Source organism: Micromonospora sp. NBC_01405 (assembly GCF_045040155.1).
Classification (GTDB): Bacteria; Actinomycetota; Actinomycetes; order Mycobacteriales; family Micromonosporaceae; genus Micromonospora.
In genome coordinates this window covers 3,857,104-3,912,734 of record NZ_CP109532.1, presented here as the reverse complement: position 1 = coordinate 3,912,734, position 55,631 = coordinate 3,857,104, and the positions used below count along the sequence as shown (strand labels likewise).

Below are 55,631 nucleotides of genomic sequence, written 5' to 3'. Positions count from 1 at the left end.
CGGCCACCCCGACCACGGTCGGCGGGACCTGGGGGTCCCAGTCCAGCTCCGCGAGGACGTCGCGGTGGATCTCCGGATCGGTCCGGGTGCTCGTCGCCGTGTCCATGGTGTTCCCCCTCCCGCGCCGCCCCGCGCGTGGTCACCGTGCCCGGCGAGGGGGTGAGACCGGCTCACCCGGATCGGGTGGGGGACGCGCCGGAACAGGGAGGGGGCGGTGGGTGACGGAGCCAACCCCCTTGGCTCCGCCACCCACCGCCCCGGAGGAGGTAGGTCTGCTGGTGTTACGACGTCTCGGAGAGCGTGACGGTTGCCGTCGCCGCCGATCCGTTTCGCTGGTACCGCACCTCGACCCGATCGCCGACCTTGCCGGCCTGGACGGCGCCCACCAGATCGTTGGAGTCGTTGACCACGGTGTCGCCGAACTTGGTGATCACGTCGCCCCGCTGGAGGCCGGCCTTCTCGGCGGCGCTGCCCGGCGTGACGGACGCGACCACCGCGCCGCCGTCCTCGGCCGGGCTCACGCTCACCCCGAGCGAGGGGTGACTGACCTTCTCGCCGCGCTGGAGCTTCCCGGCGACGTCCTTGGCCTTGTTGCTCGGGATGGCGAAGCCGACGCCGATGTTGCCGGTGCTCTGCCCGGAGGTGGCGATGGCGGTGTTGATGCCGATCACCTCGCCCCGGGTGTTGACCAGCGCGCCGCCGGAGTTGCCCGGGTTGATCGGGGCGTCGGTCTGGAGCAGCCCGGCGATCGAGCTGACGCCCTGGCTCGGGTTCTGCTGCTGGCCCTCGCCGGCCTGGATCGTGCGGTCCCGGGCGCTGACGATGCCCGAGGTGACCGAGCCCTGCAGCCCCAGCGGGCTGCCCAGGGCCAGCACCTGGTCACCGACCTGCATGCCGTCGCTGTCGCCGAACTTGGCGGCCTTGAGGTCGCTGACCCCGTTGGCCTTCACCACGGCCAGGTCGGTCTTCGGGTCGGTGCCGACGATCTTCGCCTCGGCGTTCTTGCCGTCGGCGAAGATCACCCGCAGGGTTTCGCCGCTGGCGGAGGCCACCACGTGGTTGTTCGTGAGCACGTAGCCGTCGGCGCTGAGGATGACGCCGGAGCCCTCGCCGCTGCCGGTGGTGATCGAGACCACGCTGTCCTGCACGGCGGCGGCGATCTTCGGCAGGTCCGCGCTGTTGATCACCGGCGCGGCGGAGTAGGTGCGGGTGATCCCGCCCGAGTCGCCGTCCACGGCGAGCGCGAGCGCGCCGCCGGCGACACCGGAGCCGAGCATCAGCGCGAACACCGCGACGCCCGCGCCGGCCAGCTTGGCGACCCGGCTCGGCTTGGGGGCCGGGCCCTGCGCCCACTGCGGGACCTGCTGGCCGGGTTGCTGCGGCGGCACCGGGCCGCCCGGGTACGTGGGACTCCCGGCGTGCGGGGCGTACCCGGGGGTCGCCGGCCCGTGCTGGCCCCCCGCGGCCCAGGCGGACTGCTGCCCGGGCTGCCAGGGGCTCGTCGGGTACTGCCCGGCCGGCTGCTGCTGCCCGGCGACCGGGTACGGCGCGCCGGACGGGGTGGCGGCCGGCGGGGCGTACCCGCCGTACGGGTAGGGGCCGGGGCCGGAGACCGGGGCGGCAGGGCCGGAGACCGGGGCGGCGGAGCCGGGCGCGGCACCCGGAGCGTGGGAGGCGGCGGGTGCGTCAGCCGGGGCGGCGGGCGCGTCAGACGTGGCGGCGGGCGCGTCAGACGTGGCGGTGGAGGGGGTCGTGGGGGCGGTCGGCGCGGCCGGAGCGTGGGGCTGGACGGCCGGGGAGTCGGACTGCCCGGGCTCGCGGCGGGACAGCTCGGCGGTGGGGTACGACGGCTCGGCGTCGGAGGGTGCCGGCCGCCGCTGCGGGTCGGTCTCGTACTCGGTCATGTGTCCACCTTCTCCCCTGCCACTGCGATCAGCCTGGAACCAGGCTGGAAGTTGCCTGAAAGTCACTCGTCCGGATCGTCGATGTCCGGCAGCAGCGGCAGCCGGACCCGGAAGGTCGCACCCCCGCCGGGGGTCTGGGTCTCGGCGACCTCGACGGCGCCGTGGTGGGCGGCCACCAACGCCGCCACGATGGCCAGGCCCAGCCCGGTCCCGGTGGCCCCGCCGGCCCGGCGGGTGCGGGCGGGGTCGGCCCGGTAGAAGCGTTCGAAGACCCGCTCGGCCTGTTCCGGGGAGAGCCCGCGGCCGGTGTCCGCCACCTCGACCACCGCCAGGTTCCCCGGCTCGGTACGCAGCCGCAGGGTCACCGAGGTGTCCGGCGGGGTGTGGGTGAGCGCGTTGGTCATCAGGTTGCCGATCACCTGGCGCAGCCGGGCGTCATCGCCGAGCACCACCAGCGGCCCGGAGCCGGGCTCGATCTCCAGCTCGACCCGCCGGTCCGGGGCCACCACCCGGGCGGCCTGCACGGCGTCGCCGGCCAGCAGCGGCAGCTCCACCGGGGCCAGCGAGAGCGGCCGTTCCCGGTCCAGCCGGGCCAGCAGCAGCAGGTCCTCCACCAGCAGCCCCATCCGGGACGCCTCGTCCTCGATCCGGCGCAGCAGTCCGGCGGTCTCCTCCGGGGCCCGGGCGGCACCCTGTCGGTACAGCTCGGCGAAGCCCCGGATGGTGGTCAGCGGCGTACGCAGCTCGTGCGAGGCGTCGGCGACGAACTGCCGCATCCGCTCCTCGGAGCGCCGGGCCCTGGTCTCGGACGCCTGGGCGGCGGCTGCCGCGTCGCGGGCGCCGGCCTCGGCCGAGCGGGCGGCGATCTCCGAGGCGGCGCGGGCGGTGAACGCGGCCTCGATCTGGGCGAGCATCGTGTTCAGCGCCCGGGACAGTCGCCCCAGCTCCGAGGTGGGGAAGGGTTGCCCCTCCTCCGGGTCGGGCACCCGTCGGGTCAGGTCGCCGCCGGCGATGGCCCCGGCGGTGCGTTCGATGTCCACCAGCGGCTTGAGGCTGGTCCGCACGATCGCCGCCCCGATGGAGGCGAGCAGGATCAGCACCGCCCCGCCGACCAGAAGGTCTATCCAGACCAGCCGCTTCACCGCCAGGTCCACGTCGGTCAGGTGCTGCCCGACGGCGAGCACCCGGCCATCCGGCAGCTGCCGGTAGAGCATTCGCCAGCGGTCCTCCCGGTCCTGTGCCCGAACGTTGAACGGTTCGCCCTCCTCGGCGCGGAAGCCGGCCAGGTCGGCCGGGATCGGCGGCAGGTTGTCCGGTTGCAAGCTGCGGTCGTACCCGATGAACCGGGCCTGGTACTCGTCGGCGAGCGCGACGACGTAGTCGGTGGGCAGCGTCGCCAGCGCACGGCGGGCCTCCAGGTCGGGGAGCACGCCACCGACCTGGATGCTGGCCGACTGCAACTCGCTGTCCACCTGGCCGATCAGGTAATTGTGCAGGAAGTACGTGGTCAGCGAGCTGATCACCACCAGTGCGGCGGCGACCAGGGCCAGCACCGCCGCGACCAGCTTGATCCGCAGAGGGACGCCGCGCAGCCTCCCCTTCGCCTGGGCGACGACGCTCACGCCGCCGGCTTGCGCAGGACGTACCCCACGCCGCGCAGGGTGTGGATCAGGCGGGGCTGGGTGTTGTCGACCTTGCGCCGCAGGTAGGAGATGTACGACTCGACGATGTTGTCGTCGCCCCGGAAGTCGTAGTTCCACACGTGGTCGAGGATCTGCGCCTTGGACAGCACCCGGTTGGCGTTGAGCATCAGGTACCGCAGCAGCTTGAACTCGGTCGGCGAGAGCTGCACCCGCTGCCCGGCCCGGTGCACCTCGTGGGTCTCCTCGTCCAGCTCCAGGTCGGCGAAGGTGAGCCGGGACGGGGCCTGCTCGCCGCTGGCCGTCCGGCGCAGCACGGCCCGGATCCGGGCGGTCAACTCCTCCAGGCTGAACGGCTTGGTGACGTAGTCGTCGCCGCCCAGGGTCAGCCCGCGGATCTTGTCGTCGGTGGCGTCCCGGGCGGTCAGGAAGACCACCGGGGTGCGCGTGCCGCCCTCGCGGAGCATCCGGATGACCTCGAACCCGTCGAGGTCGGGCAGCATCACGTCGAGGACCACCAGGTCGGGGCGGTGGTCCTTGGCGGCGCTCAGCGCGGCGCTCCCGCTGGTCGCGGTGGCCACGTCGAAGCCGGCGAAGCGGAGGCTCGCGGAGAGCAGTTCGAGGATGTTGGGATCGTCCTCGACGACGAGCAGTCGCGCCTCGGTCTGGGTAGCGGCCATGCCGTCCATCATCCGTGACATCGCTGCGCCCACGCTGGGCGGTTGCTGGAAAAACCCTGAGAGCGCCGCCGGGCCGGTCAGCGCAGCAGGTGGCGCAGCCCGTCCAGGGCGCCGTCGAGCGCCCGGATCGCCGTGCGGAGCTGGGCGTCGCTGAGCCGGCCGGCGCGGACCAGGCCGCCGACCTCGACGGTGAACGCGGCCAGCCGCTGGTCGAACTCGGCCAGCAGGGGCGACTCCCCCGCCGGGGCAGCCGGCCGCGCCGGGCCCGGGGGCGGCGGTTCCCAACTGGTACGCCGGGTCTGCCTGGTGGCCTCGCGCAGCTCCCGCTTGAGGTCGTGGATCGAGCCGCGCACCTCGGAGCGGATCTCGCCGGCCAGGGCGGAGAGGTCCGCCACCGAGGCGCTGATGTCGGACTCCAGGGTGGCCAGTTCGCCGGCCCGCTGGCGCAGCTCGGCCCGGCCCGCCTCAGTGATCTCGTAGACCTTGCGACCACCGGCGGCGGTGTGGGTCACCAGCCCCTCGACCTCCAGCCGCTGGAGCCGGGGGTAGATGGTGCCGGCACTGGGCGCGTACAGGCCGAGGAAACGGTCCTCCAGCAGGCGGATCAGCTCGTACCCGTGCTTGGGGGCGTCGTCGAGGAGCTTGAGCAGGTAGAGCCGGAGCCGCCCGTGGCTGAACACGGCGGTCACGGCAGCTCCTCCTTCTCGTCGTCGACCGGGCGGGCGAGCAGCGCGATGCTGCCGGAGGTCGCGGACGCCCAGAGCTTACCCGCGCCCGTGCCGATGACCCCCTCGCTCTCCCGCATGCCGCCCAGCCCGGCCCGGTCGCGCACCTCGGGGAAGCCGCTGGTGATCCGGGTGACGTCCACCCGGGCCGGCCCGTCCGTGCCGACCACGTTGAGCCGCCCGGCGACCATGTCGACCTTCAGCGAGGTGACCGGCTCGTCCGGGGTGAGCCGCTGTGGGCTGTCGATGGTCCACCTGGCCATGGTGTCCTCCCCCGCCCGGACGTGCCCGAGCGGCGCGTCCACGAGGAGAGCCTAACGCGATACATCGCGACTGAACAAGACTGTCGCGTGTCGGGAAGGCGTCCGGTGGACGCCACCGGGCGGTCGGCCCGGACCGGGATGAGAGGGTGGTCCACGTCACCGGAGACGTCAGGAGGACCGTCCATGACAGTGATCATCCCGGCGCGGTTCAACGGTCCGCCCGGCTCGGGCAACGGCGGCTGGACCGCCGCCGCTCTCGCCGCCGCCACCGGGCACGACGGGCCGGTCGAGGTGACGCTGCGGCAGCCGCCGCCGCTGGAGACCCCGCTGACCGTGGCCGGCGGGGAGGTCCGCGACCCCGGTGGCCGGCTGATCGCCGAGGTGCGGCCGGCCGGGGACGCCCCGGAGGCGGTGCCGCCGGTGGACCTCGGCACGGCGCGGGCCGCCGCGGCGGCGTACCCCGGGCTGAGAGAGCATCCCTTTCCCGGCTGCTACGTCTGCGGGCCGGACCGGGTCGACGGCCTGCGGGTCTTCCCCGGCCGGCTGCCGGACGGGCGGACGGCCGCGCCGTTCACCGCCCCGGCCGAGGTCACCCCCGCGACGGTCTGGGCGGCGCTGGACTGCTCCGGGGGCTGGGCCGTGATCGGCCCCGGCCGCCCGTACGTGCTCGGCCGGATCGCCGCCGTGCTGGACGCGCTGCCGGCCCCGGGCGACGAGTGCGTGGTCACCGGCGTGGCGGACGAAACCAGGGGGCGCAAGGCGCTGGTCCGCACCGCCCTGTACGGCCCCGACGGCCGCCTACTGGGCCGCGCCCGGGCCACCTGGATCGCGCTGCCCGGGGCGTGACCGGCGGGGGGCGGGGCGGACGGCCTCGTCCCTGGGGAGGATGCCCTCCTGCCTGAGACGGAGTCGGGTGTAGGTGTCGCGCCTGATTGACCTGGTTGCGCCGTCTTGCCACGCTGTGCGACGGCGCATCCGCAACAGCGCCGCACACGTCGGCGCGTCCACGCGCCACGCACGGGAGGAGAACGATGTCTGACGGGCAGCGAAGCCCCACCATCGGCAGCGGTCAGATCGTGGTGTCCGGCCTGACGAAGCAGTACAAGAACGTCCGGGCGGTCGACAATCTGTCGTTCACGGTCGCATCGGGGCGGGTGACCGGCTTCCTGGGCCCGAACGGCGCCGGCAAGACCACGACGCTGCGCATGCTGCTGAACCTGGTCACCCCGAGCAGCGGCGGCGCGACCATCGGCGGCCAGCGGTACGTCGACCTGGCCGACCCGCTGCGCCACGTCGGCGCGGTGCTGGAGGCGTCCAGCGCGCACAAGGGCCGCACCGGAATCAACCACCTGCGGGTGATCTGCGCGGCGGCCGGGCTGCCGAAGCAGCGGGCCGACGAGGTCCTCGCCCTGGTCGGGCTGACCCCGGCGGCTAAGCGCAAGTTCAAGGGCTACTCACTGGGCATGAAGCAGCGCCTCGGCATCGCCGCCGCGATGCTCGGCGACCCCCGGGTGCTGATCCTCGACGAGCCGGCGAACGGGCTCGACCCCGAGGGCATCCGGTGGATGCGTGGCTTCCTCAAGGGTCTGGCCCACGAGGGCCGTACGGTGCTGGTCTCCAGCCACCTGTTGTCGGAGATGCAGCTGCTCGCCGACGACGTGGTGATCATCGCGGCCGGCAAGCTGATCCGGCAGGGGCCGGTCGAGCAGGTGCTCGGCTCGATGACGCAGGGCGGCCAGGTGCGGGTGCGTACCCCGCAGGCCGAGGAGCTGGTCGCGGCGCTGCGCGCGCAGTCCGCGACGGTGGAGACCGGCGAGCACGGCGTGCTCCTGGTCAGCGGGCTGGACGCCCCGGCCATCGGCCGGGCCGCCCTGGCCGCGAAGGTGGAGCTGCACGAACTGACCCCGGAGCGACCCGACCTGGAGCGGGTCTTCCTGGAGCTGACGGCCGGAAAGGCGGGCATCCGATGAACCTCGTCCGATCCGAGCTGCTCAAGATCCGGACCACCAGCACCTGGTGGATCTTCGGGCTCATCTCGCTACCGCTGTGGATCCTCGCCCTGCTGTTCAACTGGTTGCAGACCGACGCGCTGGCCAGCGGGGGCTTCGAGGACGTGCCGGCCGAGCAGGCCGACCAGATCCAGGCCGTGCAGTCGGTGGACAGCCTGGCCGCCAACATCTACACCAACGGCCAGTTCTTCGGGCTGCTCATCGTGATGCTGCTGGGCATCATCGTGGTGACCAGCGAGTTCTTCCACCAGACGGTGACCACCACGTTCCTCACGGTGCCGCACCGCACGGCGGTCATGGTGGCCAAGCTGATCGCCGGGGCCGTGCTCGCGATGCTGTTCTGGCTGGTCACCACCGTGCTCAACCTGGTGTTCGGCGCGATGGTCCTGAACAGCGTGGACGTCGGCCCCCAGTTCGGCAGCGGCGCGGTCTGGCGGGCGATCGGGCTGAACGCGCTGGCGTACCTGCTCTGGTCGGTGCTGGGGGTCGGGATCGGGGTGCTGATCCGCAGCCAGATCGGCGCGACGGTCACCGGCATCCTGCTCTACCTGGGCGGCTCGATCGGGGCCGTCGCCGTGCTGGCCCTCCTGGCCGACCGGTACGGCGAGTGGATCAACAAGCTCCAGGTGGTGGTGCCCTCGCTGGCGTCGTCGCTGATGGTCAGCGGGGTCGAGATCCCGGGCAACCCGCCCCGCTGGGCGGGGGCTGCGGTGCTGATCGGGTACGCCGTGCTGGCCGGCCTGATCGGCGCCCTCACCATCCGGCGGCGGGACATCTCCTGACGCCTGCGGTCGACGCGGCGACCCGGCCCCGGGGCGTGATCACTGGATCACGCCCCGGGGCCGGGCCCGTTCCAGCCGGCGGTCAACTGGACACGCGGCGTCGAACGGACTTCTGCATCTTCTGTGAAACGGACCACCCGCCGGAGCCGGAAATGCCTAGCGTGTTCCTACGGCGTAGCCTGGGAGCCGTCTTCCGTCCACCCGCGTACCGGGCAACGGCTGACCACCGCGTGACACACAAACCCGCGTGAAAGAGGCGATTACCGGCCGTGTCGACCCAGCAGACTTCGCAGGAGAACCCACTGGCGGGTTTCGGCCCGAACGAGTGGATCGTCGAGGAGATGTACCAGCGCTACCTCGCCGACCCAAGCAGCGTCGATTCGGCCTGGCATGACTTCTTCGCCGACTATCGGCCGGCGCCCGGCGCCGCCACACCGCGCCCCGACGGCAAGGCCGACAAGGCGGCTGCCGCCGCGCCGGAGCCCGCCGGGCAACAGGAGGCTGCCGCCGCCGTCGCCCAGCCGGTTGCGAAGGCCGAGTCGGCCGCGCCGAAGGCGGAGCCGGCCGCGAAGCCCGCCGCGCAGCCGGCCCCGGCGAAGGCCACCCCCGCGAAGGCCGCGCCGGCCGCGAAGCCCGCCGCGCCCGCCAAGGCCGCCCCGGCGAAGCCGGCCGTCTCCGGCCCGCAGACCACTCCGCTGCGGGGCGTCGCCGCGAAGATCGTCCAGAACATGGATGCCTCGCTCAGCGTGCCGACCGCGACGAGTGTGCGCTCCGTCCCGGCCAAGCTGCTGGTGGACAACCGCATCGTGATCAACAACCACCTCGCCCGCGGGCGAGGTGGCAAGGCCAGCTTCACCCACCTGATCGGGTACGCGATGGTCCGGGCGCTCGTCGAGCACCCGGAGATGAACAACTCCTTCGCCGAGGTCAACGGCAAGCCGGCGATGGTCCGCCCCGAGCACGTCAACCTGGGCATCGCGATCGACCTGGCCAAGCCCGACGGCTCCCGCAACCTCGTGGTCCCGTCGATCAAGGGCTGCGAGCGGATGGACTTCCGGCAGTTCTGGCAGGCGTACGAGGACGTGGTCCGTCGCGCCCGCCGCAACGAGCTGACCATGGACGACTACTCCGGCACCACGATCTCGCTGACCAACCCGGGCGGCATCGGCACGGTGCACTCGATCCCGCGCCTGATGGCCGGGCAGAGCGCCATCATCGGCGTCGGCGCGATGGAGTACCCGGCGCCGTACCAGGGCATGAGCGAGGCCACCCTCGCCGAGCTGGCCGTCAGCAAGATCATCACCCTGACCAGCACGTACGACCACCGGATCATCCAGGGCGCGCAGTCCGGCGAGTTCCTCAAGGTCATGCACGAGCTGCTGCTCGGCGAGCACGCCTTCTACGACCAGATCTTCACCTCGCTGCGCATCCCGTACGAGCCGGTGCGCTGGATGCGGGACGTCGCGGTCGACTCCGAGGGTCAGATCAACAAGACCGCGCGGGTGCACGAGCTGATCCACGCGTACCGGGTGCGCGGTCACCTGATGGCCGACACCGACCCGCTGGAATTCAAGATCCGCAAGCACCCGGACCTGGACGTGCTCCAGCACGGACTGACCCTGTGGGACCTCGACCGGGTCTTCCCGGTCAACGGCTTCGCCGGCAAGCAGCGGATGAAGCTGCGGAGCATCCTCGGCGTGCTGCGCGACTCGTACTGCCGCCGGGTCGGCGTGGAGTACATGCACATCCAGGACCCGGAGGAGCGGCGCTGGATCCAGGAGCGGATCGAGCGCAAGTACGAGAAGCCCAGCACCGACGAGCAGAAGCACGTGCTCAACCGGCTCAACGCCGCCGAGGCGTTCGAGACCTTCCTGCAGACCAAGTACGTCGGCCAGAAGCGCTTCTCGCTGGAGGGCGGCGAGTCGCTGATCCCGCTGCTCGGCGAGGTGCTGGAGTCCTCCGCCGAGGCGGGGCTCGACGAGGTCGTCATCGGCATGGCCCACCGCGGCCGGCTCAACGTGCTGGCCAACATCGTCGGCAAGCCGTACGAGAAGATCTTCTCGGAGTTCGAGGGGCACCTCGACCCGCGCTCCACCCAGGGCTCGGGCGACGTGAAGTACCACCTCGGCCAGAACGGCAAGTTCACCACCCCGGACGGCGAGCACGCCGTCAAGGTGTCGGTGGTGGCGAACCCGTCGCACCTGGAGGCCGTCGACCCGGTGCTGGAGGGCATCGTCCGGGCCAAGCAGGACCGGATCGACCTCAAGCTGGAGGGGTACACGGTGCTGCCGCTGGCGGTGCACGGTGACGCCGCCTTCGCCGGCCAGGGCGTGGTCGCCGAGACGCTCAACCTGTCGCAGCTGCGCGGCTACCGCACCGGCGGCACGGTGCACGTGGTGGTCAACAACCAGGTCGGCTTCACCACCGCACCGGAGCACTCCCGGTCCAGCCTCTACAGCACCGACGTGGCCCGGATGATCGAGGCGCCGATCCTGCACGTCAACGGCGACGACCCCGAGGCCGTGGTCCGGGTCGCCCGGCTGGCGTTCGAGTACCGGCAGGCGTTCAACAAGGACGTCGTGATCGACATGGTCTGCTACCGCCGGCGCGGGCACAACGAGGGCGACGACCCGTCGATGTCCAACCCGCAGATGTACAAGATCATCGACTCGAAGCGGTCGGTCCGGAAGCTGTACACCGAGGAGCTGATCGGCCGGGGCGACATCACCGTGGAGGACGCGGAGGAACTGCTGCGCGACTACCAGTCGCAGCTGGAGCGGGTCTTCAAGGCCACCCGGGACGCCGCCTCGGCGCCGAAGCAGCCGGCCCGGCAGCGCCGCGAGGACGAGCCGGAGCCGCAGGTGGAGACCGCCACCAGCGTCGACGTGGTCAAGGCGGTCGGCGACGCCCACGTCAACCTGCCGGAGGGCTTCACCCCGCACAAGCGGATCCAGCAGCTGCTCGACCGGCGGGCCAAAATGTCCGTCGAGGGCAACATCGACTGGGGCTTCGGCGAGATCATCGCTCTCGGCGCGCTGCTGCACGACGGGGTCACCGTCCGGCTCGCCGGGCAGGACTCGCGTCGTGGCACGTTCGTGCAGCGGCACGCGTCCGTGGTGGACGCCAAGACCGGCGCCGACCACCTGCCGTTGCAGTCGCTCACCGCCGACGGCGAGCGGTCCCGGTTCTTCGTGCACGACTCGCTGCTCAGCGAGTACGCGGCGATGGGCTTCGAGTACGGCTACTCGGTGGAGAACATCAACGCGCTGGTCGCCTGGGAGGCCCAGTTCGGCGACTTCGTCAACGGCGCCCAGTCGGTGATCGACGAGTTCATCTCCTCCGGCGAGGTGAAGTGGGGCCAGCGCTCCGCGGTCACCCTGCTGCTGCCGCACGGCCACGAGGGTCAGGGCCCGGACCACACCTCCGGCCGCCCGGAACGGTTCCTTCAGCTCTGCGCCGAGGACAACATGCGGGTGGCCATCCCGACCACCCCGGCGAGCTACTTCCACCTGCTGCGCCGCCAGGCGCTGTCGCCCAAGCGCAAGCCGCTGGTGGTGTTCACGCCGAAGTCGCTGCTGCGGCACAAGCTCTGTGTGTCCCCGGTCGAGGACTTCACCACCGGCACCTTCCAGCCGGTGCTGCGCGACACCACCGCTCCGGCGCCGGAGCAGGTGAAGCGGGTGCTGCTCTGCTCGGGCAAGGTCTACTACGACCTGTTCCAGGCCCGGGCCGACCGGGGCGTCACCGACACCGCGATCCTCCGGATGGAGCAGCTCTACCCGCTGCCCGTCGAGGAGATCCGGGCCGCCCTGGCGCAGTACCCGAACGCCGAGGACTACGCCTGGGTGCAGGAGGAGCCGGCCAACCAGGGCGCGTGGAGCTTCGTCGCGCTCAACCTGCTGGAGCACCTGAGCGAGATCAGGCTGCGCCGCATCTCCCGCCCGGCCGCCGCCGCCCCTGCGGTCGGCTCGGCCAAGATGCACGAGGTCGAGCAGAACGCGCTGATCGAGGCGGCCCTGCCCCGCCCGTGACCTGACCGCACCGCGCGCAGCGGGGCAGCGACCGTCACCACGACGGGCCGCTGCCCCGCTCGCGTCGGCGGACCACCCGACCCGGCCGCCGGCCGGGCCCAGGAATGAGGACGTACGGATGTACTTCACCGACCGCGGGATCGAGGAACTGGTCGAGCGCCGGGGCGAGGAGTCGGTCAGCATGGAGTGGCTCGGCGAGCGGCTGCGCGACTTCGTGGACCTGAACCCCGAGTTCGAGACGCCGATCGAGCGGTTCGCCACCTGGCTGGCCCGCCTGGACGACGAGGACGAGGACTGAGCCGCCGAAGGGCCGGGGCGGCGGCCGGCGTCGCCCTGGCGCTGCTGCTCGCCGGCTGCGGCGCCGACCCCGCGCCCCGGGCCGAACCGGACGGCGACGGCGGGGCCGCGCCGACGGCCCTGCCGCCCGTCTTCTACGTCGACCCGGCGAACCCGGCCGGCGTGCAGGCGGACCGCTGGGCTGCGCAGGGGCGCACCGCCGACGCCGAGGCGCTGCGCGCGATCGCCGGCCGCCCGAGCGCGAAGTGGCTCACCGGCAACCCGGCGGTCCGCGCCGAGGTGGACGCCTTCCTGACGGCGGCGGCCGTCGCCGGGCAGACGCCGGTGCTGGTGGTGCACAACGTGCCGGACCGCGACTGCGCCCGGCGCGGGGCCGGCGGCGCCGGGGACGCGGCGGACTACCAGCGCTGGATCCGGGACCTGGCGGCCGGGGTGGCCGGCCGGCCGGTCACCGTGGTCCTCGAACCCGGCGCGGTCCCGGACGCCGTGGCCGGCTGCGTGCCCGACGTCGCCGGCCGGCTCGCGGTGCTGCGGGACGCGGTGGCCGTGCTGGGCAGCACCGGCGGCGCCCGGGTGTACCTCGACGCCGGGCATCCCGGCTGGATCACCGACGTCGACCGGCTCGCCGCGGCGCTGCGCCGGGCCGGGATCGCCGACGCGGCCGGCTTCGCCCTGAACGTGGCGAACTTCGTCGGCACCGAGGAGAACGTCCGCTACGGTCACCGGCTCTCCGACGCGCTCGGCGGGGCGACCCGGTTCGTCGTCGACACCAGCCGCAACGGCAACGGCCCGCACCCGGGCCGTACCGTGGGCGGCGCGCCGAGCTGGTGCAACCCGCCGGGCCGGGCGCTCGGCGAGGAGCCCACGGCCGACCCCGGCCCGGACCGGGTGGACGCCCTGCTCTGGGTCAAGTTCCCGGGCGAGTCCGACGACGCCTGCCGGCCCGGCGAGCCGGACAGCGGCGTCTGGTGGCCCGAGTACGCCCTCGACCTGGCCCGCCGAGCCCGCTGACCGTCAGCCGTTCCCGGCGCGGACGGTCGGGCGCAGGCCGGTGCGGCGCAGCTTCTGCCAGCCCAGCCGGCCGCCGGTCAGCGCGGTGACCACCGACTGGATCATCACCAGGTACATCAGCTGCCGGTAGACGAACTGCTGCAACGGCAGCACCCAGAGCACGCCCAGCTTCTCCCGGTCCAGCCGGAACGCCACCACCGCGGTGAGGAACTGCACCGCCAGCATGGCCAGCCAGGCCACCACCGTCGCGGTCCGGTCGAGGAAGAACAGGCCGTACAGGGCGAGCAGGTCGATCACCGGCGCCAGCAGCGGCAGCAGCACCCCGAACAGGGTCAGGAACAGCAGGCAACGGCGGCTGAACCGGCCGGACGCACCGCTGTCGAGCAGCGAGCGGCGGTGCTTCCACATCGCCTGCATGGTGCCGTAGCTCCACCGGTAGCGCTGCTTCCACAGCTGCCCCATCGTCGCCGGGGCCTCGGTCCACGCCCGGGCCGTCTCCTCGTACACCACCTTCCAGCCGGCCCGGCCCAGGGCCATGGTGATGTCGGTGTCCTCGGCCAGGGTGTCGTCGGTCATCCCGCCGGCGTACACGAGGGCCTGCCGGCGGAACCCGCCGATCGCGCCGGGCACCGTCGACATGCACCGCAGGGTCTCGTAGAGGCGGCGGTCGAGGTTGAACCCGATGACGTACTCGATGTGCTGCCACTTGGCGATCAGGCTGTCCCGGTTGCCCACCTTGACGTTGCCGGCGACCGCGCCCACCTGCGGGTCGGCGAACGGCTGGACCAGCCGGCGCACGGCGTCCGGCTCGAAGACGGTGTCGCCGTCGACCAGCACCAGCAACTCGTGGCGGGCCAGCGCCACGCCGGTGTTCAACGCGCTCGGCTTGCCGCCGTTCGGCTTGCGCACGACCCGGACGTTCGGCAGGCCGAGCCCCTCGGCGATGTCGGCGGTCCCGTCCGTCGAGCCGTCGTCGACCACGACGACCTCGATGCCCCCGGGGTGGTCGCCGGTGGCCAGCGACCGGACCGCCGCGGCGATCCCCTCCTTCTCGTTGTACGCGGGGACGATCACCGACACCGGCTCGGTCACCGGCGGTCCCCAGGTCCAGTCCCGGGCCCGGCGGCGCCGGGCATGCCGCCCGGCGAGCAGGAGCAGCAGGACGGTACGGCCGACGGTGAGCACGCCGACGAGCACGAAGAGCGCGCCGAAGAGGGTGAGCGTGCGGTCGGCGCCCTGCACCGCCCAGACCAGCATCCGGCCCTGCCACCGTTCCGCCCCGGACGCGACCGGGTTCCCGGTCACCTGGTGGTCGATCCCGGCCGCGGCCAGTGTCAGGTTCAGCCCCTCGGTCGCGGTGGTGAACCGGTAGCCGCGTTCCTTCATCAGCGGGATGAAACGGTCCAGGGCGGCGACGGTCTGGGCCCGGTCCCCGCCGGCGTCGTGCCAGAGGCTGATCGCGCCCGAATAACCGGCCGGCGTGGCGTTGGCGACCGTGGCGTCCACCCCGGGCAGCGCCCAGTCCCGGCTGTCGGTGTCGTTGAGCACGGTGAGGTAGCCCAGCCCGCCGGCCTCGGTGACCAGCGGCCAGTCCCGGTCGTCGATCGCGTCGGCGTGCGAGGAGTACGGGAACCGCATCAGCGAGGACCGGACCCCGGCCGCGCCGGCGAGCGCGAGCTGCGTCTGGCCGTACTCCATCCGGCGACGCCAGCCGGACAGCGTGGTCAGGTCGGGATGGGTGAAGGTGTGCACGCCGACCTCGTGCCCGCCGGCGACCAGTTCCCGCACCAGTTCGGGGTGCCGGGCGGCCTGCGACCCGACCACGAAGAAGGTGCCCTTCACCTGGTGGGTGTCGAGGACCCGCAGCACCTCGCGGGTCCACTTCGGGTCGGGACCGTCGTCGAAGGTGAGCGCGACGGTGCGTGCGGGCAGTCGGTAGGAGCGGTGCTGGCCGTCGGCGGCGTTGATGATCGGGCCGCCGTTGACCACCTCGGCGGGCACCCGGTCCTGGCCGTCGTCGTGCTGCGCGCGGTCAGGGACGAAGGCGGCGTTCGCGTACGCCCCGACGAAGAGCACACCGGCCAGGACGACGAGCAGGACGCCCAACAGGGCCCAGCTCGGCGGCGGCGCGGACCGGCGGACCCGCCGGGTGCGGCGGGCGCCGCGGGTGCGGCGGGCCTGCGGCGGGGGCCGACCGGCGGACGGGTCAGCGGCTGTCCGCACGCTACTCGGCCTGTTCCGGAAGGGCCGGTGGGTCGACCACCGGGGGCGGGACGGCCGTGGGTGGCTCGGTGCTGGGCGGCGCGGTCGTCGGAGGCGCCGTGGTGGCCGGGGGCGACGCGGCGCTCCGGCTGGGACGCGGGCTGCCGGCCGCCGGGGACGACGGCCGGGGCGAGGACGTGGCGGCGGGCGCGCTCCGGGTCGCCGTGGCACGGGTCGGGCCGGGGGCCGGCGTGGTGGGCTTCGCGGTCGTCGGGGCGGGGGCCGGGGCGGCCGGCGGCGCGGGCGCCTTCCAGGGGCGCTGCGTCGAGTCGACGAAGGGCAGCACGTTCTCCGGGCGCACCGGCCCCCCGGCGAAGCTCACCCCGACCAGCGCGGTGTACGCCAGCCCGGCGACGTACGCGATCCGCCGCAGCCGGGTCCCGCGCCGCCCGCTCGGGTCGACGAAGACCGGCGGCAGGTCGGGAACCGCGGCCAGGAGGGCCGTCGGACCGTCGGTGACGGTCGGCACGACGACCGTCGGACCGTCCGTCACGGAGAGTCCGACCGTCGGACCGTCGGTCACGGGCCGCCCGACGGCCGGCTGCTCGGGCGGGGGCGAGGGTGGGACGATGGTCCGACGGTCGGTCACGAGTGGCGAGTCTAGGAGCGAAGGAACCTGAAGTGCCTGGTCAGCGGCCTGAGTGAGACGAGGATCCCCCAGGTCACGGAGGGGACGGCGGCGCTGCGGGCGGCGATCTTGTAGCGTGAGGGCGTGGCCCGGAGCGTGTATCTGACCAGTGTGGGTTCCGGCGGGGGGAAGTCGACCATCGCGCTCGGCCTCGCCGAACTCCTTTCCCGACAGGTCGAGCGGATCGGCGCGTTCCGGCCCCTGGTCGCCGGTCGGGGCCCCGACCCGATCCTCGCCCTGCTCACCGACCGCTACCGGATCGACCTGCCGATGGCCGACCTGCACGGCGCCACCTACGCGGAGGCCACCGAGCTGGTCGCCGACGGCCGGCGCGAGGAGCTGATCTCCCGGCTCGTCGAGCGGTACCGGGACGTCGAACGGCGCTGCCCGGCGATGGTGGTGGTGGGCAGCGACTTCGCCGACGGCGGGGACGGCGCGGGCCCCCGCGAGCTGGCCTTCAACGCCCGGCTGGCCACCGAGTTCGGCAGCGTGGTGGTGCCGGTGATCGACGGCTTCGGGCAGGAGCCGGAGGCGATCGCGGCGGCGGCGCGCGGGGCGTACCACGACCTGGAGGACCTGGGCGCGACGGTGCTGGCGGTGATCGCCAACCGGGTGTCGGGGGCGATGACGCTGCCCGAGCTGCCCGTCCCCACGTACGCCATCCCGGAGGTGCCGACCGTGTCGGCGCCGACGGTGGCCGAGGTGGCGGCGGCGCTCGGCGCCACCCTGCTGGCCGGCGACGACGCCGCGCTCGGCCGCGACGTGCTGGACTACGTGGTCGGCGCGGCACACGTGCCGACGCTGCTCGACCACCTGACCGAGGGCGCACTGGTGATCACCCCCGGTGACCGGGCCGACCTGGTGGTGGCGGCGAGCGCCGCGCACGTCGCCGGGCAGGTCTCCCTGGCCGGGGTGGTGCTCACCCTCGGCGAGCAGCCGGACCCCAGGGCGATGCGGCTGGTGGAGGGGCTGAACACCGGGTTCGCGGTGCTGTCGGTGCCCAGCGACAGCTACGACACGGTGGCCGCGTCCAGCCGGATCGAGGGGCGGCCAAGCGTCGCGAACCCGCGCAAGGTGGAGGCCGCGCTCGGCGCGTTCGAGGCCAACGTCGACACCGACGACCTGGCCCGCCGGCTGCGGGTCAGCCGCTCTGAACGGGTCACCCCGCTGATGTTCGAGTACGACCTGATCGACCGGGCCCGGGCCACCCGCCGGCACCTGGTGCTGCCCGAGGGCACGGAGGAGCGGATCCTGCGCGCGGCGGAGATCCTGCTTCGCCGGGGCGTGGTCGACCTGACGCTGCTCGGCCGCACCGACGACGTCGCCCGGCGCACCCGGGAGCTCGGCATCGACATCACCGGGGCGACCGTGGTCGACCCGGCGACCAGCGAGTGGCGCGACGAGTTCGCCGAGGCGTACGCGAAGCTGCGCGCCCACCGGGGCATGACCGCCGAGCTGGCGCACGACGTGGTCGCCCAGCCGAACTACTTCGGCACGATGATGGTGCACACCGGGCACGCCGACGGGATGGTCTCCGGGGCCACCCACACCACCGCCGCGACCATCCGCCCCGCCTTCGAGATCATCCGCACGGTGCCCGGGCTCTCGGTGGCCTCCAGCGTCTTCTTCATGCTGCTCGCCGACCGGGTGCTGGTGTACGGCGACTGCGCGGTGAACCCCGACCCGGACGCCGCGCAGCTCGCCGACATCGCCATCTCCTCGGCCGACACCGCCGCCCGGTTCGGCATCGAGCCGCGGGTGGCGATGCTGTCGTACTCGACCGGGGACTCCGGGGCGGGGGCGGACGTGGAGAAGGTCGCGGCGGCCACCCGGCTGGTCCGCGAGCGCCGCCCCGAGCTGCTGGTGGAGGGCCCGATCCAGTACGACGCGGCGATCGACCCGAAGGTCGCGGCCACCAAGCTGCCCGACAGCGCGGTCGCCGGGCGGGCCACGGTGTTCATCTTCCCGGACCTGAACACGGGCAACAACACGTACAAGGCGGTGCAGCGCTCGGCCGGGGCGGTGGCCGTCGGCCCGGTGATGCAGGGCCTGCGCCGGCCGGTCAACGACCTGTCCCGGGGCGCCACCGTCCCGGACATCGTCAACACCGTCGCGATCACCGCCATCCAGGCCGCCGCCGGGGAGTCGTCATGAGTCGGGTGCTCGTCCTCAACTGCGGCTCGTCGTCGGTCAAGTACCGGCTGTACGACGGCGACGAGGTGCGCGCCTCCGGGACGGTGGAGCGGGTCGGCGAACCGGAGGGCGGCCCGGCCGACCACGAGACGGCGGTCCGGGAGATCCTGGGCCGGCTGGACCTGGCCGGGCTGGTCGCGGTCGGGCACCGGGTGGTGCACGGCGGGCGGCGCTTCGCCGAGCCGGTGCTGATCGACGACGCGGTGTTCGCGGCGATCGAGGAACTCGTGCCGCTCGCCCCGCTGCACAACCCGGCGAACCTGGCCGGCATCCGGGTGGCCCTCGAGGCGCTGCCCGGCGTGCCGCAGGCCGCCGTCTTCGACACCGCGTTCCACCACACCCTGCCCGAGGCCGCCGCGACCTACGCGATCGACCGGGACACCGCCCAGCGGTACGACATCCGCCGGTACGGCTTCCACGGCACCTCGCACGCGTACGTCTCCCGGCGCACCGCCGAGCTGCTGGGCCGGCCGTACGAGGAGCTGAACACGATCACCCTGCACCTGGGCAACGGGGCGAGCGCCTGCGCCGTGCAGGGCGGGCGCAGCGTGGCCACCTCGATGGGGATGTCCCCGCTGGAGGGCCTGGTGATGGGCACCCGCAGCGGCGACCTCGACCCGACGATCATCTTCCACCTGCGCCGGGAAGCCGGGATGGGGGTGGACGAGATCGACGACCTGCTCAACCACCGCAGCGGCCTGCTCGGCCTGACCGGGGTCAACGACATGCGCGAGGTGCTGGCCCGCCGCGACGCCGGGGACCCGGCCGCCGCACTCGCCTTCGACGTCTACCGCCGCCGGATCACCGGGTACGTCGGGGCGTACTACGCCCTGCTCGGGCGGGTGGACGCGGTCACCTTCACCGCCGGGGTGGGCGAGCACGCCGCCGCGGTGCGGACCGCCGCGCTGGCCGGGCTGGAGCGGCTCGGCATCGCCGTCGACCCGGGGCGCAACGCGGGCAGCGGTGACCGGGTGATCTCCCCGGACGGCGCGGAGGTCGCCGTCTGCGTGATCGGCACCGACGAGGAGCGCGAAATCGCCCGGGAGACCCGCGCGGTGGTCGGAACGACCAACTGACCCCCTCCGCCGGGCCGGCTCGTTTGGGCCGGCTCATTTGGGGCCGGGCCGGCTCGCTGGGGCCGGTCAGTCCAGGGCAAGCCAGGCGACCAGGGCCACCAGCACCACCGCGACGACCGCGGCGCCGACGAACAGGGGCGCCCGGGACGCCGCCGGGGTCGTCGGGGCGCCGGCCTCCGGCGTGTGGGCGAACGCCCGGAACTGCTCTGTGTTGCCGCTCGGGTCCAGGTACTTGTCAGACATGGGCCAGACCATAGCCAAGGCCGTCCGGCCGAACCGCCCCCACGCGGGCGAAACGCCGCAGGACCGCCCGATGGGGGGAGCCGCCCCCGCCGGGTGGCTTCGCCGACCGGTCCGGACGGCGGGGCCGCGCCGGCCCCGGGCCGCCTAACGTAGTGGCGTGGGGGTACGACGGCTGGTCGCCGTGCTGATGACGGCGCTGCTGGCCGGCTGTGGTCCGGCCACCGCCGCCGCCAGCGGCGGGGAACCGCCCGCCCGGTCCGCGCCCGCCGGGGCGTACCCGGTCGGGGTGCGGACGTTCACGCTCGACCCGGCCGGCGCGCGCCCGCTACCGGTGACCGTCTGGTATCCGGCCGGCCCCGGCGGGGTCGCCCGGGGCCGGTTCCCGGTCGTCGTGTTCAGCCACGGGCTGCACAGCCTCCCCGAACTGCACGCCCCGCTGACCACCCGGTGGGCCGCCGCCGGGTTCGTGGTGGCCGCTCCGGCGTACCCGCACACCCGGCGCGGTGCGGCCCGGTTCACGCGGGCGGACGTGCGCAACCAGCCGGCCGACGGCTGGCGGCTGATCCGGCACCTGGTCCGCCTCGACGCCCGCCGGGGCGACCCGCTCGCCGGCCACCTGGACGTCGCCCGCTTCGCCGCGGCCGGGCACTCGGCGGGCGGGTTCACCACCGCCGGGATGCTCACCTCCGGGCACTCTTCCCGGCTGCGGGCGGGCGTCGTGATCGCCGGGGGCGGTCTGGCCGGCGCGTTCGCCGGTCCCTCCGCGCCGGTGCTGTTCGTGCACGGCGGTGCCGACCCGGTGGTGCCGGTGACCGTCGGCCGGGCCGCGTACGCCCGGACGCCCGGCCCGGCCGCGTTCCTCACCGTCACCGGCCAGGGCCACGGCGCGTACCTGACCCCCGGCCACCCCGGATTCCCCCAGGTCCTCGCCGCCACCACGGACTTCCTCCGCTGGACCCTCTACGGCGACGCCACCGCCCTCCACCGCCTCCCCACCATCGCCCGCTCCCCCCACACCACCTGGCTCTCCCGCCTCCCCACCCCCTGACCCACCCCGCCCCGCCCGCAGCCCCGCCCCGCCCCGCCCGCGATCTTGCAGTTGGGGCCCCGACATTTAGGGCGGAGGGTGCATTTCTTGGGCCCTAAGTGCAAGATCGCGGGAGCGGGAGCGGGTGGGAGGGGTGGGTGGGGTGGGTGGGAGGGGTGGGTGTGGAGGGGCGGCAGGTGGGGGCGATCGGCGAGGTGCTGGAAGTGGCTCTGGAGGGTGGGATGGGGGTGTGGCTGCGGGGCGGGTGGGCGATGGACTTCCACCTCGGCGAGGTGACCCGGCCGCACCTCGACGTCGACTGGTACTGCTGGCGGGACGACGTCGACCGGCTGTCCGCCGCGCTGCTCGGCCGGGGCTGGCGGGTGGATCCCCGGGTGCCCGTCGACACGCAGCTCGACCTGCTGCGGGACGACGTCGAGCTGAGCTTCGCGTACCTGGCTCGGGACGCGTCGGGGCGGGTGGTCGTGGGCGGCGGGCCCTGGGCGGGGACGCCGCTGCCGGAAGGCATGCTCGACGGGCCGCCCGGCCGGATCGGCGAGCTGACCGCGCCGATCATCTCCGTGGCCGCCCAGATCGAGTTCAAGGAGATGTACCCGATCTGGATGCCGCAGCGGCCCCGCCGCTCGAAGGACGTCGCCGACATCGCCCGCCTCCGCGCCGCCGCCACGCGTCCGGTGGGGGCGACCGGACCGGCGGCCCCGCCCCCGCACCCCGGGTGATCGGCTGCCCGCCTGTGCTGCGATGCCGGCCGGTCGCCGCACCCTGCGAGGCACAATCGGGTTCATGCCCCGTCGCCGCACCGCCGCCCTGCTGGCCGCCGCCCTGCTCGCCGCAGTCCTGAGCGGCTGCTCGGGCGACGCCGGGCCGGCCGGGCGCGGCGTTGATCCGGTGGAGCCGCCGAAGGCCACCACCCCGGCGCCGAGCGTGCCCGCCGGCACCGCGCCGAGCGGGTCCTTCGCGGTCGGCGTACGCCAGCTCAAGCTCAACCGCGGCGACGACCGGCCGCTGCCGGTGACCATCTGGTACCCGGCCCGGGGCGCGGCCGGCGGGACGCCCGAGCGGTCCACGCCCGCCGCCACCGGCCGGTTCCCCGTGGTGATGTTCAGCCACGGCCTGAACGGCCGGCCGGACGACTACGCCACCCTGCTCACCCGCTGGGCGGCGGCCGGTCTCGTGGTGGCCGCGCCGGCCTTCCCGCACACCGTTCGGGGCGGCGACGGCAACGTGCTGGACGTGCTCAACCAGCCCGCCGACGTGTCGTACGCGCTGACCCGGGTGCTCGCCCTGGACGCGAAGGCGGGTGACCCGCTGCGCGGCCGGCTCGCCACCGACCGGGTGGCCGCGGCGGGGCACTCGGCCGGCGGGGTGACCACGATCGGCCTGTTCACCGCCGGGCGGGACGACCGGCTGGACGCCGGGGTGGTTTTCGCCGGCACCGCCCTGGGCGTGGGCACGGCGTTCGCCGGGGCCGCCGCGCCGCAACTCTTCGTGCACGGCGAGGCCGACGAGGTGGTCGGCTACGCGTCGGGCCGGGCGGCGTACGACAGGGTGCCCTGGCCCAAGGCGATGCTGAGCCTGCCGAAGGGCGACCACGGCCGCGCCCTGCTCACCGACGGCGCGGCCCTGCGGGTGGTCTCGGACACCACCGTCGAGTTCCTCCGCTGGACCCTGTACGGCGACGCGGCGGCCAAGGGCCGGCTGCCGGCCGAGGCCGTCCGGGGTGGCCTCGCCACTCTCGACGACCGGCTGTGAGGCACCTCCCGCCGGGGCCCGTCCCGGCCGGAGGGCCGATCAGGCCGTGTGGTCGATGACGATTTTGCCGAAGACGTCGCCCGAGTGCAGTCGGGCGAAGGCGTCCTCGACCCGACTGAACGGCACCATGCTGTCCACCACGGGGCGCACGTCGTGCTCGGCGCAGAACGCCAGCAGCTCGGTCAGCTCGCCCGGGGTGCCCATCGAGGTGCCGAGGATCTCCAGTTGCATGGCGAAGACCCGGCGCAGGTTGACCTTCGGCTCGTGCCCGGCGGTCGCCCCGGAGACCACGATCCGGGCCATCGGCGCGGCCGACTTCAGCGAGTGGTCGAAGGTGGCCGCCCCGACCGTCTCGACCACCACGTCGACCCGCTCCGGGAGCCGGGCGCCGGGCTCCAGCGCGGTCGCCCCCAGCTCGGTGATCCGCTCTCGCTTGCCGGGGTGGCGGCTGGTCGCGTACACCCGCTTGCCGAGCGCGACGGCGAGCGCGACGGCCGCCGTGGCGACGCCGCCGCCCGCGCCCTGGACCAGCACCGATTCGGCGTCCTCCACCCGGCCCTTGGTGGTCAGCATCCGCCAGGCGGTGAGCCACGCGGTGGGCAGGCAGGCGGCGTCCGTCGCGGACACGCCGCCCGGCAGGGGCAGCAGGTTCATCCGGGGTACGGCCACCCGCTCGGCGAGGGTCCCTTGGAAGTGCTCGGAGAGGATGGACATGCCGCGCGGGTCGCCCGGGTCGGCGATCAGCGGGTAGACCACGACCTCGTTGCCGTCCGGGTCGGTGCCGACGGCGTCGCAGCCGAGGATCATCGGCAGCCGGTCCGCGGCGAGCCCCACGCCGCGCAGCGACCACAGGTCGTGGTGGTTGAGCGAGCTGGCCCGCAGCTGCACGGTGACCCAGTCGTCCTCGGGGTGGACCGGCTCGGGACGCTCGCCGACGGTCAGCGCGGAGAGCGGGTTGTCGGCGTCGAAGCTCGACGCGAAGGCGGCACGCATGATCCGCACCGTAGCAAGGAGCGGGGGTGTCAAGAAGGGCCCCTTCTCAGACCGGATGGCAGCGAAGGGGCCCGTCGTCCCGTCTCAGGCGCGGGCGACGCCGTCGCGGCGGGCGGCCTCGGCGACGGCCTCGGCCACCGCGGGGGCTACCCGCGGGTCCAGCGGGGACGGCACGATCGCGTCGGCGGTCAGCGTCTCGGCGACCACGCCGGCGATCGCGTCGGCGGCGGCCACCTTCATCCCCTCGGTGATCCGGGTGGCCCGGGCGTCCAGCGCGCCCCGGAAGACCCCGGGGAAGGCCAGCACGTTGTTGATCTGGTTGGGGTAGTCGCTGCGGCCGGTCGCGACCACCGCGACGTGCCGGGCGGCCACCTCGGGGTGCACCTCGGGGGTCGGGTTGGCCAGCGCGAAGACGATGCCGCCGGGCGCCATTGCGGCCACCGCCTCCTCCGGGATCTGCCCGCCGGAGACGCCGATCAGCACGTCCGCGCCGCGCAGGGCCTCGGTGACGTCGCCCCGGCGGCCCGCTGCGTTGGTGTCGGCCGCGAGGGCGGCCTTGGTGCCGGTGAGCTCGGTCCGGTGCCGGCCGATGATCCCCTTCGAGTCGCAGACCACCACCCGCGCCGGGTCCACTCCCCCGGCGATCAGCATCCGGGTCACCGCCACCCCGGCCGCGCCCGCGCCGCTGACCGTCACCCGCAGGTCGCCGAGCTTGCGGTTGAGCAGGGCGGCGGCGTTGCGCAGCGCGGCGAGCACGACGATCGCGGTGCCGTGCTGGTCGTCGTGGAAGACCGGGATGGGCAGCGCCTCGTCGAGCCGGCGCTCCACCTCGAAGCAACGCGGCGCGCTGATGTCCTCCAGGTTGATCCCGCCGAACGAGGGGGCGAGGGCCTTCACCACCGCGACGATCTCGTCCACGTCCTGGGTGTCCAGGCAGATGGGCACCGCGTCCACGCCGCCGAACTGCTTGAACAGCACCGCCTTGCCCTCCATCACGGGCAGCGCCGCGCGCGGGCCGATGTTGCCCAGACCGAGCACGGCCGACCCGTCGGTGACGACCGCGACGGTGTGCCCCACCCAGGTGTAGTCGTCAACCAGGGCCGGGTCGGCGGCGATCGCCTCGCACACCCGGGCCACCCCGGGGGTGTACGCGAGGGAGAGGTCCTCCCGGCTGGTCAGCGGGACGGTGGAGGCGACGGCCATCTTGCCGCCGGCGTGCAGTCGGAAGACGGGATCGACGGGATCCACTATGGACGAAGGCATGGTGACTCCAGGATCTGTCGAGCAGATGGAGCGTCCGGCTCGGGCGCGAGGTGAGGCGACGAGCGGCGGTACGCGGTGCGGGGGGTCACCCGGGCACCCGCCGAGCATAGTGTCGGCGCTGCACCCCTGATGTGAGTAGGGTCATACTCAGGAGTAGCTCAGAGGGGGCGGCGCAGACGGCCCGGCCGGGGCCAGTACCGGGCCACCACCCGGCCCTGCACATCGGCCACGCCGTACGCCCGGGAGTCGTCGGTGATCAGGTCGTTGTCGCCACGTACCCACCAGCCGCCGTCCTGCGGACGGACCGCGCGCTTGACCACCAGCAGCTCCGGGCGACTGCGGAAGACGGCGACCACGACGTCGCCGGCGCGGACCGGGCGGCCTCCCCGGCGGACCAGCACCGCGTCGCCGTGACGCAGGGTGGGGACCATCGACGGACCGGTCACCAGCACGGCGGCGAGCGGCCCGCGCAGCCGGTCCACGGCCCGGGGTTCGTCGGGGCGCACCCGGGTTTCACCTCCGCCCCGCTGGGGAGCATGTCCAGGAGTAATGTCGTCTTGGATCATCGCAAACTTCACATGGAGGATCCCGATGCGACTTCTGCGCATCTTCACGCCGAGCGTCACCGCCAGCGCCCACTGCGACCTGCCGTGCGGCATCTACGACCCGGCCCAGGCCCGGATCGAAGCCGAGTCGGTCAAGGCGATCGCCGAGAAGTACCAGGCGAACACCGACGCCGAGTTCCGCACCCGGGCGCTGATCATCAAGGAGCAGCGCGCCGAGCTGGTCAAGCACCACCTGTGGGTGCTGTGGACGGACTACTTCAAGCCGGCCCACTTCGAGAAGTACCCGAACCTGCACACCCTGTTCAACGAGGCAACCAAGCTGGCCGGCGCCAGCGGCGCCAAGGGCAGCGTGGACCCGGCCAAGGCCGACGAGCTGCTGACGAAGATCGACGAGATCTCGAAGATCTTCTGGGAGACCAAGCAGGCGTGACCGTCGGCCTCACCCCGACAGTACGGCCGGCACGTCGCGAGGACGTGCCGGCCGTCGTCGCGATGGTGCACGAGCTGGCCGAGTACGAGCGGGCGCCCGACCAGTGCCAGCTGAGCGCCGAGCAGCTCGACGCGGCCCTCTTCGGCCCGACACCGGCGCTGTTCGGTCACGTGGCGGTGGACGACGCCGACCGGGTGCTCGGCTTCACGCTCTGGTTCCTCAACTTCTCCACCTGGGCCGGCGTGCACGGCATCCACTTGGAGGACCTGTACGTCCGGCCGGAGGCCCGGGGCAGCGGCGCGGGCCGGCGGCTACTGGCCACCCTGGCCGCGATCTGCGTGGAGCGGGGCTACCGGCGGCTCGACTGGTCGATGATCGACTGGAATCCGGCCGCCCGGTTCTACGCCGCGGTCGGTGCCGCGCCGCTGGCGCAGTGGGTGCCGTACCGGCTGACCGGGCCCGCCCTGCACGCGCTCGCGGCGCAGGCGGGCGGCAGGGCCCCGGACGCCACCGGCGGCGCGCCCACGCGCCCGTCGGCCTGACGGGGTAGAGTCCCCGCCGGGGGGATGAGGCGTGACTCAACTGACCGGCCAGCCAGCGACCGACGACGATGTGGTGCACCTGACCGTGCCCGCCGACGGCGGCTACCTCGGCGTGCTCCGTACTGCCACGGCCGGCCTCGCCGCCCGTCTCCAGTTCGCCCTCGACGAGATCGAGGACCTGCGGATCGCCGTGGACGAGGCGTGCGCCATGCTGCTCGCGATCGCCACCCGGGACGCCGAGCTGGAGTGCCGGTTCGCGGTGACCGACGACGCGCTCACCGTCGAGGTGACCGTGCCGACGGTGCGCGGCGCGACACTGCCCTCCGAGTCGTCCTTCGCCTGGAAGGTGCTGACCGCGCTGACCACGGCCGCGGCGGCGAACGCGGCGAACGGCCGGGCCACCATCTCCCTGCTCACCCGGCGCGCGTCCCGCTACTGACCCCCGCGATCCGCCGCGGGCCGGCTAGAAGCCGAGGGCCCGCGTGGTGGGCGGGCTGACCAACAGGGCGGACACCCCGAGGCCGAGCGCCATCAGCGGCAGGCCCAGCCACCCCAGGCCGCCCTGAATCATGTACCAACCGACCGGCAGCAGCATGAGCTCCAGGACGATCGCCGGGGCACGGGCCCCGGCTCGGCGCCGGCTCAGGGCGCCGCCGAGCACCCACAGCGCCGCCGTGCCGCCGAGGGCGAACGCGGTCACCAGCAGCGCCGACGGCAGGTCGGTGGTCTCGGCGGTGAGATCGGCCCAGACCAGCCAGGCGGCCACCAGGGCCAGCGCGACCGCCTCCGCCCGGAGCAGCCGGACCGCCCATCGCAGCGGGGTCGGATTCCGGTCCGAGTCGATGGTCACGCGCGACAGGATACCCGTGGGGGATCGCGGTACAGTGCCGCCCATGCGGGCCGTCCTGGTCGTCAATCCGAAGGCCACCACCACCAGCGAGCGCAGCCGGGACGTCCTGGTCCGGGCGTTGCGCAGCGAAGTCGACCTGTCTGTGCGGTACACCCGCCGGCGGGGCCATGCCACCGACCTCGCCCGGGAGGCGGCCGAGGAGGGCGTCGACCTGGTGGTGACGCTCGGTGGTGACGGCACGGTCAACGAGGTGGTGAACGGCCTGATGACGGCCGACCCGCCGACCATCCGCACCGGGGGTACGCCCGCCGAGCGCCTCCCGGCGCTGGCCACCGTCCCCGGCGGCTCGACGAACGTGTTCGCCCGGGCGCTGGGCCTGCCCCGGGAGTGGCCCGAGGGCACCAGCATGATCCTGGAGGGGCTGCGGCTGGGCCGGTCCCGGACGGTCGGGCTGGGGCGGGCCGACGACCGCTACTTCACCTTCTGCGCCGGTTTCGGCATCGACGCGGCGGTCATCCACCGCGTGGAGCAGGCCCGCCGGCGGGGCCGGGTCTCCACCCCGGCGCTCTACCTGCGCTCGACGGTGAACCAGTACTTCCTCCGCTCGGACCGGCGCCACCCCGCGATCACGCTGGAGCGGCCCGGGGAGGCCGCCGAGGGCGAGCTGGCCACCGTCATCATCCAGAACACCGCGCCGTGGACGTACCTGGGCGAGCGGGAGATCAACCCGAACCCGGAGGCGTCCTTCGATCTCGGGCTGGATGTGCTGGCGATGCGTCAGCTCCGCGTGGCGAGTACCGCACGCACGGTGACCCAGGCGCTCTCCCGGGCTCCGGATCCTCGGGGCCGCCAGGTGCTGCGGCTGCACGACGTGAACGAGTTCACCCTGTTCACGAGCCGCCCGCAGGCCTTCCAGCTGGACGGGGACTACCTCGGCGAACGAGAGAAAGTTAGATTTGCATCCGTTCCGGCCGCACTGAGAGTAATCTGTTAGGCCTCGGGTACAGCCCTTGGTCAGGCGGTCCCCCACACCGTGCCGACACGGTGGCCGCACACCGAGGGCGAGGTGCCGGAAATGTCAGCAATGTCACGCGGACTGTACTATATTGATCCTCGACTGTGGTACGGCGGGTAGCTAGATCATTCTAGAACCCGGACAAAAGGGTCGTGAGCTTGCTCACCGCTCGGAGTTTTTCCGAGCGTCACCCTTGACATCGCGTAAGTTCGTGAAAGTATTCACAAGCGAACTTGAGCTATCGGAACATTGCCTGGATACGCTCGCCATGTTGAGCTGTTCCAGCAGGTCCCAAGGGCAACAAGAGCCTGCTCACGCAGCGCCGAATTGATGGACGCGAACCGTAACTATTCGGCGTGCGGACGCATATTGGAAAAGCACCAAAAGCAAATCTGCCACCCATCCAGAATGAGGAGTGTTGCCGCCATGGACTGGCGTCACCATGCTGTCTGCCGCGATGAGGACCCGGAGCTGTTCTTCCCGATCGGGACATCCGGTCCGGCTCTCCTGCAGGTCGAGCAGGCCAAGGCCGTCTGCCAGCGCTGCTCCGTGACCGACCAGTGCCTCCAGTGGGCGCTCGAGTCCGGTCAGGACGCTGGTGTCTGGGGCGGAATGAGCGAGGAGGAGCGGCGCGCCGTCAAGCGTCGCGGTGGCCTCCGGGTGCTGCGCGCTCACTCCGCCTGACCGCACCGAACCAAAGGCTCCACGCCCCGGCAGGGCGTTGCCCTGCCGGGGCGTTCTGCCGTCCGGGCTGCGTCAGCGGTGGGCCGGAAGCCGACGGGCCACGTCGGTGAGGGCCGGGAGCCGACGAGCCGCGTCAGCGGCGGGCGTCGAGCCGGCCGGTCACCGCGGCGCGGCGTCCACCCGGCGCAGCACCAGCGCGGCCAGCTCCGGGGCGTCGGCGAGCGGCCCGGACACCGTCACGGCACCGGCCGACCGGGCCCCCGCCAGCACGGCGTCGTGGAAGAGGCCGGCGGCCAGGAAGTACGCCGACACGGCCACCCGGCGGGCGCCCGCCGCGCGCAGCCGGGCCACCGCCGCGCCCGTGAGCGGCGGGGCTGCCGAGGCGTACGACACCCGACAGGGCACCCCGAGTTCGGCGCCGAGCGCCGCCGCGACCCGCCCCACCGACCCGCGCGCCCGGGGATCCCGGGTGCCCGCCGCCGCCAGCACCAGCGCGTCGAACCGCCCTGGCTCCGCCTCGGCCAGCCGGCGCCGCAGCCCGGCCAGCAGCGCGGCGTCGACCACGCCGTCGGCGGGGCCCAGCACGTCGGAGACGTGTACGTCGATCGGCGGGCCCGAGTCCCGGGCCGCCGCGACCGCCGCCGGGATGTCGACCCGCCGGTGGTAGGCGGCGGTGAGCAGCAGCGGCACCAGCACCGCCCGGGGATGGCCGGCCGCCGCCAGCGACCGCAGCACGGCCGCCGGCCCCGGTTCGGTGTGGTCCAGCCAGCTTGTCGACACGGTCACGCCGGGACGGGCGGCGGCGACCGCCCGGGCCAGTGCCCGGGTCGCCTCTGCCGCCCGGGGATCCCGGCTGCCGTGCGCGACCAGGACGACCGGGGCCGGGGCCAGCGGTGCTGGGGCCAGGGCCAGCGGGGCCAGGGCCAGCGGGGCCGGGGTCGGGAGAGGCAGGGTCGGGGTCGCGGGCGACAGTCCCGCGATCCCGGCGACGGTCAGCCGTGCAGCCCGCACTCGGTCTTCTCGAACATCGCCCACCGGCCCGCCCGGGGGTCCTCCCCCGCCGTGGTCCGACGGGTGCAGGGCCAGCAGCCGACCGAGCCGTAGCCCCGCTTGAACAGCTCGTTGACCGGGATGTCGTAACGGGCGACATAGGCGTCCACGTCCGCCTGGGTCCAGGCGGCGATCGGGTTGACCTTCACCTTGCCGCGCCGGGCGTCGAAGGTCACCACCGGCGTGTTGGCCCGGGTCGGCGACTCGTCGCGGCGCAGCCCGGCGGCCCAGGCGTCGTACCCGGTCAGCGCGCGCTCCAGCGGCTCGACCTTGCGGAGCTGGCAGCAGTCGTCCGGGGAGCGGTTGAACAGTCGGGGACCGTATTCGCCGTCCTGCTGGCCCACGGTGAGCCGCGGCCGGATCGAGCGGACGTTGACGGGCAGCCGTCGGGCCACCTCGTCGCGGACCCGCAGCGTCTCCGGGAAGTGCAGGCCGGTGTCGAGGAAGACCACGTCGACCCCGGGGGCGACGCGGGAGACCAGGTGGGCCAGGACGGCGTCGGCCATCGAGCTGGTGACGCAGAGCCGTTCGCCGAACGTTTCGGCCGCCCAGCGGGCGATCTCCAGCGCCGGCGCGCCCTCCAGCTCCCGCCCGGCCCGCCCGGCCAGGGCGCGCAGCTCCTCCGGGCCGCGCCGGGCCGGGTCGGCGGGTGCCGCGCCGCCGAGCCCGACCAGCCCGAGGCCCGCCGCCGACACGACGCTCACCGGGTCACCGCCCGGCTGAGCAGCCCGGTGAACCTCACCGAGAAGACCCGGGCACAGGCGTGGCACTCCCAGGCGCCGTGGCCGGCCTCGCTCGGCCGCAGGTTCTCCTCGCCGCAGTACGGGCAGTACAGGGGCGCCGATCGGGTCTCGCTCATCGCGACACCTCGCTACGCTCGGCATCGCGACGAGGCTCGACCGCACTGAGCCTGCCGGTTCGCTCGCTGTGCTCGCTCATCGCAGTTCCTCCTCGTCGGCCCTGATCACCCAGTTGGCGAACGTCTCGCCCAGGGTCCGGCCGGCCAGGTAGCGGCGGGCCAGTCGCTCCACGTACTCGGGGAGCTCGTCGGCGGTGGTCTTCAGGCCACGCAGCTTGCGGCCGAAGCCGGCGGTCTGCCCCTGAGCCATGCCCAGGCCACCGCCCAGGTGCACCTGGAAGCCCTCCACCTGGCGGCCGTCCGGGCCGACCACGAGCTGGCCCTTGAGCCCGATGTCGGCGACCTGGGTGCGGGCGCAGGCGTTCGGGCAGCCGTTGATGTGGATGGAGATGTCCGCGTCGAAGTCACGCAGCCGCTCCTCCAGCCGGGCCACCAGTTCCTCGCCGCGCGCCTTGGTCTCGACGATGGCGAGCTTGCAGTACTCGATTCCGGTGCACGCCATGGTGCCGCGCCGCCAGGCCGACGGCCGGGCCGCCAGGCCGATCCCGCGCAGCTGCGCCACCAGCGAGTCGGTCCGCTCCGCCGCCACGTCCAGCACCAGCAGTTTCTGGTACGGCGTGAGCCGCACCCGGTCGCTGCCGTGCGCCTCGACCACGTCGGCCAGCCGGGCGAGCTGAGGACCGGAGACCCGGCCGACCACCGGGGCGGCCCCGACGTAGTAGCGGCCGTCGCGCTGCCGTTGTACCCCGATGTGGTCGACCGGCCGCTCGGGCAGCTCGGGGGCGGGACCGTCGAGCAGCGTACGACCCAGGTACTCCTTCTCCAGCACCTCACGGAAGCGCTCCACGCCCCAGTCGGCGACCAGGAACTTCAGCCGGGCCCGGTTGCGCAGCCGGCGGTAGCCGTAGTCGCGGAAGATGCCCACCACGCCGGCCCAGACGTCCGGGATCTCGGCCAGCGGCACCCAGACGCCGAGCCGCTTGGCCAGCATCGGATTGGTGGACAGGCCGCCACCGACCCAGACGTCGAAGCCAGGGCCGTGCTCGGGGTGGTCGACGCCGAGCAACGCGAGGTCGTTCGTCTCGTACGGGGTGTCCACCAGCCAGGAGATCGACGTCTTGAACTTGCGCGGCAGGTTGGAGTACTGCTTGTCGCCGACGTACCGCCGGACGATCTCGTCGATCGCCGGGGTCGGGTCGAGCAGCTCGGCCTCGGCCACCCCGGCGACGGGGCTGCCGAGCACGATCCGCGGGCAGTCGCCACACGCCTCGGTGGTCTGCAGGCCGACAGCCTCCAGCCGACGCCAGATCTCCGGCATGTCCTCGACCCGGATCCAGTGGAACTGGATGTTCTGCCGGTCGGTGATGTCCGCGGTGTCCCGGGCGAACTCCCGGGAGATGTCGGCGATGACCCGCAGCTGGGCCAGGTTGAGCTGCCCGCCGTCGATCCGGACCCGGAGCATGAAGAACTCGTCCTCCAGCTCGTGCGGCTCCAGCACGGCGGTGCGCCCGCCGTCGATGCCCGCCTTGCGCTGGGTGTAGAGCCCCCACCAGCGGAACCGGCCGCGCAGGTCCAAGGGGTCGATCGAGGCAAAGCCCCGGTGGGCGTAGATGTTCTCGATCCGGGCCCGGACGTTCAGCGGGTCGTCGTCCTTCTTGATCCGCTCGTTGGGGTTGAGCGGCTCGCGGTGACCGAGGGCCCACTGCCCCTCCCCACGCGGGCGGCGGGGGGCCCGGGCGGCGGGTGCCGTGGGAGCGTCGGGCCGGGCGGGGGTGCTGCTGACCGCCATCGCGGCGTCCTCCGTTGTCTGCTGTGCCTCAGTGCGCGGGCGCACGGCCGGCCCGTGGGACGGGGCCATGGACAGCGGTGTCGGACGGCCGGCGCGGGAACGCGCGCCCGAGACGAGTGGTCGGGCGTCGTCAGTAGGCCGGACAGATGGCGCTGCGCACGCGGCCGTAGTCGACGTGGCGACGGGCCACGAAGCGACGGACGACAGCGGCAAGCATGCAGCCATGCTCCCACATGCTCAGGGGCCCTACCAACGACAGCGTGGGTGATCCCACATCACGGGCCGCCGATGCGAGCGGAAACCAAGATCGCCCACGATCAGGGAACTTGTCCCCTCCCCGCGCGCCGAGGCAGCTCTTTCCTGGTTCGAGCGGGCCCCTCCCGGCGGGCGGGCCGGGCCCAGCCGGGCCAGGCTCGGGGGCGGCCCGGGAGCGACCCTGACGTGTCCCCCGGGGCGGCCGACGTGTGGAAGGCTCGACGGCGTGGACGAATTGCCCGGAAGAAGGCATTCGCCGGGGTGGTTCGGTGCGGTCTGGGGGTGGCCGGCGCTGGTGACCCTGGCGGTCACCGGCGCGGGGGTGGGCTCCGCCCAGCCGTGGCGGGACGAGTTGGCCACCTGGAGCGCGGCCACCCGCCCGCTGCGCGCCCTGGCCCGGATGGCCGGCGTCATCGACGCGGCCAGCTGGCCGTACTACCTGCTCATGCACGGCTGGGTGGCGGCGGTCGGCGACTCCCCCACGGCGCTGCGACTGCCGTCGGTGCTGGCCGCGGCCGGGACAGCCGGGCTGACCGCCGCCCTCGGGTGCCGGCTGTTCGGCCGGCGGGCGGGGCTGCTGGGCGGGCTGCTGTTCGCGGTCCTGCCCGGCACGTCCCGGTACGCCCAGGAGGCCCGCCCGTACGCGTTCGTCGCCCTCTTCGCCGTGCTGGCGACGCTGCTGCTGACCCGGGCCCTGGACCGGCCGGGGTGGCGTCGCTGGGCCGGGTACGCCGCCGCCGTCGCCGGGCTCGGCCTGGCCCACCTGGTCGCCCTCACCCTGCTCGCCGCCCACGCCGCGACCGCGCCGTACGTCCACCGGGCCGCCGCCCCGCCCCCGGTCGGGGCGCCACGGTCAGCCCCCGCGCGCACCCGTCGACGCCGGCCGCCGTGGGGCTGGCTGGTCGCGGTGCTGGCCGCGCTGGCCGCGCTGACCCCTCTGGTGCTGCTGGCCGTCGGCCAGCGTGGCCGGCAGCTCGACTGGGTCGACCGCGCCCGACCGGCCGACCTGGCCGCCCTGCCGGGCGCGGTGGCCCAGAGCGGCGAGGTGGGTGGGCTGCTGCTGGGGCTCGCCGCACTCGGGGCCGCCCGGTTGGGGCGGCGCGCCCTGCTCCCGGCCGCGTGCGTGGTGCTACCGGTGCTGCTGGTGTTCCTGGCCGGGCTGGCCGGGCCGCTCTGGGTGCCGCGCTACCTGTTCTTCACCGTCCCGTTCGCCTGCGTCCTGGCCGGCGCGGCACTGGGCGCAACGGACCCGGCGGCGAGGTCGGGCCCGGCGGCGCGGACGCCAGGAAGGGGCGGGGTGGCGCTGCCTGCGGCGCTGGGCGTGGTGCTCCTCGCCGGCCTGCTCGGCCTGCCCGACCAGGCCGCGCTGCGGCGCAGCCACGAGTGGCCGCGCGGCGCGCTGGTCGACTACCGGGGCGCGGCCCGGGTCGTCGACGAGGAACGCCGCCCCGGGGACGTGATCGTCTTCTCCCCCCGGGACGGCTGGCTCTTCCTCGATCTTGGCGTCGGTTACCACCTCGGCGACCGGCAGCCCCGGGACGCCCTGGTCGTCCGGGACCGGGACGCGCGCGGGGACTACTGGGCCGACGAGTGCCCGCGCCCGGCCGAGTGCCTGACCGGCGTCGACCGGGTCTGGCTGGTGGTCGCCGGCCGGTGGGCCGATCCGGTCGACGCCGTGTCCGGCGCGGCCGGGGACGCGCTGCGCGACGACTTCACCGTCGAACGGGTCCACCCGCGCCCCGGCCTGACCGTGGCGCTGCTCACCCGGTGACCCGGGAAAGACCCGGTCCACCGCGTCGTGGACCTCCCGAGTCCGTTCGCGGTGACCCCGTGGCCGGCGAGCCGGCCGGTCAGGAGCGGGCCAGGGGGACCACCAGGACCGCCTCGGTGCCACCCTCGGCGCCGTTGCGCAGCTCGATGGTGCCGCGCAGCTCCCCGGTCACCAGCGCCCGGACGATCTGAAGGCCGAGCCGGCCGCCGCGCTCGGCGTCGAACTCGGCCGGCAGACCGCGCCCGTTGTCCGCGACGGTGACGTGCAGTTGCTTGCGGAACCGGTGCGCCGAGACGACCACCAGCGGAGCGGCCACGGGGCCGGGCCCCGTGGCGGCCGGCAGGACGCGGCCCGCCTCGGGCCGAGCGGTCCCGGGCGCCGACGGGGTCCCGGCCAACGGGGCGGGACCGGCCGAAGGGGCCTCCGTGGTCGACGGGAAGCCGTGCTCGACCGCGTTGAGCAGCAGCTCGTTGAGGACCATCACCAGCGAGGTGGCGATCTCGGCGGGCAGCACCCCGAAGCTGCCCCGGCGGCGCATCCCGACGGTCTGCTCGGTCGCCGCGACCTCGGTCGCCGCGCTGGCCACCCGGTCGACGATGCCGTCGAACTCGACCGCCTCGTCGCTGGACATGGAGAGCGTCTCGTGCACCAGGGCGATGGAGGCGACCCGGCGTACCGACTCCTCCAGGGCGACCCGGGCCTCCGGCATCGCGACCCGGCGGGCCTGGAGTCGCAGCAGCGCGGCGACGGTCTGCAGGTTGTTCTTCACCCGGTGGTGGATCTCCCGGATGGTGGCGTCCTTGGTGATCAGGGCGCGGTCGCGGCGGCGTACCTCGGTGATGTCGCGGACCAGGACCAGCGCGCCGATCGGCACCCCGGCGGGCATCAGCGGCAGTGCCCGGGTGAGCATGGTCGCGCCCCGGGCGTCGATCTCCCGCCGGGGCGGCGCCTCGCCGCGCAGCGCGGCCAGGATGGCGTTTCCGGCGTCGGTGCCCTCCAGCGGGTCGCCGGCCAGCCGGCGGTGCAGCTCGGCCAGGTCCTCCCCGCCCAGGTGCGAGGCGTAGCCGAGACGCCGGTACGCGGACTGGGCGTTCGGGCTGGCGTAGGTGACCTTGCCGCCCGCGTCCAGCCGGACCAGGCCGTCGCCGACCCGGGGCGCGGAGGTGGTCTCCCCCGGATGCCGGGGCGGCGGGAACGTGCCGTCGGCGATCATCTGGGCCAGGTCGTCGGCGGTGGTGAGGTAGTTCAGTTCGAGCTGGCTGGGCGTGCGGGCGGTGGAGAGGTTGGTGTCCCGGCCGACCACCGCGATCACCTCGCCGGACTCCCCGTCGGCGGTGCGCAGCCGGACCGGGATCGCCTCGTGCCGGGCCGGCACGTCGCCGTACCAGACCGGGTCGCCCTCCCGCCAGATCCGGCCCTGCACGTACGCGATGTCCAGGTGGGACACCTCCGGCCCGCCGACGATCCGCCCCACCTGGTCGTCCTGGTACGCGGTGGGGGCGGTCGTCGGGCGGACCTGGGCCACGCAGAGGAAGCTGCCCTCGGCATCCACCGGCACCCAGAGCAGCAGGTCGGCGAAGGACAGGTCGGACAGCAGCTGCCAGTCTCCGGCGATCCGGTGCAGGTGGTCGATGTCGGCGGGGCGGAGCTGGGTGTGCTCCTCGGCGAGGTCGCGCAGCGTGGACACGCTGACCAGCCTGCCACGCCGGATCTCACATCGTCGCGGTGACCTTCTTCAGGCCGCGCGGGGCGTCCGGGTTTTCGCCCCGGGCCAGTGCCAGCGCCAGCGCGAGCCGCTGCAACGGCAGGATGTCCAGCAGCGGGGCGTACCGCTCGTCGACCTCGGGGACGGCCATCCGGGTGGCCCCCTCCACCTCGGCGGAGCCGACCACCACCACGTCGGCGCGGCGCTCGCCGAGCCGGGGCAGCACCTCCCCCATGGACCGGCCGCCGGGGCCGGAGCCGACCACGGCCAGCACCGGGACGTCCGGGTCGGTCATGGCGAGCGGGCCGTGCAGCAGGTCCGCGCCGGAGAAGGCGAGCGCCGGCAGGTACGACGTCTCCATCAACTTCAGCGCCGCCTCCCGGGCGGTCGGGTACGCGTACCCCCGGCCGGTGGTGACGAGCTGGGCGGCGAACCGGTAGCGCGGGGCGAGCTGGGTCGGGGTGGTGTCGTCCAGGGTGCGGGCGGCCAGCTCGGGCAGGGCGGCCAGCGCCGACCGCTCCTCGGCGGGTAGCACGCCGTCGCCGGCCCGGATGCCCTCCACGAGCAGCAGCAGGGCGAGCAGCTCGGCGGTGTACGTCTTGGTGGCGGCCACCGCCCGCTCGTGCCCGGCGGCGATGTCGACGCTCAGCTCGGCCACCTCGGCCAGCGGGGAGTCCGGGTTGTTGGTGAGGGCGAGGGTCAGCGCGCCGGAGGCGCGGGCGCTGCGCAGCACCTCGGCCAGGTCGGGTGAGCCGCCGCTCTGGCTGACCCCGACGACGAGCGCGTCGGACAGGTCGGGCCGGGCGCCGAAGAGGGTGACCGCGCTGGGCGAGGCGAGCCCGGCGGGCAGGCCGAGCCGGATCTCGGTCAGGTACGCCGCGTAGAGGGCGGCGTGGTCGGAGGTGCCCCGGGCGGTGAAGACCACGTGCCGGGGGCGGCGCTGGGCGACGGCGGCGGCCACCCGGGCGATCGCCCCGGTGTGCTCGGCGGAGAGCAGCCGCTCGTAGCCGGCCGGCTGCTCGTTGATGTCGGTGGCCATCCCGGCCCCTGCATGTGTCACGGACGCCCCTTTCTCTGCGCGATAGCCGCGCATTTCCTGCTCAGTCTTGCACCCTTCTCCCGCCACCAACAATCTAGCGAGCAGCATTGCGCAGCGGATCACCATGTCACCGCAACATCACCTACGCTTGCCCGGCCCGGCGTCGCACCGGTGGGCGGGGCCCGCCCGCCTCCGGCGAGCGCCCTTCGCGCGGACGAACCCGCCGGCGGGCGAGGCACCTACGAGCGGGAGGCCCACGTGTCCGAGGGAAGGGACGACCCCCCGCTGTCGGCGGAGGAGGAGCTGACCCTGGCCCGGCTCGCGCTGGACGAGGGCGACCTGTCGCACGCCGCCGGGCACGTCGCCGGCGCGCTGACCCGGGCGCCCACCCTGCCCGAGGTGCACGAGACGCTGGCCCGGCTCGCCGCCGCCAGCGGCGGGGGCGTCGACCTGTTCCCGCTGCACCAGCGCGCCTTCGTCGGCGTCGTGGTGGCCCGCGCGCACCTGCTCGCCGCGACCGGGCAGCCCGACGACGGGCTGGAGCTGCTGGCCGCCGCCACCGGGCACGACCCCCACGCCGACTGGGCCGGGGTGCCCTGGGTGACCTCCCCCGAGCTGCCCGAACGGCTCGACCCCGAGCGCATCGCCCGGGTGTTGATGCAGGTCTGCGCCACCGTGGGCGACCCGGTGCCGCGCGCCGACCGGGGGCCGCTGTCGCCGTACCTCGTGCTGGCCCGCAACGCGGTCACCGTCCACCCCGACCACGGCCTGCTGCTCGGCGCGGCGTCCGCGCTGGCCCGGCGCCTCGGCGAGGTCACGCTGGCGATCCACTGGGCCAGCCGGGGGGTACGCGTCCAGCCGTCGAAGCTCGGCGAGGTCTGGCTCGGGTATGCCTACCGCAGCGCCGGTCGGACCCGGGACGCCCTCGCGGCGCTCGGCCGGGCCGTCGAGCACGACCCGACAGATCTCGCCGTGTACGCCGACCTCGCCGGCACGCTGGCCGACAACGGCCGGCTCGACGAGGCCCTGGACTGGATCGACCGGGCCCTGGCCCGGGACCCCACCTTCGACTGCGCCGTGCACACCGCGCACCGGCTGCGCTTCCAGCGCGACGGCGACGTGGCGCACCTGGTGGCGCTCGCCGACTTCGTCCGCGACCACCCCGACGACTCGCACGAACACGGCGACCTCGCCGAGGCCTGCCGCAGCCGGCCCTGGCTCGGGCAGGTCACCCCGGCCGCCGGGGCGGCGGTGGCCGTGCTGCGCCACGCCCTGACCGAGGAGAACCGCGGCCACGGCGCGACCGTACGGTTGGAGACGCTGGAGACGCCGAGCGCCATGCGTACCGTGGCGACGGCCGCGCCCGGGCTGCGGGTCGAGGTGGCCGCGGTCGGCGACCCGGATCCGCGCGAGCCCCGGTGGGCCAGCGACCGGCCGCTGTGGCACTGGGAAGGCACTGTCCCCGCCCCGACGGTGCCGGCGCCCTCGGCCGAGGCCGCGGACCGGATCCGGCAGCTCGCCCACCCGGCCTGGCCGCACCCCCCGGCGGCGTACGACGCGGCGGTCGGCCTGGCCACCCTGGGCCTGACCGACCTGCTCGGGCTGCTGGTGCATCCGCCCACGGCGCCCGCCACCGGGATGGGCCGGGTGCTGGCCGGCCAGGACCCGTCGCTCTGGGTGCGCTGCGTGCAGGTCTGGGCGTGCCTGGGCCTGCTGCACCACCGCACCGACGAGCCGTGGCCGGAGTCCACCCGCCGCCGGGTGCTGGTCGACCTGGTCTGGGGGGTGGAGGACTGGATCACCGAGGCGGCCCTGTTCGCCCTGGTGACCGCCGCCTGGGTGGACCCGCTCGTCCGGACCGACGTGGCCCGGGTGGTGGCCGACCGGCTCGCCGACGCGGCGGCGGTGGCCCGGGAGCGGCCGGTGCCGATCGCGGTGTCACTGGCGTACCTGGCGCTGGCCACCCCGGCCCTCGACGCGGGTACGGCCACGCTGGCCGGGGAGCTGATCTCCGAGCCGGGACCGCGCCGGCCGGGCCCACTGCGCCGGCTCTGGGCCCGGCTCACCCGTTCCCGACGCCGCCCCTGACCGACCCGGCTCACCGCCGGCGACCGCGACCGGCCGCCAGCGGCACGGCCGCGCCGCACCCCGGAGGGTGGGCGCGGCCGGCGGGGCTGGCGGCGGTCAGGCCGTGGGGGCCCGGCCGAGGGCGACCTCCGCCTGCTCCTCCCCGGCGGCCCCGGCGGGCGGGGCGTCGTTGGTCGAACGCAGCGGGACCTCCCGGATGAACCAGGCGAGCACCGGCACCAGGACGGTGAACAGCACCGCCCACCAGAAGACGTGCGAGATCGCGTCGGAGAGGCCACCGAGCACCAGCTCCCGGGCCTGCGCCGGCAGCTCCTTGAGCTTGTCCAGGTCGAGCTGGCCACCCTCGCCGCCCCCGCCGCTGAACGCGGACCCGGCGGACGAGTCGGCGAGCCGGTTGGCGAAGATCGCCCCGAACAGCGAGATGCCGAACGAGCCGCCGATGGAGCGGAAGAAGGTGGCCGCGCCGCTGGCCGCGCCGAGGTCCTTCTGCTCGACGCTGTTCTGCGCGACCAGCATCGAGGTCTGCATGAGGAAGCCCATGCCGACGCCGAGGACGATCATGTAGAGCGAGGACTCCACCTTGCCGGTGCCGACGTCCAGGCGGGTCAGCAGCGCCATGCCGGCGGTCATCACCACGCCGCCGACGATCGGGAACATCCGGTACCGGCCGGTCTTCGTGATCGCCCGGCCGACCGCCAGCGAGACCACCAGCATGCCGAACATCAGCGGGAGCAGCAGCAGGCCGCTGTTGGTGGCCGAGGCGCCCTGGACGGTCTGCTGGTACAGCGGCAGGAAGTTCATCGCGCCGAACATGGCGAAGCCGAGCAGGAAACCGATCGCCGAGATCAGCGCGAAGTTGCGGTTGGCGAAGAGCCTCAGAGGCAGGATCGGCTCGGGGGCGCGCCGCTCGACGAGGCCGAACACGACGAGGGTGACCAGGGCCAGCGCCGCCAGGCCGAGGATCTGCGGGGAGACCCAGTCGTAGGAGTTCCCGCCCCAGGTGGTGATCAACACGATCGCGGTGATGCCGACCGAGAGCAGCCCCGCGCCGAGCCAGTCGATCCGGTGCTCGGTGCGGTACTTCGGCAGGTGCATGGTGGTGGCGAGCAGGACCAGCACGACGCCGCCGAGCGGCAGGTTGACGTAGAACGCCCAGCGCCAGGAGAGGTTGTCCGTGATGAACCCGCCGACCAGCGGGCCGGCGACCATGGCGATGGCCATGATGCCGGCAATCATGCCCTGGTAGCGGCCCCGCTCCCGGGGCGGGATCAGGTCGCCGATGATCGCCATCACGCCGACCATCAGCCCGCCCGCGCCGAGGCCCTGGACCGCCCGGAAGGCGATCAGCTCGACCATGCCGCTGTCCGCCCCGCCGAACAGCCCGGAGCCGGCCATGCCGCACAGCGCCGAGCCGACCAGGAAGATGACCACCGAGGTCAGGAAGACCACCTTGCGGCCGTAGATGTCGCCGAGCTTGCCCCAGATCGGGGTGGAGACCGTGGTGCCCAGCACGTACGAGGTGACCACCCAGGTGAAGTGGTCCACCCCGCCGAACTCGCCAACGATCCGCGGCAGCGCGGTGCTGACGATCATGTTGTCGAGCATCGCGAGCATCATCGCGATCATCAGGCCGAAGAGCACCACCCGGATGTTGGGTCGTCGCTCCACAGTCTGCTGTTGCACCTGAGTCATCAGTAGGCTCCCCGAGGTGTGACTGGCTTACTTGCCGGCCGGTCAGCTTACTAGCCGCACGGTAGGTTGGACAGCAAGATGACGTCAAGCGAATTGGGTGGTTAACCGGTGACAGAGAGCACAGGCGGCACGCGGGAGCGCATCAAGACCGTGGCCCTGGAACTCTTCACCGAACACGGGTACGAGAAGACGTCGCTGCGCGAGATCGCCGAACGACTCAACGTGACCAAGGCCGCGCTCTACTACCACTTCAAGAGCAAGGACGAGATCGTCAGCAGCTTCGCCCACGACCGGCTGGACCGGATGGACGCGCTGATCGCCTGGGCCGAGGGGCGCCCGACCACGCTGGCGACCCGGCGGGAGCTGATCGCCCGGTACGCCGACACGATGTTCGCCACCGAGGAGCACTCGGTGATGCGCTTCTTCGAGCAGAACCAGACCGTGCTGAAGAGCCTCACCGCAGGGCAGCGGATGCGCGACCGGATGATGCGGCTGGCCCTGGCGCTGGCCCGGGGCGACGACTCACCGGGCGCCCAACTACGCGCCGCGCTGGCCCTGTACGCCGTACACAGCAGTTGGTTCGGGATCCGCAGCCCACAGGTCACCGACGCCGAGCGGCGCAAGCTCGCCCTGGAGGTGGCCGACGAGTTGCTCGCCAAGATCGGCGAGGGCTGAGCGCGCAGCCCCGAGCCTGCCGGGCGGACAGTCGCGGATCAACCCCCAGGGGTCGCCACGGGCAGTTCCCGGCGCAGGCCGAGCAGTTCCACCCCGGGCAGCGGGGACCAGTCCCGCTCCGGCGTGCGGACGAAGCCCAGCCGCTCGTAGAGCCTCCGGCCGACCTCGGCGAACCCGTCGCGGACGCAGATCACCACCGCCGAGCAGCCCAGCTCGGCGGCCCGGGACAGGCAGGCCCGCGCCAGCGCCGCACCGGCGCCCCGGCCCTGCGCGGCCGGGTCCACCGCGAGCATCCGGAACTCGGCCTCGCCGGGACCGCAGATCTCGGCGTACCGGGTGCCGGGCAGCACGAACGTGACCGACCCGAGCAGCTCGCCGGTGGCCTCGTCCACGGCTACCAGCACCTCGCCGCTCATCGCCCGGGTCGCCACGTCGGCGAGCGCGACGGCGTAGCCGTTCTCCCCCTTGAGCTGCCCGTCGGCCTCGTAGGCGGCCACGGTCAGCCGGGCCACCGCCGCGAAGTCGGCCGCGGCGGCCCGCCGGACCAGCAGGCCCCTCAACCGATCACCGCGATCAGGTCGCCGTCCTGCACCACATCGCCCTCGTTGACCGCGAGCTTCTCGATGACGCCGTCGGACTCGGCGACAACCGGGATCTCCATCTTCATCGACTCAAGGATCACCAGCGTGTCCCCCTCGGAGACGGCGTCCCCGGCCGACACGACGATCTTCCACACGTTGGCCACCATCTCGGCGCGGATCTCCTCGGCCATGTCGGCCCTCCCTCTCCACCGGCGTCTCTGCGATCGGTATCCAATCATGCTCCGGCCCGCCCCGGGGCCGGAGCGGGCGTGAGCGTGCGACACGCGGCACGCCGAGTCGACGAAACAGGGGGCGGCCCGGGCGGGCGCGGCGCCAGCACCGCCCCGGCGGACCACGGCGGACGCCGCCCGCACTAACATCAGCGGGTCGGCCCACGGGTGCCCGAGGGCCGGTAGCCGACCACCGCCGCGCTCTCGCGCGGGCGGAAGTGACCAGCACCTGAGGAGGTCGACATGGCGAAGAAGTCCCGGAAGAAGAAGGCCCGGAAGAAGAGCAACGCGAACCACGGCAAGCGCCCCAACTCCTGACCGGCGCGGCGGCCTGCCCGCCGACCGTCCAGCGGCCCGGTCCACCCGCGTCGCGGGGGCCGGAGAACGACGGTGGCCAGGGTCGATCGACCCGGGCCACCGTCGTTTCGTTGCGGCGCGTAACCCCGCCGGGTCAGTCCGCCAGCTCGCGCGACTCCCTCGTCTCGAAGACGACCAGCTCGGTGAGGCGGACCCGCAGCCGTTCGCGCAGCTGCTCCGGCGCGGTCTCGTTGCCGCAGCACCGGGCCACCAGCGCCTTCACCTCCTGCTCGAGGCCGTACTCGCGCAGGCAGGGCCCGCACTCGTCGAGGTGGTGCCTGATCAGCAGGCGACGCTCCTCGGCACATTCCAGGTCCAGGTAGAGGTAGACCTCGGCGAGCACCTCACGGCAATCCGTCCTGTGCGGCTTCCCACAGCTCACGTCACACCTCCCGGCCGGCGGCGGCGGTCGAACCCTTGGCCGGCTGCGCGGCGGAGAACCCACGCTCGGCGGCGTACCGTTCGAGCAGCTTGCGCAGATTACGTCGGCCGCGGTGCAACCGCGACATCACCGTGCCGATGGGGGTGCCCATTATGTCGGCCACCTCCTTGTAGGAGAAGCCCTCGACATCGGTGAGGTAGACGGCCATCCGGAACTCCTCCGGCAACTGCTGGAGGGCCTCCTTGACGTCGCTGTCGGGCAGTTTGTCCAGCGCCTCGGTCTCGGCCGAGCGGAGCCCGCTGGAGGTGTGCGACTCGACCGCGGCGAGCTGCCAGTCGGTGATCTCCTCGGTGGGCGCCTGAATCGGCTGGCGCTGCCGCTTGCGGTAGGAGTTGATATAGGTGTTGGTCAGGATCCGATACAGCCAGGCCTTCAGGTTGGTGCCCTGTTCGAACTGGTGGAAGGCCGCATACGCCTTCAGGTACGTCTCCTGGACCAGGTCCTCCGCGTCCGCCGGATTGCGCGTCATGCGCAGCCCGGCGGCGTAGAGCTGATCGACGAAGGGCATCGCGTCCCGCTCGAAGCGGGCCCTGCGTTCGTCCGTCTTCTCGGTGGTCAACCGCACATCCCCTCGCGTCGGATGCTTTCCCGCCGAGGATACGCGCCAGAACCCCGGCGCAGATTCGGTTCCGGCCGGTGTGCTGGTCCTCACCGCCGCCAGCCCGTCCGGCCGCGCCCCGGCGGGCCACTCCGGTGCGTCGAGCAGCCGTCTGAGCTGCCCCGCCTCCCGTTCGTCCCGTTCCCGGCTCCGTGTCTCGGTCGGCACCGGTCACACCCCCCCTGAAGCAGAAATTTCGTCCATGGGAGGTAACGCGGACCGCCGGGCCCGGCATTCCGGCCGATCGGCCCCCGTTCCTGGCCCCGGCCCCGGCGGACGCCGGCGCTGGGACCAGGAAGGGCCTGGGCGGGACGGCGCCGGTCGCCCGGATCGGCACCCGACACCAACGGAGACAACGACGGGTGCCGTGCCCCGGTCACGGCCGCGCCGGCCCCGCCCGCCGCGACCGGGGCGCGGGTCAGGGCGACGCCCAGCCCCGCCCGCGCAGCCAGTCGACCACCACGCCGGCCGTGCCGGCCGGATCGTCGCGCAGGTCGTGCCGCTCGCCGGGGCGGACCACCACCCGGACCAGCGGGCCCGCAGCGGGCACGCCGAAGGGATCACGGTCGCCGTTGACAACCAGCGTCGGCAGCCCGGTGGCCAACTCCGCCGCCCGGGAGCGCTCCGGCCGGCCCGGCGGGTGCAGCGGGAAGGCCAGCGCAAGCACCGCGTCGGCACCGACGGCCACGGCGGTACGGCAGGCCACCCGGGCGCCGCTGGACCGGCCGCCGACCACCAGCGCGGGCCCCGCGGGGTGCCGCCGGCGCACCTCGGCCACGACCGCCGTCCACGCCTCGTCGAGGTGCCCGGCGGGGGCCGGGGCACGCCGGCCGGCGACCCGGTACGGCTGGGTCACCCGGACCACGGCCACCCCGGCGGCCACCGCCGCGTCCCGGACCGCGACCAGGTCGGGCACGTCGACGTCGCCACCCGCCCCGTGCCCGAGCAGCAGCAGGGCGAACGGCGGACCGGCCGGCAGGTCGGTGTCGACCCGGGCCGGCCCGCGTGGTGTCCCGATCTCCTCGTCATGGCGCACGGACCCATTCTGCGGGTCGGCCGAGCGCGGCCCGGGGACCGCCCGGCCCGTACGCCGAGCGCGGCCGTCCTCCCGTCCGGACAGGAGGACGGCCGGCTGGGTCAGCTCAGCGGAACCAGGGTGAGCAGCCGGTCCCGCACCGGAGGGCCGGCCTCGTCGGCCGCACCCGGGTCCGGGTCCACCTCGCCGCGCCAGGCCACCAGCATCGCCCGGCGTTCGCGCGGCGTGGTGCCGCCCCAGACGCCGTGGCAGTCGCCGACATCCAACGCCCAGGCCAGGCAGGGCCCCTGCACATCGCAACTGCGACAGAGGGCCACAGCCGCGTCGGCCGGTTCGTTGGGCGCCGGAAAGAATGTCTCCGGGTCCACGCTCTGGCAGGTCCCTCTGGTTCGCCAGGCTTCGTCCTGTTGCCGTTCACGCAGCGCCCGCAGCAGTCGCGGATCTCGTCGTGCGGCAGCCACCTCATGCGGGCGGGGCATACGCGCCCGTGTCATCCACCCACCTCCCCCGTGGGACCGGCATGATCGATGGACGTCGTTCGCACCGTGCGAATCGTCGTCCACTACCGGCGCTGTGTTGTATCGCACTTTGGGACACGGAGACAAGAGCCTCGCATGAAGAATCCCTAAACAGCGGGCGACGATTCACCGCAACCCTGGCGAATCAGTGCGCGACAATGCGCTTCGCCGGCTGTCAGAAAAGCGTCATGTCCCCGGTCGGCACGGCCTGTGTCGGCACCCTGGCGGTCAGTTCCGGCCCGTCATTGCGCACGTTGCCGACCGCCGGCCCGACCGGCCGGATCTCCAGGCCGGCCAGCCACCCGGCGGCGGGCGGGGCGAGCAGCGCGGCCGGGTCGTCCACGGGGCCCAGCCAGGACGCCCAACGCTCCCGGGGCAGCAGCAGCGGCATCCGCTCGTGCACCTCGGCCAGTTCACCGACGGCTGCGGTGGTCAGCACGCTGAACGTCAGCACCGGCCCGGCCGGGCCCTCCCAGGTCGTCCAGATGCCCGCCAGGGCGAGCACCGAGGCGTCGGCCGGGGTCATGTAGTAGGCCTGCCGGCCGCCCTCCGGCCGCCGGACCCACTCGTACCAGCCATCGGCGGGGACCAGGCAGCGGCGGCGGGCGAACGCGGGCGCGTACGCCCGACTGGTGGCCACCGTCTCGGCCCGCGCATTGATCATCCGGGCCCCCTCGCCCGGCGAGCGCGACCAGGGCGGCAGGAACCCCCAGCGGCCGGCGGACAGGGCACGGTGCCCCTCGGCGGAGAGCCGGACCATCGGCACGGCGGAGGTGGGCGCCACGTTGTGGCTCGACCGGACGCGGTCGTCGGTCTCGTCGTACGACTCGAACAGCCCGCTCAGGTCACCCGCGCTCCGGGTCGTCGCGTACCTCCCGCACATGCGGCACACGCTAACGTCCCGCGTCGCGTTCGGTTGTCCCGCCAACCGGGAGCGGACCCGCCGGCCCGTCGCATCGGGGCCGGGAGGCGGCAGAATGTGAGCCGTGGGGATTCCGACCGCGACCCGGCCGCTGAGGCCGTGGACCGCTCCGACCGCGTCCGACCCGGTGGTGGCAACGCTGCGGCTGCCCGGCTCCAAGTCGATGACCGCCCGCGCGCTGGTGCTCAGCGCGCTGGCCAGCGGTCCCTCCACGCTGGCCGGGCCACTGCGGGCGCGGGACACCGAACTGATGGCCGGCGGGCTACGGGCACTCGGCGCGCACATGTCGATCGCGGACGACGGCCTGTGGCTGGTCCGGCCGCACCCGCTGGCCGGCCCGGCGCACGTCGACGTCGGCCTGGCCGGCACCATCATGCGGTTCGTGCCGCCCGTCGCCGGTCTCGCCGACGGGCGGGTCACCTTCGACGGCGACCCGCACGCCCGCACCCGGCCGCTCGGCCCGCTGATCGGGGCGCTGCGCACCCTCGGGGTGCGGGTCGACACCCCGACCAACGGCAGCCTGCCGCTGACCGTGTTCGGCGCCGGCCGGGTGACCGGCGGCGAGGTGGTGATCGACGCCTCCGCCTCCAGCCAGCTCGTCTCCGGCCTGCTGCTCGCCGCTCCCCGCTTCGACCGGGGCGTGGTGGTCCGGCACGTCGGCCCGCCGGTCCCGTCCGCGCCGCACCTGCGGATGACCGTGCAGATGCTCCGGGCCGCCGGGGCGGCCGTCGACGACAGCGTCGCAGACGTCTGGACCGTCGAACCGGGTCCGCTGACCGGGCGGGGCTGGGAGATCGAGCCGGATCTCTCGGGCGCGGTGCCGTTCTTCGCCGCCGCGTTGATCACCGGCGGTGAGGTGACGCTGCGGGGCTGGCCACGCAGCAGCGCCCAGCCGGTCGAGCAGCTCCGCGCCCTGCTGTCCCGGATGGGCGGCGAGGTGACCCTCACCACCACCGGCCTGACCGTGCGCGGCACCGGCACGGTGCACGGGATCGACGCCGACCTCTCCGACGTCAGCGAGCTGACCCCGGCGCTGACCGCGCTCGCCATGCTCGCCGATTCGCCGTCCCGATTCACCGGCGTCGCGCACATCCGGGGACACGAGACCGACCGGATCGCCGCGCTCGCCCGCGAGTTCGCCGGCCTCGGCGCGGACATCGCCGAGTCCGCCGACGGGCTGGAGATCCGCCCCCGCCCGTTGCACGGCGGAATGTTCCGCACGTACCACGACCACCGGATGGCGCACGCCGCCGCGGTGACCGGGCTCGCCGTCCCCGGCGTCGAACTTGACGACGTGTCGTGCACCTCGAAGACCATGCCGGAGTTTCCGGCGCTATGGTCGGCGATGGTGACCGGAGAGAGCTGACACGGCGGGGGGACGTCCTGGCGACCAAACGGCGGGAGTACGACGAGGACGACGTGCGGGTCCGGCCCGGGAAGTCCTCGCGCCCACGCACCCGGACGAGGCCCCGGCACGCCGACGCCGTCGACGGTTTCGTGATCGGCGTCGACCGGGGCCGCTACACCTGCGTGCTGCCCGACCCCGGCCCGGACGCCCCGCTCGTCACCGCGATGCGGGCCCGGGAGCTGGGCCGCAAGTCCGTGGTGGTGGGCGACCGGGTGGGCCTGGTCGGCGACACCTCCGGGGCGGCCGGTGCGCTGGCCCGGATCGTCCGGATCGCCGAGCGCAGCTCGGTGCTGCGGCGCACCGCCGACGACGACGAGACCACCGCCGAGGGGCGGCTGGAGCGGGTCGTGGTGGCCAACGCCGACCAACTCGTGATCGTCAGCGCGCTGGCCGACCCGCCGCCGCGCACCGGGTTCATCGACCGCTGCCTGGTGGCCGCGTACGACGCGGACATCGAGCCGCTGCTCTGCCTGACCAAGGCCGACCTGGCCGGCCCCGAGCAGGTGCTCGGGTACTACGCCGAGCTGGAGCTGCCGTACGTGCTGATCCGGCCCGACTCCGACCTCGACGCGCTGCGCGACCTGCTGGCCGGCCGGGTGTCGGTCATGGTCGGACACTCCGGGGTGGGCAAGTCGACGCTGGTCAACCGCCTCGTCCCGGACGCCGACCGGGCGGTGGGCGTGGTCAGCGCGATCGGCCGGGGCCGGCACACCTCGACCAGCGCGGTGGTCCTGCGGCTGCCGCCCCGCCCGGGCGCACTCCAGTCCGGTGCGTCTGGCGCCGACCCGGGCTGGATCGTCGACACCCCCGGGGTGCGCAGCTTCGGGCTGGCGCACGTCTCGGCGAACAGCCTGCTGCACGGCTTCCCCGACCTGGTGGAGGGGACGGTCGACTGCCCGGTGAACTGCCAGCACACCGCCGACGAGGCCGACTGCGCGCTGGACACCTGGGTGGCCGCCGGCAAGGCCGACACCCGCCGGCTGGCCTCGTACCGCAGGCTGCTGGCCTCCCGGTCCGGGGAGGGCGACGCGCGCGAGCCCGACCAGCGCAACCCCGGCGACCCGCTCGCCGGATCGTGAGCCGCGAGCCGGGCGCGACCCGCGCGACGGGGCACGACCCGGCCGCCGTTACCGTCTCCGGCATGACCGGGTACGCCGACGACCTCGCCCTCGCCCACCTGCTCGCCGACCGGGCGGACGCCATCTCGGCGGCCCGGTTCCGCGCCCTCGACCTGCGGGTCGAGACGAAGCCGGACCTGACCCCGGTCTCCGACGCCGACACGGCCGTCGAACGGGAGATCCGCGCGGTGCTGGCCGAGCGACGCCCCGGCGACGGCCTGCTCGGCGAGGAGTACGGCGAGCAGCCCGCCGCCGGGCCCGACGGGCGGCGCTGGGTGCTCGACCCGATCGACGGGACCAAGAACTACGTCCGGGGGGTGCCGATCTGGGCCACCCTGATCGCCCTGCTGGAGGGGGACCGGCCGGTGCTCGGGCTGGTCTCCGCCCCGGCCCTGGGCCGGCGCTGGTGGGGTGCGGTCGGCGAGGGCGCGTACGCCGGCCCGGACGCCGCGCACGGCGCCCCGATCCGGGTCTCCGGGGTGGGCCGGCTCGCCGATGCCAGCTTCTGCTACTCGTCCCTGTCCGGCTGGGAGGACGCCGGCCTGCTGGGGCCGGTGCTCCAGCTCATGCGGGACACCTGGCGCAGCCGGGCGTACGGCGACTTCTACGGCTACATGCTGCTGGCCGAGGGGGCGCTGGACGTGATGGTCGAGCCGGAGCTGTCCCTGTGGGACGTCGCCGCGCTGGTGCCGATCGTCACCGAGGCGGGTGGGACGATCACCGACCTGGCCGGCCGGCCGGCCCCCGGCGGCGACGCGGCCGGGGAGCACAGCGCGGTGGCCAGTAACGGGCCGCTGCACGCCGACGTCCTCGCGAGGCTGGGTCGGCCCCCCGCGCGCTGAGCGCCGTCAGCCTCTATCCTCGCCAGGTGGTGTCCTCCGGTTGGTGCTTCCTGGCGGCGATGATCGTCGCGTACGGCATCGCCAACCTCCTGCAGTCCTTCGCCGCGGCGCGGACCACCATGCACCACAACTTCGATCCCGGGCTGCTGCTGCGGCTGGCCGGCCACCGCACGTACCTGATCGGCGTGGCCTGCCAGGTGGGCGGCTTCGTGCTGGCCTTCCTCGCCCGGCGGGACCTGCCGCTGTTCCTGGTCCAGGCGAGCGTGGCGGCCGGGCTGGGGGTGACCGCCATCCTCGGCGTGCTGGTGCTGAAGTGGCGGCTGCCCACCGCCGAGGTGGGGCTGCTCGTGCTGCTCTTCGCCGGGATCGCGGGGCTGGTCCTGTCGGCGCAGCCGGCCCAGTCCGGGCCGCTCGGCACCGCCGGCCTGGTCGCGCTGGCCGTGGCCCTGGCGGTGATCGCCGTGGTCGGCTTCTTCGCGGTACGGCTGCACGGCGCACCCGGGTCGGTGGCGCTCGGCTCGCTGGCCGGGCTGGCCTTCTCGGCCGCCGCGGTGGCCGCCCGCCCGCTGGCCGCCGTGACGAGCGTGGAGGGGTTCGTCCGCGACCCGCTGCTCTACCTGCTGGTGGCCCACTCGGTGGTCGGCCAGCTGCTGCTCGGCCTGGCCATGCAGCGCGGCTCGACCACGGCGGCGGTCGCCGCGATGGACGCGGCCGGGGCGGTGCCCGCCGCGATCGTGGGGCTGCTGCTGCTCAACGACAAGATCTGGCCCGGCCGGGAGTGGCTGGCCGCGCTCGGCTTCCTGACCACGCTGGCCGCGGTGATCGGCCTGACCAGGTACGCCGAGCCACAGCACCACCACGAGGTGGTTCGGGAACGCGACCGGGCGGTACTGCCCGCCGCCGCCCCGGCCCACCCCCGCCGCTGAGCCGCCGCGCCCCGGCCCGGCCCGCGCCGCTGAGCCGCCGCCCCGGCCCGCCCCCGCCGCTCAGCAGCCGCCCCGACCGCTACGCCGCCTCGACCGGCCGGCGTCGGCCGACGACCCGCTCGTAGAGCCGCTCCAGCGCGCCGGCCGTCCGCTCCCAGGTGTAGCTGCACCGCACCCGGTCCACCGCGGCGTGCCCGTAGGCGAACCGGCCGGCGTTGTCGGCGAGCAGCCGGCGCAGGGTCACCCCCAGGGCCCGGACGTCGCCGGGCGGCACCAGCTTCCCGGTGACCTCGTCGACCACGGCGTCGGCGATGCCGCCCATGGCGTACCCGACGACCGGCACGCCGCAGGCCATCGCCTCCAGCGACACCCGGCCGGCCGAGGAGTAGTGCGGGGTGCAGGCCACCACGTCGGCCGAGCGGTACCAGGTGGCCATCTGGTCGTGCGGCACCGCGCCGACGAGCTTCACCTGGTCTGCCACGCCGGTGCGCTCGGCCAGCTCACGCAGGCGGCGGGCCTCGGCGTGGTGCGTGAGCTGGTCGACCGGCGGCCCACCGGCGATCACCAGCTCGGCGTCGCCGACCAGCCGCATCGCGCGGATCAGGTCGTCCTGCCCGTGCCCGGGCGACAGGCCGCCGACGGAGAGGATCCGGGGGCGCTGGTCGCGCGGGGCCGCCTCCCCGTCGGGGTGGAAGTGCTCGATGTCCACCCCGGCGGGCACCATCGCCACCGAGGTGCGTTGCAGCCCCATCCGGGTCAGCTCGTCGACCTCGTCGTTGCACTGGGCGACCGCGATGTCCACCGCCCGGGTCAGGGCCCGCTCCAGCGGGATCCGGGTGCCCGGGCCGTCGTACTGGGGGCCGAGGTGGCGAAGCTGCTCCACGCCGAGGGAGTGGAAGGTCTGCACGACCGGGATGTCGGTCTCCCGTACGGCCTGCGCGGCGGCCAGCCCGCCGACCCAGTAGTGCCCGTGCACCACGTCCGGGGCCCACTCGCCGGACCACCGGTCGGCAAGCCAGCGGCCCAACTCGGCCACGTGCGGGACCAACTCGGCGGTGGGCGTCGGGACGGCCGGGCCGACGGCGGCCCGCTCCACCCGGTAGCCGTCCAGCTCCAGCGTCGCCGGCAGCGCCGGATCGTCGCGGCGCTCGTACACGTGCACGTCGTGGCCCCGGCCGGCCAGTTCGGCGGCGACCCGCGCGATGTGCTCGCGCGTGCCGACGACCGGACCGTCGACGGGCCGCGACGGTCCGGAATGCGCGTACACTAGGCCGACGCGCATGGGTCACCTCCACGCGTTTCCCGAGCTGGTGGGTCCTCCCGGTCAGAGGGTCCCATTAACCGCGACCCGAGGGTGCGAAACCTGGCAAGTCGGAAACGTACGACCGGCCGGGCCGGGGTCGTGACAGGGCGTGGCCGCTATTCGACCAGGCCCGGCGGCATGAGCGGGCCCGTCGAGGGTACGGGCGAGGAATGCCTCTCACCCGCAGTCTCGATGACGCGAGCGTCGTGCTCACCGGCGCCTCCAGCGGCATCGGCACGGCGACCGCGTACGCGCTGGCCCGTCGCGGCGCGGCCGTGGTGCTGGCGGCCCGCAGCGAGGAGGCGCTGGAGCGGGTGGCGTCCCGCTGCCGCGCGTTGGGCGGCCGGGCGCTGGCCGTACCCACGGATGTCACGGACCCGGTGGCCGTCGAACGTCTCGCGGCCCGCGCGGCGGAGGAGTTCGGCCGCATCGACGCCTGGGTCAACAACGCGGCGGTCAGCGCGGTGGGCCTCTTCGACGAGATCCCCGTCCGGGAGTTCCGCCGGGTGCTGGAGGTGAACCTGCTCGGGGCCGTGTACGGGATGAAGGCCGCCCTGCCGTACCTCGACGCGGCCGGCGGCGGGGTGCTGGTCAACAACGCCTCCGTGCTGGCCGAGGTGGCGATGCCCTACCAGTCGGCGTACAACGCCACCAAACACGGGATCCGGGGGCTGGCCGACACGGTCCGGCAGGAGCTCCGGGTCACCGGGCGGGGCAACATCTCGGTCTGCACGGTGCTGCCGGCCAGCATCGACACCCCGTTCTTCCGGCACGCCGCCAACCACACCGGCCGGGAGCTGGTGCCGCCGCCACCGGTGTACCCGCCCGAGGTGGTGGCCGAGACCATCGTGCGGGTGCTGCGCCGGCCCCGCCGGGAGGCGTACGCCGGGGGCGCCGCCCGGCTGATCGGCGCGCAGTGGCGGCTCGCCCCGGCGCTGGCCGAGCGGGTCCTCGGCTGGTACGCCCACCGCACCCAGTTCGGGCCCGCCGGCCGGCTGGACAGCACCGGCAACGTCTTCACCGCCGACGCGACGGCCGAGCCGGACGGCGGGTGGCACGGCCGGCGGCGGCAACTCGTCCGGATGACCGCCGCGTTCGGGCTCGCCGCCGCCGGCACCGCGGTCGGCACGATGGCGGCGATGAGCCGCCGAGCCCGGACGGATCGCTGATGAACCGCCCCGACCGACCGGATGCGCGCGACACCACCGACGTGCAGAATGGGGCGGTCATGCCGACCGACGTGCGCTGCCTGGTGGAGACGGACGAGTCGTCCGGCTTGCTCCGGCTGTCCGGCGTGCTCGATTCGGCCGCCACCGGCGCCGTGCGCGACGCGCTGCTCCTGCGGCTCTGGGAGCGGCCCGGCCCGGTGGTGGTCGACCTGTCCCGGCTGCGGGTGGCCGATCCCGCCGCCCGACGGGTCTTCGCCGAGGTGCGCCGCGAGATCGCCGACTGGCCGGCGGCGGACGTGCTGGTCCTCGACCCCGGCGAGACGACGGCCGGCGACGGGCTGGCGGTGTGCTCGACCCTCGACGAGGCGATGGCGGCGCTGGCCCGGGCCCCGATGACCGCGGCGACCACCACGGAACTGGCCCCGGTCGTCGGCGCCGCGCGGCAGGTCCGGATGCTGGTGACCAACGGCTGCGCCCGGTGGGGGATCGGCGCCCTGGCCGAGGTGGGCTGCATCGCGGCGACCGAGATGGTCAACAACGTGGTCGCACACGCCCGCACCGGGATGACCGTCCGGCTGGCGCCCCACGGCGACACGCTGCACATCGGTGTACGCGACCACTCCCGGCAGCAGCCGTCGTACCGCGGGTTCGCCCCGGTGGACACGGCGGGCGGCCGGGGCATGCTGCTGATCGACACCGTGGCCCAGCGCTGGGGCAGCACCCTCCTGCCCGACGGCAAGCTCGTCTGGGCTGTCCTGCAACCCCCTGTTTATTCCGTTTAGCAGCTTTGGCAGGGGCAGTCCGACTCCATGATCGACGGGGGAGATCGGGCGGGGGCGTCGGTTACGGGCGGTGGGCAGCGGGTAGTGATCAGCCATGCGCGACAACGAGTACCCGACCCCCGTTTCCGATCCGGAGGCCGAGGGCCTGCCCGACACCGCCGACGACGACTCGACGGCCAACGACGACGTCCTGACCGGCCGGGAGGCGGACGGCCCGGAGCCGGCCCAGCTGCCCGGGGACCGCACGCCGGTGGCGGTGGACCGGTTCGGCACCACCGCCGAGGAGCAGCTCGACGGCGAGTCGCTGGACTACAAGCTCCAGCGGGAGAGCTACGAGCGCCCCGCCGACGACCCGCTGGCGGCCCCGGTCGACCCGGGCATCGCGGCCGAGGCGGACAGCGAGGAACAGGCCGCCCAGGCGCAGCTCGACGCCGACGTGCTCAACCCGGGCCCCACCTCGGACCCGCACTCCCCCGTCTCCCTGTACGACCACGGCCAGCTCGGCGCCGCCGACGCCGAGGTCGGCCGGCTGGTCGAACCGGACGAGGGGGCGCACAGCGACCTGGAGCCCGACAACGTCGCGTACGACGCCGGGTCGGCCGGCGGCGGGGCGACGGCCGAGGAGCTGGCGGTCCACGAGACCCGCCCGCCCGACTCGCACTAGAGCGGACCGCCGGAACGCGCCGGCGGGACCGCAGCGCCGCAGCCTCGGGCCGTCAGTCGTCCAGCCCCCGCTCGATGGCGTAGCGGGTCAGCTCGACGCGGTTGTGGAGTTGGAGCTTGCCGAGCGTGCTCTGCACGTGGTTCTGCACCGTCCGGTGGGAGAGCCGGAGCCGCTCGGCGATCTGCTTGTACGACATCCCCTTGGCGACCAGCCGCAGCACCTCGGTCTCCCGGTCGGTCAGCCGGGGCGCGGCGGCGTCCGGGGTCGCCGGGCCGACCGCCAGCCGCCGGTACTCCCCCAGCACCAGCCCCGCCAGGCCTGGCGTGAAGACCGGTTCGCCGGCCGCCGTCCGGCGCACCGCGTCCAGGAACTCGGCCGGGGCGGCCGACTTGACCAGGTACCCGGTGGCGCCGGCCTTCACCGCGTCCAGCACGCTCTGCGGCTCACCGCTGGCCGACAGCATCAGCACGCGCACCTCGGGCAGCGCGGCGCGCAGGCCGCGGATCACCTCGACGCCGGAGATGTCCGGCAGTTGCAGGTCGAGCACGACCACGTCGGGCCGGGCCGCGGCAGCCACGCGGACGGCCTGCCGCCCCTCCCCGCTGGTCGCGACCACCAGGTGCCCTGCCTCGGTGAGGTCGCGGGCCACCCCCTCACGCCACATCGGGTGGTCGTCGACCACCATCACCCGGACGCCGGTGCTCATCGCCCACTCCTCGGCACGCTCAGCTCGATCTCGGTCCCCGCACCGGCGGTGGAGACGATCCGCGCCTCGCCGCCCAGGTCGGCGACCCGTCCCCGGATGGACTGCGCCACTCCCAGCCGCCCCTGCGCCGCGGCCTCGGCCAGCCGGCCCGCCGGGATCCCCGGCCCCTCGTCGCGTACCGAGACGGTCACCTTCTCCCCCTCGTCCTCGATCAGCACC

Annotated in this window: 56 protein-coding genes and 2 pseudogenes (2 of these 58 only partly in view); 27 read left to right on the top strand and 31 right to left on the bottom strand. The window is 74.1% G+C overall.

Annotation, left to right across the window (positions count from 1 at the left end):
* The 7 genes and pseudogenes from OG559_RS16980 to OG559_RS16950 form a co-directional block, all read right to left on the bottom strand.
* A protein-coding gene (locus OG559_RS16980; RefSeq protein ID WP_396670123.1) for a BON domain-containing protein crosses the window boundary here: on the bottom strand, positions 1 to 106 show its start. Its footprint begins 566 nt before the window's first position; only the first 106 of its 672 coding nucleotides appear in the window; its start codon is at positions 104 to 106; its stop codon lies beyond the left edge, outside the window.
* A 175-nt stretch (positions 107 to 281) separates the two neighbouring features.
* A complete protein-coding gene (locus OG559_RS16975; protein WP_405104938.1) occupies positions 282 to 1,904 on the bottom strand; it encodes a trypsin-like peptidase domain-containing protein in 1,623 nt (540 codons plus the stop codon).
* A 62-nt stretch (positions 1,905 to 1,966) separates the two neighbouring features.
* A pseudogene (locus OG559_RS16970) lies at positions 1,967 to 3,211 on the bottom strand (sensor histidine kinase); the annotation flags it as partial.
* A 149-nt stretch (positions 3,212 to 3,360) separates the two neighbouring features.
* Positions 3,361 to 3,526: pseudogene (locus tag OG559_RS16965) on the bottom strand (two-component sensor histidine kinase); the annotation flags it as partial.
* Positions 3,523 to 4,224, bottom strand: coding sequence for a response regulator transcription factor (locus OG559_RS16960; RefSeq protein WP_161685324.1), 702 nt, complete (start codon positions 4,222 to 4,224; stop codon positions 3,523 to 3,525). The gene OG559_RS16960 and the pseudogene OG559_RS16965, both read right to left, overlap by 4 nt.
* A gap of 77 nt (positions 4,225 to 4,301) precedes the next feature.
* Positions 4,302 to 4,913: a PadR family transcriptional regulator gene (locus tag OG559_RS16955; protein ID WP_405104935.1), complete on the bottom strand. Its 612-nt coding sequence runs from the start codon at positions 4,911 to 4,913 to the stop codon at positions 4,302 to 4,304.
* Complete coding sequence (locus OG559_RS16950; RefSeq protein WP_405104933.1) at positions 4,910 to 5,254, bottom strand: hypothetical protein; 345 nt, start codon at positions 5,252 to 5,254, stop codon at positions 4,910 to 4,912. The genes OG559_RS16955 and OG559_RS16950 overlap by 4 nt, the downstream gene beginning before the upstream one ends.
* A gap of 147 nt (positions 5,255 to 5,401) precedes the next feature.
* On the opposite strand from OG559_RS16950, the gene OG559_RS16945 reads away from it, so the two are divergent.
* The 6 genes from OG559_RS16945 to OG559_RS16920 all read left to right on the top strand — a co-directional run bounded on the left by OG559_RS16945 (position 5,402) and on the right by OG559_RS16920 (position 13,342).
* Positions 5,402 to 6,058: a hypothetical protein gene (locus tag OG559_RS16945; protein ID WP_405116721.1), complete on the top strand. Its 657-nt coding sequence runs from the start codon at positions 5,402 to 5,404 to the stop codon at positions 6,056 to 6,058.
* A 185-nt stretch (positions 6,059 to 6,243) separates the two neighbouring features.
* On the top strand, positions 6,244 to 7,182 hold the full coding sequence (locus OG559_RS16940) for an ABC transporter ATP-binding protein (protein ID WP_405104931.1): 939 nt from the start codon (positions 6,244 to 6,246) through the stop codon (positions 7,180 to 7,182).
* The gene (locus OG559_RS16935) at positions 7,179 to 8,003 is read left to right on the top strand and encodes an ABC transporter permease (protein WP_405104929.1); all 825 of its coding nucleotides are present in this window, start codon (positions 7,179 to 7,181) and stop codon (positions 8,001 to 8,003) included. The genes OG559_RS16940 and OG559_RS16935 overlap by 4 nt, the downstream gene beginning before the upstream one ends.
* Positions 8,004 to 8,272: 269 nt before the next feature.
* Positions 8,273 to 12,034, top strand: coding sequence for a multifunctional oxoglutarate decarboxylase/oxoglutarate dehydrogenase thiamine pyrophosphate-binding subunit/dihydrolipoyllysine-residue succinyltransferase subunit (locus OG559_RS16930; RefSeq protein WP_405104927.1), 3,762 nt, complete (start codon positions 8,273 to 8,275; stop codon positions 12,032 to 12,034).
* 118 nt (positions 12,035 to 12,152) lie between these two features.
* On the top strand, positions 12,153 to 12,332 hold the full coding sequence (locus OG559_RS16925) for a DUF6104 family protein (protein ID WP_350886925.1): 180 nt from the start codon (positions 12,153 to 12,155) through the stop codon (positions 12,330 to 12,332).
* Between the two features lie 161 nt (positions 12,333 to 12,493).
* Positions 12,494 to 13,342 carry a glycoside hydrolase family 6 protein gene (locus OG559_RS16920; RefSeq protein WP_405104925.1) on the top strand — a complete coding sequence of 283 codons (849 nt, stop codon included), beginning with the start codon at positions 12,494 to 12,496 and terminating at the stop codon, positions 13,340 to 13,342.
* A gap of 3 nt (positions 13,343 to 13,345) precedes the next feature.
* Here the strand turns inward: OG559_RS16920 and OG559_RS16915 are convergent, their stop codons facing one another.
* Both OG559_RS16915 and OG559_RS16910 read right to left on the bottom strand, forming a co-directional pair.
* Positions 13,346 to 15,565 (bottom strand): bifunctional polysaccharide deacetylase/glycosyltransferase family 2 protein, encoded by a 2,220-nt coding sequence (locus tag OG559_RS16915; protein ID WP_405104923.1) that lies wholly within the window; start codon positions 15,563 to 15,565, stop codon positions 13,346 to 13,348.
* A 1-nt stretch (position 15,566) separates the two neighbouring features.
* On the bottom strand, positions 15,567 to 16,193 hold the full coding sequence (locus tag OG559_RS16910; protein ID WP_405104921.1) for a hypothetical protein: 627 nt from the start codon (positions 16,191 to 16,193) through the stop codon (positions 15,567 to 15,569).
* A gap of 123 nt (positions 16,194 to 16,316) precedes the next feature.
* On the opposite strand from OG559_RS16910, the gene pta reads away from it, so the two are divergent.
* Together pta and OG559_RS16900 are read left to right on the top strand one after the other, a co-directional pair.
* Entirely contained in the window at positions 16,317 to 18,386 is a 2,070-nt protein-coding gene (pta, locus tag OG559_RS16905; RefSeq protein ID WP_405104919.1) for a phosphate acetyltransferase, read from the top strand.
* Complete coding sequence (locus OG559_RS16900) at positions 18,383 to 19,501, top strand: acetate/propionate family kinase (protein WP_405104917.1); 1,119 nt, start codon at positions 18,383 to 18,385, stop codon at positions 19,499 to 19,501. The genes pta and OG559_RS16900 overlap by 4 nt, the downstream gene beginning before the upstream one ends.
* Positions 19,502 to 19,567: 66 nt before the next feature.
* On the opposite strand, the gene OG559_RS16895 is transcribed toward OG559_RS16900, so the two are convergent.
* Positions 19,568 to 19,744: a hypothetical protein gene (locus tag OG559_RS16895; RefSeq protein ID WP_405104915.1), complete on the bottom strand. Its 177-nt coding sequence runs from the start codon at positions 19,742 to 19,744 to the stop codon at positions 19,568 to 19,570.
* Between the two features lie 187 nt (positions 19,745 to 19,931).
* On the opposite strand from OG559_RS16895, the gene OG559_RS16890 reads away from it, so the two are divergent.
* From OG559_RS16890 to OG559_RS16880, 3 genes are all read left to right on the top strand, one after another.
* Complete coding sequence (locus OG559_RS16890; RefSeq protein ID WP_405116718.1) at positions 19,932 to 20,792, top strand: alpha/beta hydrolase family protein; 861 nt, start codon at positions 19,932 to 19,934, stop codon at positions 20,790 to 20,792.
* A gap of 137 nt (positions 20,793 to 20,929) precedes the next feature.
* A complete protein-coding gene (locus OG559_RS16885) occupies positions 20,930 to 21,511 on the top strand; it encodes a nucleotidyltransferase domain-containing protein (RefSeq protein WP_405104913.1) in 582 nt (193 codons plus the stop codon).
* A 64-nt stretch (positions 21,512 to 21,575) separates the two neighbouring features.
* Positions 21,576 to 22,544 carry an alpha/beta hydrolase family protein gene (locus tag OG559_RS16880; protein WP_405104911.1) on the top strand — a complete coding sequence of 323 codons (969 nt, stop codon included), beginning with the start codon at positions 21,576 to 21,578 and terminating at the stop codon, positions 22,542 to 22,544.
* 39 nt (positions 22,545 to 22,583) lie between these two features.
* On the opposite strand, the gene OG559_RS16875 is transcribed toward OG559_RS16880, so the two are convergent.
* From OG559_RS16875 to OG559_RS16865, 3 genes are all read right to left on the bottom strand, one after another.
* Positions 22,584 to 23,546: a zinc-binding dehydrogenase gene (locus OG559_RS16875; protein WP_405116716.1), complete on the bottom strand. Its 963-nt coding sequence runs from the start codon at positions 23,544 to 23,546 to the stop codon at positions 22,584 to 22,586.
* 75 nt (positions 23,547 to 23,621) lie between these two features.
* Positions 23,622 to 24,800 (bottom strand): NADP-dependent malic enzyme, encoded by a 1,179-nt coding sequence (locus tag OG559_RS16870; RefSeq protein WP_405104909.1) that lies wholly within the window; start codon positions 24,798 to 24,800, stop codon positions 23,622 to 23,624.
* A 158-nt stretch (positions 24,801 to 24,958) separates the two neighbouring features.
* Positions 24,959 to 25,366: a S24/S26 family peptidase gene (locus OG559_RS16865; RefSeq protein WP_405104907.1), complete on the bottom strand. Its 408-nt coding sequence runs from the start codon at positions 25,364 to 25,366 to the stop codon at positions 24,959 to 24,961.
* A gap of 25 nt (positions 25,367 to 25,391) precedes the next feature.
* Between OG559_RS16865 and sodN the strand changes: the two genes are divergently transcribed.
* Genes sodN through OG559_RS16850 form a run of 3 tightly spaced genes read left to right on the top strand, consistent with a single transcriptional unit; the run spans position 25,392 to position 26,777 of the window.
* Positions 25,392 to 25,796, top strand: coding sequence for a superoxide dismutase, Ni (gene sodN, locus OG559_RS16860; protein ID WP_387015535.1), 405 nt, complete (start codon positions 25,392 to 25,394; stop codon positions 25,794 to 25,796).
* Complete coding sequence (locus OG559_RS16855) at positions 25,793 to 26,338, top strand: GNAT family N-acetyltransferase (protein WP_405104904.1); 546 nt, start codon at positions 25,793 to 25,795, stop codon at positions 26,336 to 26,338. Before sodN ends, OG559_RS16855 begins: the two co-directional genes overlap by 4 nt.
* A gap of 31 nt (positions 26,339 to 26,369) precedes the next feature.
* A complete protein-coding gene (locus OG559_RS16850; protein ID WP_387015532.1) occupies positions 26,370 to 26,777 on the top strand; it encodes an ATP-binding protein in 408 nt (135 codons plus the stop codon).
* Between the two features lie 24 nt (positions 26,778 to 26,801).
* Here OG559_RS16850 and OG559_RS16845 read toward each other — a convergent pair whose 3' ends face one another.
* Entirely contained in the window at positions 26,802 to 27,188 is a 387-nt protein-coding gene (locus tag OG559_RS16845; RefSeq protein ID WP_405104902.1) for a hypothetical protein, read from the bottom strand.
* A 43-nt stretch (positions 27,189 to 27,231) separates the two neighbouring features.
* On the opposite strand from OG559_RS16845, the gene OG559_RS16840 reads away from it, so the two are divergent.
* Both OG559_RS16840 and OG559_RS16835 read left to right on the top strand, forming a co-directional pair.
* Complete coding sequence (locus OG559_RS16840; protein ID WP_405104900.1) at positions 27,232 to 28,182, top strand: diacylglycerol/lipid kinase family protein; 951 nt, start codon at positions 27,232 to 27,234, stop codon at positions 28,180 to 28,182.
* A 447-nt stretch (positions 28,183 to 28,629) separates the two neighbouring features.
* Entirely contained in the window at positions 28,630 to 28,887 is a 258-nt protein-coding gene (locus tag OG559_RS16835; RefSeq protein ID WP_161685375.1) for a WhiB family transcriptional regulator, read from the top strand.
* 159 nt (positions 28,888 to 29,046) lie between these two features.
* Here the strand turns inward: OG559_RS16835 and OG559_RS16830 are convergent, their stop codons facing one another.
* The 4 genes from OG559_RS16830 to OG559_RS16815 all read right to left on the bottom strand — a co-directional run bounded on the left by OG559_RS16830 (position 29,047) and on the right by OG559_RS16815 (position 32,585).
* Positions 29,047 to 29,808, bottom strand: a complete 762-nt coding sequence (locus OG559_RS16830; RefSeq protein WP_405116713.1) for a sirohydrochlorin chelatase — start codon at positions 29,806 to 29,808, stop codon at positions 29,047 to 29,049.
* A 71-nt stretch (positions 29,809 to 29,879) separates the two neighbouring features.
* Positions 29,880 to 30,641: a phosphoadenylyl-sulfate reductase gene (locus OG559_RS16825; protein WP_405104898.1), complete on the bottom strand. Its 762-nt coding sequence runs from the start codon at positions 30,639 to 30,641 to the stop codon at positions 29,880 to 29,882.
* Positions 30,638 to 30,796 carry a hypothetical protein gene (locus OG559_RS16820; RefSeq protein ID WP_405104896.1) on the bottom strand — a complete coding sequence of 53 codons (159 nt, stop codon included), beginning with the start codon at positions 30,794 to 30,796 and terminating at the stop codon, positions 30,638 to 30,640. Before OG559_RS16820 ends, OG559_RS16825 begins: the two co-directional genes overlap by 4 nt.
* A gap of 76 nt (positions 30,797 to 30,872) precedes the next feature.
* Positions 30,873 to 32,585: a nitrite/sulfite reductase gene (locus tag OG559_RS16815; protein ID WP_405104894.1), complete on the bottom strand. Its 1,713-nt coding sequence runs from the start codon at positions 32,583 to 32,585 to the stop codon at positions 30,873 to 30,875.
* Between the two features lie 481 nt (positions 32,586 to 33,066).
* Here OG559_RS16815 and OG559_RS16810 point away from each other — a divergent pair, with 481 nt between their 5' ends.
* Positions 33,067 to 34,611 (top strand): glycosyltransferase family 39 protein, encoded by a 1,545-nt coding sequence (locus tag OG559_RS16810; protein WP_405104892.1) that lies wholly within the window; start codon positions 33,067 to 33,069, stop codon positions 34,609 to 34,611.
* 79 nt (positions 34,612 to 34,690) lie between these two features.
* Here the strand turns inward: OG559_RS16810 and OG559_RS16805 are convergent, their stop codons facing one another.
* Together OG559_RS16805 and OG559_RS16800 are read right to left on the bottom strand one after the other, a co-directional pair.
* A complete protein-coding gene (locus OG559_RS16805; protein WP_405104890.1) occupies positions 34,691 to 36,298 on the bottom strand; it encodes a histidine kinase N-terminal domain-containing protein in 1,608 nt (535 codons plus the stop codon).
* Positions 36,299 to 36,323: 25 nt separating this feature from the next.
* Entirely contained in the window at positions 36,324 to 37,355 is a 1,032-nt protein-coding gene (locus OG559_RS16800; protein WP_396670737.1) for an SIS domain-containing protein, read from the bottom strand.
* A gap of 258 nt (positions 37,356 to 37,613) precedes the next feature.
* Here OG559_RS16800 and OG559_RS16795 point away from each other — a divergent pair, with 258 nt between their 5' ends.
* Positions 37,614 to 39,443 (top strand): tetratricopeptide repeat protein, encoded by a 1,830-nt coding sequence (locus OG559_RS16795; RefSeq protein WP_405104888.1) that lies wholly within the window; start codon positions 37,614 to 37,616, stop codon positions 39,441 to 39,443.
* Between the two features lie 96 nt (positions 39,444 to 39,539).
* Here OG559_RS16795 and OG559_RS16790 read toward each other — a convergent pair whose 3' ends face one another.
* A complete protein-coding gene (locus tag OG559_RS16790; RefSeq protein ID WP_405104886.1) occupies positions 39,540 to 41,135 on the bottom strand; it encodes an MDR family MFS transporter in 1,596 nt (531 codons plus the stop codon).
* Between the two features lie 108 nt (positions 41,136 to 41,243).
* On the opposite strand from OG559_RS16790, the gene OG559_RS16785 reads away from it, so the two are divergent.
* On the top strand, positions 41,244 to 41,810 hold the full coding sequence (locus OG559_RS16785; protein ID WP_405104884.1) for a TetR/AcrR family transcriptional regulator: 567 nt from the start codon (positions 41,244 to 41,246) through the stop codon (positions 41,808 to 41,810).
* A gap of 38 nt (positions 41,811 to 41,848) precedes the next feature.
* Here OG559_RS16785 and OG559_RS16780 read toward each other — a convergent pair whose 3' ends face one another.
* On the bottom strand, positions 41,849 to 42,370 hold the full coding sequence (locus OG559_RS16780) for a GNAT family N-acetyltransferase (RefSeq protein WP_405104882.1): 522 nt from the start codon (positions 42,368 to 42,370) through the stop codon (positions 41,849 to 41,851).
* The gene (locus OG559_RS16775; RefSeq protein ID WP_396670152.1) at positions 42,367 to 42,582 is read right to left on the bottom strand and encodes a biotin/lipoyl-binding carrier protein; all 216 of its coding nucleotides are present in this window, start codon (positions 42,580 to 42,582) and stop codon (positions 42,367 to 42,369) included. Before OG559_RS16775 ends, OG559_RS16780 begins: the two co-directional genes overlap by 4 nt.
* Before the next feature lie 282 nt (positions 42,583 to 42,864).
* On the opposite strand from OG559_RS16775, the gene OG559_RS16770 reads away from it, so the two are divergent.
* Positions 42,865 to 42,939, top strand: coding sequence for a 50S ribosomal protein bL37 (locus OG559_RS16770; RefSeq protein WP_386988480.1), 75 nt, complete (start codon positions 42,865 to 42,867; stop codon positions 42,937 to 42,939).
* A gap of 133 nt (positions 42,940 to 43,072) precedes the next feature.
* Here the strand turns inward: OG559_RS16770 and rsrA are convergent, their stop codons facing one another.
* The 5 genes from rsrA to OG559_RS16745 all read right to left on the bottom strand — a co-directional run bounded on the left by rsrA (position 43,073) and on the right by OG559_RS16745 (position 46,455).
* The gene (gene rsrA / locus OG559_RS16765; RefSeq protein ID WP_387015500.1) at positions 43,073 to 43,360 is read right to left on the bottom strand and encodes a mycothiol system anti-sigma-R factor; all 288 of its coding nucleotides are present in this window, start codon (positions 43,358 to 43,360) and stop codon (positions 43,073 to 43,075) included.
* Between the two features lies 1 nt (position 43,361).
* A complete protein-coding gene (locus OG559_RS16760) occupies positions 43,362 to 44,186 on the bottom strand; it encodes a sigma-70 family RNA polymerase sigma factor (protein WP_405104879.1) in 825 nt (274 codons plus the stop codon).
* Between the two features lie 250 nt (positions 44,187 to 44,436).
* A complete protein-coding gene (locus OG559_RS16755; RefSeq protein ID WP_405104877.1) occupies positions 44,437 to 45,054 on the bottom strand; it encodes an alpha/beta family hydrolase in 618 nt (205 codons plus the stop codon).
* 101 nt (positions 45,055 to 45,155) lie between these two features.
* On the bottom strand, positions 45,156 to 45,548 hold the full coding sequence (locus OG559_RS16750) for a WhiB family transcriptional regulator (protein WP_405104875.1): 393 nt from the start codon (positions 45,546 to 45,548) through the stop codon (positions 45,156 to 45,158).
* A gap of 199 nt (positions 45,549 to 45,747) precedes the next feature.
* On the bottom strand, positions 45,748 to 46,455 hold the full coding sequence (locus tag OG559_RS16745; protein WP_405104873.1) for an SOS response-associated peptidase: 708 nt from the start codon (positions 46,453 to 46,455) through the stop codon (positions 45,748 to 45,750).
* A 103-nt stretch (positions 46,456 to 46,558) separates the two neighbouring features.
* Here OG559_RS16745 and aroA point away from each other — a divergent pair, with 103 nt between their 5' ends.
* The 4 genes from aroA (at position 46,559) to OG559_RS16725 (ending at position 50,788) form a co-directional block, all read left to right on the top strand.
* Positions 46,559 to 47,860 carry a 3-phosphoshikimate 1-carboxyvinyltransferase gene (aroA, locus tag OG559_RS16740; RefSeq protein ID WP_405104871.1) on the top strand — a complete coding sequence of 434 codons (1,302 nt, stop codon included), beginning with the start codon at positions 46,559 to 46,561 and terminating at the stop codon, positions 47,858 to 47,860.
* Positions 47,830 to 48,981, top strand: a complete 1,152-nt coding sequence (gene rsgA / locus OG559_RS16735) for a ribosome small subunit-dependent GTPase A (RefSeq protein WP_405104869.1) — start codon at positions 47,830 to 47,832, stop codon at positions 48,979 to 48,981. The genes aroA and rsgA overlap by 31 nt, the downstream gene beginning before the upstream one ends.
* Positions 48,982 to 49,043: 62 nt before the next feature.
* Positions 49,044 to 49,862: a histidinol-phosphatase gene (hisN, locus tag OG559_RS16730; protein WP_405104867.1), complete on the top strand. Its 819-nt coding sequence runs from the start codon at positions 49,044 to 49,046 to the stop codon at positions 49,860 to 49,862.
* A 59-nt stretch (positions 49,863 to 49,921) separates the two neighbouring features.
* Positions 49,922 to 50,788, top strand: a complete 867-nt coding sequence (locus OG559_RS16725) for a hypothetical protein (RefSeq protein WP_405116710.1) — start codon at positions 49,922 to 49,924, stop codon at positions 50,786 to 50,788.
* Between the two features lie 79 nt (positions 50,789 to 50,867).
* Here OG559_RS16725 and OG559_RS16720 read toward each other — a convergent pair whose 3' ends face one another.
* The gene (locus OG559_RS16720; RefSeq protein WP_405104866.1) at positions 50,868 to 52,070 is read right to left on the bottom strand and encodes a glycosyltransferase; all 1,203 of its coding nucleotides are present in this window, start codon (positions 52,068 to 52,070) and stop codon (positions 50,868 to 50,870) included.
* A gap of 191 nt (positions 52,071 to 52,261) precedes the next feature.
* Between OG559_RS16720 and OG559_RS16715 the strand changes: the two genes are divergently transcribed.
* From OG559_RS16715 to OG559_RS16705, 3 genes are all read left to right on the top strand, one after another.
* Positions 52,262 to 53,260: an SDR family oxidoreductase gene (locus OG559_RS16715; RefSeq protein WP_405104865.1), complete on the top strand. Its 999-nt coding sequence runs from the start codon at positions 52,262 to 52,264 to the stop codon at positions 53,258 to 53,260.
* Positions 53,260 to 54,042, top strand: a complete 783-nt coding sequence (locus OG559_RS16710; protein WP_405104864.1) for an ATP-binding protein — start codon at positions 53,260 to 53,262, stop codon at positions 54,040 to 54,042. The genes OG559_RS16715 and OG559_RS16710 overlap by 1 nt, the downstream gene beginning before the upstream one ends.
* Positions 54,043 to 54,136: 94 nt before the next feature.
* Complete coding sequence (locus OG559_RS16705; RefSeq protein WP_387015475.1) at positions 54,137 to 54,706, top strand: DUF5709 domain-containing protein; 570 nt, start codon at positions 54,137 to 54,139, stop codon at positions 54,704 to 54,706.
* 52 nt (positions 54,707 to 54,758) lie between these two features.
* Here the strand turns inward: OG559_RS16705 and OG559_RS16700 are convergent, their stop codons facing one another.
* Both OG559_RS16700 and macS read right to left on the bottom strand, forming a co-directional pair.
* Positions 54,759 to 55,412: a response regulator gene (locus OG559_RS16700; RefSeq protein ID WP_405104862.1), complete on the bottom strand. Its 654-nt coding sequence runs from the start codon at positions 55,410 to 55,412 to the stop codon at positions 54,759 to 54,761.
* Positions 55,409 to 55,631, bottom strand: partial view of a MacS family sensor histidine kinase gene (gene macS / locus OG559_RS16695; protein WP_405104860.1) — the 3' end only. Its footprint extends 905 nt past the window's final position; the window shows 223 of its 1,128 coding nt (coding positions 906-1,128); its start codon lies beyond the right edge, outside the window; the stop codon is at positions 55,409 to 55,411. Before macS ends, OG559_RS16700 begins: the two co-directional genes overlap by 4 nt.

Bases quoted from the DNA above. Each gene is read 5' to 3' on its own strand.
- OG559_RS16975 (WP_405104938.1), bottom strand. From the start codon at position 1,904: ATGACCGAGTACGAGACCGACCCGCAGCGGCGGCCGGCACCCTCCGAC.
- OG559_RS16960 (WP_161685324.1), bottom strand. From the start codon at position 4,224: ATGGCCGCTACCCAGACCGAGGCGCGACTGCTCGTCGTCGAGGACGAT.
- OG559_RS16940 (WP_405104931.1), top strand. From the start codon at position 6,244: ATGTCTGACGGGCAGCGAAGCCCCACCATCGGCAGCGGTCAGATCGTG.
- OG559_RS16935 (WP_405104929.1), top strand. From the start codon at position 7,179: ATGAACCTCGTCCGATCCGAGCTGCTCAAGATCCGGACCACCAGCACC.
- OG559_RS16925 (WP_350886925.1), top strand. From the start codon at position 12,153: ATGTACTTCACCGACCGCGGGATCGAGGAACTGGTCGAGCGCCGGGGC.
- OG559_RS16900 (WP_405104917.1), top strand. From the start codon at position 18,383: ATGAGTCGGGTGCTCGTCCTCAACTGCGGCTCGTCGTCGGTCAAGTAC.
- OG559_RS16895 (WP_405104915.1), bottom strand. From the start codon at position 19,744: ATGTCTGACAAGTACCTGGACCCGAGCGGCAACACAGAGCAGTTCCGG.
- OG559_RS16890 (WP_405116718.1), top strand. From the start codon at position 19,932: ATGACGGCGCTGCTGGCCGGCTGTGGTCCGGCCACCGCCGCCGCCAGC.
- OG559_RS16880 (WP_405104911.1), top strand. From the start codon at position 21,576: ATGCCCCGTCGCCGCACCGCCGCCCTGCTGGCCGCCGCCCTGCTCGCC.
- OG559_RS16870 (WP_405104909.1), bottom strand. From the start codon at position 24,800: ATGCCTTCGTCCATAGTGGATCCCGTCGATCCCGTCTTCCGACTGCAC.
- OG559_RS16865 (WP_405104907.1), bottom strand. From the start codon at position 25,366: ATGATCCAAGACGACATTACTCCTGGACATGCTCCCCAGCGGGGCGGA.
- sodN (WP_387015535.1), top strand. From the start codon at position 25,392: ATGCGACTTCTGCGCATCTTCACGCCGAGCGTCACCGCCAGCGCCCAC.
- OG559_RS16840 (WP_405104900.1), top strand. From the start codon at position 27,232: ATGCGGGCCGTCCTGGTCGTCAATCCGAAGGCCACCACCACCAGCGAG.
- OG559_RS16835 (WP_161685375.1), top strand. From the start codon at position 28,630: ATGGACTGGCGTCACCATGCTGTCTGCCGCGATGAGGACCCGGAGCTG.
- OG559_RS16820 (WP_405104896.1), bottom strand. From the start codon at position 30,796: ATGAGCGAGACCCGATCGGCGCCCCTGTACTGCCCGTACTGCGGCGAG.
- OG559_RS16815 (WP_405104894.1), bottom strand. From the start codon at position 32,585: ATGGCGGTCAGCAGCACCCCCGCCCGGCCCGACGCTCCCACGGCACCC.
- OG559_RS16800 (WP_396670737.1), bottom strand. From the start codon at position 37,355: ATGGCCACCGACATCAACGAGCAGCCGGCCGGCTACGAGCGGCTGCTC.
- OG559_RS16790 (WP_405104886.1), bottom strand. From the start codon at position 41,135: ATGACTCAGGTGCAACAGCAGACTGTGGAGCGACGACCCAACATCCGG.
- OG559_RS16775 (WP_396670152.1), bottom strand. From the start codon at position 42,582: ATGGCCGAGGAGATCCGCGCCGAGATGGTGGCCAACGTGTGGAAGATC.
- OG559_RS16750 (WP_405104875.1), bottom strand. From the start codon at position 45,548: ATGACACGGGCGCGTATGCCCCGCCCGCATGAGGTGGCTGCCGCACGA.
- OG559_RS16745 (WP_405104873.1), bottom strand. From the start codon at position 46,455: ATGTGCGGGAGGTACGCGACGACCCGGAGCGCGGGTGACCTGAGCGGG.
- rsgA (WP_405104869.1), top strand. From the start codon at position 47,830: ATGGTCGGCGATGGTGACCGGAGAGAGCTGACACGGCGGGGGGACGTC.
- hisN (WP_405104867.1), top strand. From the start codon at position 49,044: ATGACCGGGTACGCCGACGACCTCGCCCTCGCCCACCTGCTCGCCGAC.
- OG559_RS16725 (WP_405116710.1), top strand. From the start codon at position 49,922: ATGATCGTCGCGTACGGCATCGCCAACCTCCTGCAGTCCTTCGCCGCG.
- OG559_RS16720 (WP_405104866.1), bottom strand. From the start codon at position 52,070: ATGCGCGTCGGCCTAGTGTACGCGCATTCCGGACCGTCGCGGCCCGTC.
- OG559_RS16715 (WP_405104865.1), top strand. From the start codon at position 52,262: ATGCCTCTCACCCGCAGTCTCGATGACGCGAGCGTCGTGCTCACCGGC.
- OG559_RS16710 (WP_405104864.1), top strand. From the start codon at position 53,260: ATGAACCGCCCCGACCGACCGGATGCGCGCGACACCACCGACGTGCAG.
- OG559_RS16705 (WP_387015475.1), top strand. From the start codon at position 54,137: ATGCGCGACAACGAGTACCCGACCCCCGTTTCCGATCCGGAGGCCGAG.
- OG559_RS16700 (WP_405104862.1), bottom strand. From the start codon at position 55,412: ATGAGCACCGGCGTCCGGGTGATGGTGGTCGACGACCACCCGATGTGG.